The 52,854-nt window shown below is 56.1% G+C and carries 39 protein-coding genes and 1 pseudogene; 19 read left to right on the plus strand and 21 right to left on the minus strand.

Annotation, left to right across the window (positions count from 1 at the left end; genetic code table 11):
- The 4 genes from AC6T8Q_RS16760 to AC6T8Q_RS16775 all read left to right on the plus strand — a co-directional run.
- Window positions 1-1,733, plus strand: a 1,733-nt coding sequence (locus AC6T8Q_RS16760) for a transketolase-like TK C-terminal-containing protein (protein ID WP_500680181.1), incomplete at its 5' end; no start/stop codon positions are given.
- Window positions 1,734-1,905: 172 nt separating this feature from the next.
- Window positions 1,906-3,357 (plus strand): 2-oxo acid dehydrogenase subunit E2, encoded by a 1,452-nt coding sequence (locus AC6T8Q_RS16765; protein ID WP_500680182.1) that lies wholly within the window; start codon window positions 1,906-1,908, stop codon window positions 3,355-3,357.
- A 610-nt stretch (window positions 3,358-3,967) separates the two neighbouring features.
- On the plus strand, window positions 3,968-6,232 hold the full coding sequence (locus AC6T8Q_RS16770) for a glutamine synthetase III family protein (RefSeq protein WP_500680183.1): 2,265 nt from the start codon (window positions 3,968-3,970) through the stop codon (window positions 6,230-6,232).
- A 112-nt stretch (window positions 6,233-6,344) separates the two neighbouring features.
- Window positions 6,345-7,412 carry a potassium channel family protein gene (locus tag AC6T8Q_RS16775; RefSeq protein ID WP_500680184.1) on the plus strand — a complete coding sequence of 356 codons (1,068 nt, stop codon included), beginning with the start codon at window positions 6,345-6,347 and terminating at the stop codon, window positions 7,410-7,412.
- A gap of 4 nt (window positions 7,413-7,416) precedes the next feature.
- Here AC6T8Q_RS16775 and AC6T8Q_RS16780 read toward each other — a convergent pair whose 3' ends face one another.
- The 4 genes from AC6T8Q_RS16780 to AC6T8Q_RS16795 all read right to left on the minus strand — a co-directional run bounded on the left by AC6T8Q_RS16780 (window position 7,417) and on the right by AC6T8Q_RS16795 (window position 12,237).
- Window positions 7,417-8,376 (minus strand): alpha/beta hydrolase, encoded by a 960-nt coding sequence (locus AC6T8Q_RS16780; protein WP_500680185.1) that lies wholly within the window; start codon window positions 8,374-8,376, stop codon window positions 7,417-7,419.
- Between the two features lie 135 nt (window positions 8,377-8,511).
- Window positions 8,512-9,306 carry a hypothetical protein gene (locus AC6T8Q_RS16785; RefSeq protein WP_500680186.1) on the minus strand — a complete coding sequence of 265 codons (795 nt, stop codon included), beginning with the start codon at window positions 9,304-9,306 and terminating at the stop codon, window positions 8,512-8,514.
- 132 nt (window positions 9,307-9,438) lie between these two features.
- Window positions 9,439-10,524: a site-2 protease family protein gene (locus AC6T8Q_RS16790; protein WP_500680187.1), complete on the minus strand. Its 1,086-nt coding sequence runs from the start codon at window positions 10,522-10,524 to the stop codon at window positions 9,439-9,441.
- A gap of 87 nt (window positions 10,525-10,611) precedes the next feature.
- Window positions 10,612-12,237 carry an HDOD domain-containing protein gene (locus AC6T8Q_RS16795; RefSeq protein WP_500680188.1) on the minus strand — a complete coding sequence of 542 codons (1,626 nt, stop codon included), beginning with the start codon at window positions 12,235-12,237 and terminating at the stop codon, window positions 10,612-10,614.
- 253 nt (window positions 12,238-12,490) lie between these two features.
- Here AC6T8Q_RS16795 and AC6T8Q_RS16800 point away from each other — a divergent pair, with 253 nt between their 5' ends.
- The 12 genes from AC6T8Q_RS16800 to AC6T8Q_RS16855 all read left to right on the plus strand — a co-directional run bounded on the left by AC6T8Q_RS16800 (window position 12,491) and on the right by AC6T8Q_RS16855 (window position 29,598).
- On the plus strand, window positions 12,491-15,427 hold the full coding sequence (locus AC6T8Q_RS16800; protein WP_500680189.1) for a YCF48-related protein: 2,937 nt from the start codon (window positions 12,491-12,493) through the stop codon (window positions 15,425-15,427).
- Window positions 15,428-15,618: 191 nt separating this feature from the next.
- The gene (locus AC6T8Q_RS16805; protein WP_500680190.1) at window positions 15,619-16,020 is read left to right on the plus strand and encodes a BlaI/MecI/CopY family transcriptional regulator; all 402 of its coding nucleotides are present in this window, start codon (window positions 15,619-15,621) and stop codon (window positions 16,018-16,020) included.
- 11 nt (window positions 16,021-16,031) lie between these two features.
- On the plus strand, window positions 16,032-19,616 hold the full coding sequence (locus AC6T8Q_RS16810) for a M56 family metallopeptidase (RefSeq protein ID WP_500680191.1): 3,585 nt from the start codon (window positions 16,032-16,034) through the stop codon (window positions 19,614-19,616).
- A 176-nt stretch (window positions 19,617-19,792) separates the two neighbouring features.
- On the plus strand, window positions 19,793-20,830 hold the full coding sequence (locus AC6T8Q_RS16815; RefSeq protein WP_500680192.1) for a hypothetical protein: 1,038 nt from the start codon (window positions 19,793-19,795) through the stop codon (window positions 20,828-20,830).
- 146 nt (window positions 20,831-20,976) lie between these two features.
- The gene (locus tag AC6T8Q_RS16820; protein ID WP_500680193.1) at window positions 20,977-21,474 is read left to right on the plus strand and encodes a SixA phosphatase family protein; all 498 of its coding nucleotides are present in this window, start codon (window positions 20,977-20,979) and stop codon (window positions 21,472-21,474) included.
- A gap of 273 nt (window positions 21,475-21,747) precedes the next feature.
- Complete coding sequence (locus tag AC6T8Q_RS16825) at window positions 21,748-23,376, plus strand: phytoene desaturase family protein (RefSeq protein ID WP_500680194.1); 1,629 nt, start codon at window positions 21,748-21,750, stop codon at window positions 23,374-23,376.
- Between the two features lie 115 nt (window positions 23,377-23,491).
- Complete coding sequence (gene sufU / locus AC6T8Q_RS16830; protein WP_500680195.1) at window positions 23,492-23,875, plus strand: Fe-S cluster assembly sulfur transfer protein SufU; 384 nt, start codon at window positions 23,492-23,494, stop codon at window positions 23,873-23,875.
- A gap of 125 nt (window positions 23,876-24,000) precedes the next feature.
- Window positions 24,001-25,284 carry an aminotransferase class V-fold PLP-dependent enzyme gene (locus AC6T8Q_RS16835; RefSeq protein WP_500680196.1) on the plus strand — a complete coding sequence of 428 codons (1,284 nt, stop codon included), beginning with the start codon at window positions 24,001-24,003 and terminating at the stop codon, window positions 25,282-25,284.
- Window positions 25,285-25,385: 101 nt separating this feature from the next.
- On the plus strand, window positions 25,386-26,720 hold the full coding sequence (locus AC6T8Q_RS16840; RefSeq protein ID WP_500680197.1) for a prenyltransferase/squalene oxidase repeat-containing protein: 1,335 nt from the start codon (window positions 25,386-25,388) through the stop codon (window positions 26,718-26,720).
- A 152-nt stretch (window positions 26,721-26,872) separates the two neighbouring features.
- Window positions 26,873-28,060, plus strand: coding sequence for a prenyltransferase/squalene oxidase repeat-containing protein (locus AC6T8Q_RS16845; RefSeq protein ID WP_500680198.1), 1,188 nt, complete (start codon window positions 26,873-26,875; stop codon window positions 28,058-28,060).
- A 102-nt stretch (window positions 28,061-28,162) separates the two neighbouring features.
- The gene (locus AC6T8Q_RS16850; RefSeq protein WP_500680199.1) at window positions 28,163-29,098 is read left to right on the plus strand and encodes a M48 family metalloprotease; all 936 of its coding nucleotides are present in this window, start codon (window positions 28,163-28,165) and stop codon (window positions 29,096-29,098) included.
- A gap of 2 nt (window positions 29,099-29,100) precedes the next feature.
- On the plus strand, window positions 29,101-29,598 hold the full coding sequence (locus AC6T8Q_RS16855; protein WP_500680200.1) for a putative molybdenum carrier protein: 498 nt from the start codon (window positions 29,101-29,103) through the stop codon (window positions 29,596-29,598).
- Between the two features lie 223 nt (window positions 29,599-29,821).
- Here the strand turns inward: AC6T8Q_RS16855 and AC6T8Q_RS16860 are convergent, their stop codons facing one another.
- Window positions 29,822-30,910, minus strand: a complete 1,089-nt coding sequence (locus AC6T8Q_RS16860) for a PA0069 family radical SAM protein (RefSeq protein WP_500680201.1) — start codon at window positions 30,908-30,910, stop codon at window positions 29,822-29,824.
- 211 nt (window positions 30,911-31,121) lie between these two features.
- On the opposite strand from AC6T8Q_RS16860, the pseudogene AC6T8Q_RS16865 reads away from it, so the two are divergent.
- Window positions 31,122-31,448 (plus strand): annotated as a pseudogene (locus AC6T8Q_RS16865) (FxsA family protein); the annotation flags it as partial.
- 243 nt (window positions 31,449-31,691) lie between these two features.
- Here AC6T8Q_RS16865 and AC6T8Q_RS16870 read toward each other — a convergent pair.
- The 12 genes from AC6T8Q_RS16870 to AC6T8Q_RS16925 all read right to left on the minus strand — a co-directional run bounded on the left by AC6T8Q_RS16870 (window position 31,692) and on the right by AC6T8Q_RS16925 (window position 42,646).
- Entirely contained in the window at window positions 31,692-33,293 is a 1,602-nt protein-coding gene (locus AC6T8Q_RS16870) for a cytochrome c peroxidase (protein ID WP_500680202.1), read from the minus strand.
- 88 nt (window positions 33,294-33,381) lie between these two features.
- Window positions 33,382-33,900: a thiol peroxidase gene (gene tpx / locus AC6T8Q_RS16875; protein ID WP_500680203.1), complete on the minus strand. Its 519-nt coding sequence runs from the start codon at window positions 33,898-33,900 to the stop codon at window positions 33,382-33,384.
- A gap of 208 nt (window positions 33,901-34,108) precedes the next feature.
- The gene (locus AC6T8Q_RS16880; RefSeq protein ID WP_500680204.1) at window positions 34,109-34,642 is read right to left on the minus strand and encodes a hypothetical protein; all 534 of its coding nucleotides are present in this window, start codon (window positions 34,640-34,642) and stop codon (window positions 34,109-34,111) included.
- Window positions 34,643-34,708: 66 nt separating this feature from the next.
- Window positions 34,709-36,901 (minus strand): tetratricopeptide repeat protein, encoded by a 2,193-nt coding sequence (locus AC6T8Q_RS16885; RefSeq protein ID WP_500680205.1) that lies wholly within the window; start codon window positions 36,899-36,901, stop codon window positions 34,709-34,711.
- 280 nt (window positions 36,902-37,181) lie between these two features.
- Window positions 37,182-38,321: a GTPase gene (locus tag AC6T8Q_RS16890; protein ID WP_500680206.1), complete on the minus strand. Its 1,140-nt coding sequence runs from the start codon at window positions 38,319-38,321 to the stop codon at window positions 37,182-37,184.
- Window positions 38,318-39,169, minus strand: a complete 852-nt coding sequence (locus tag AC6T8Q_RS16895; protein WP_500680207.1) for a type III pantothenate kinase — start codon at window positions 39,167-39,169, stop codon at window positions 38,318-38,320. The genes AC6T8Q_RS16890 and AC6T8Q_RS16895 overlap by 4 nt, the downstream gene beginning before the upstream one ends.
- Window positions 39,166-40,167 carry a GTPase ObgE gene (obgE, locus tag AC6T8Q_RS16900; RefSeq protein WP_496920957.1) on the minus strand — a complete coding sequence of 334 codons (1,002 nt, stop codon included), beginning with the start codon at window positions 40,165-40,167 and terminating at the stop codon, window positions 39,166-39,168. Before obgE ends, AC6T8Q_RS16895 begins: the two co-directional genes overlap by 4 nt.
- Window positions 40,168-40,215: 48 nt before the next feature.
- On the minus strand, window positions 40,216-40,587 hold the full coding sequence (locus AC6T8Q_RS16905) for a four helix bundle protein (protein WP_500680208.1): 372 nt from the start codon (window positions 40,585-40,587) through the stop codon (window positions 40,216-40,218).
- A 151-nt stretch (window positions 40,588-40,738) separates the two neighbouring features.
- A complete protein-coding gene (rpmA, locus tag AC6T8Q_RS16910) occupies window positions 40,739-40,990 on the minus strand; it encodes a 50S ribosomal protein L27 (RefSeq protein ID WP_496923101.1) in 252 nt (83 codons plus the stop codon).
- A gap of 84 nt (window positions 40,991-41,074) precedes the next feature.
- Window positions 41,075-42,073 (minus strand): hypothetical protein, encoded by a 999-nt coding sequence (locus AC6T8Q_RS16915; protein WP_500680209.1) that lies wholly within the window; start codon window positions 42,071-42,073, stop codon window positions 41,075-41,077.
- Window positions 42,074-42,245: 172 nt separating this feature from the next.
- Window positions 42,246-42,431, minus strand: a complete 186-nt coding sequence (locus AC6T8Q_RS16920; RefSeq protein WP_496920954.1) for a type II toxin-antitoxin system HicA family toxin — start codon at window positions 42,429-42,431, stop codon at window positions 42,246-42,248.
- The gene (locus tag AC6T8Q_RS16925; RefSeq protein ID WP_496920953.1) at window positions 42,428-42,646 is read right to left on the minus strand and encodes a type II toxin-antitoxin system HicB family antitoxin; all 219 of its coding nucleotides are present in this window, start codon (window positions 42,644-42,646) and stop codon (window positions 42,428-42,430) included. The genes AC6T8Q_RS16920 and AC6T8Q_RS16925 overlap by 4 nt, the downstream gene beginning before the upstream one ends.
- A 139-nt stretch (window positions 42,647-42,785) precedes the next feature.
- Here AC6T8Q_RS16925 and recQ point away from each other — a divergent pair, with 139 nt between their 5' ends.
- The gene (gene recQ, locus AC6T8Q_RS16930) at window positions 42,786-44,591 is read left to right on the plus strand and encodes a DNA helicase RecQ (protein ID WP_500680210.1); all 1,806 of its coding nucleotides are present in this window, start codon (window positions 42,786-42,788) and stop codon (window positions 44,589-44,591) included.
- A 69-nt stretch (window positions 44,592-44,660) separates the two neighbouring features.
- Here recQ and AC6T8Q_RS16935 read toward each other — a convergent pair whose 3' ends face one another.
- Entirely contained in the window at window positions 44,661-45,575 is a 915-nt protein-coding gene (locus tag AC6T8Q_RS16935; RefSeq protein ID WP_500680211.1) for a hypothetical protein, read from the minus strand.
- A 173-nt stretch (window positions 45,576-45,748) separates the two neighbouring features.
- On the opposite strand from AC6T8Q_RS16935, the gene AC6T8Q_RS16940 reads away from it, so the two are divergent.
- Window positions 45,749-47,608 carry a cation:proton antiporter gene (locus tag AC6T8Q_RS16940; RefSeq protein WP_500680212.1) on the plus strand — a complete coding sequence of 620 codons (1,860 nt, stop codon included), beginning with the start codon at window positions 45,749-45,751 and terminating at the stop codon, window positions 47,606-47,608.
- Here AC6T8Q_RS16940 and AC6T8Q_RS16945 read toward each other — a convergent pair.
- The 3 genes from AC6T8Q_RS16945 to AC6T8Q_RS16955 form a co-directional block, all read right to left on the minus strand.
- The gene (locus AC6T8Q_RS16945; protein ID WP_500680213.1) at window positions 47,605-49,299 is read right to left on the minus strand and encodes a cation:proton antiporter domain-containing protein; all 1,695 of its coding nucleotides are present in this window, start codon (window positions 49,297-49,299) and stop codon (window positions 47,605-47,607) included. The two genes, AC6T8Q_RS16940 and AC6T8Q_RS16945, sit on opposite strands and share 4 nt — an antisense overlap.
- Window positions 49,300-49,429: 130 nt before the next feature.
- Entirely contained in the window at window positions 49,430-49,984 is a 555-nt protein-coding gene (locus AC6T8Q_RS16950) for a TlpA family protein disulfide reductase (RefSeq protein WP_500680214.1), read from the minus strand.
- A gap of 54 nt (window positions 49,985-50,038) precedes the next feature.
- Window positions 50,039-52,810 carry a pentapeptide repeat-containing protein gene (locus AC6T8Q_RS16955; protein WP_500680215.1) on the minus strand — a complete coding sequence of 924 codons (2,772 nt, stop codon included), beginning with the start codon at window positions 52,808-52,810 and terminating at the stop codon, window positions 50,039-50,041.
- Between the last annotated feature and the right edge of the window lie 44 nt (window positions 52,811-52,854).

Here is a 52,854-nt window from a genome sequence, read left to right on the forward strand (position 1 = left end):
TGATGGAAGTCGTCGATGGCCAGTATCAAAAGTATGTGGTCTCCGGCGGCGATTTCATCCGCGAAGACTTCTTCGGCAAATATCCCGAGTTACTTGAACTCGTGAAGAACTACTCCGACGACAAGCTCCGCAAGATGCGCCGAGGGGGACACGACCCCGAGAAGGTATTCGCCGCGTATCAAAAGGCTTGCCAACGCAACGGCAAGCCGACCGTCGTGATCGCCAAAACGATCAAAGGCTATGGCCTTGGTGAAGGGGGCGAAGGCCGCAACGTCACGCACAATAAAAAGAAGCTCAACGAAGAAGAGCTGCGCGAATTCCGCACACGGTTTGGGATTCCCATTTCCGACGAGCGCGTGGCCGAGGCACCGTTCTACAAGCCGCCCGCCGACAGCCCGGAAATGAAGTATCTGCGCGAGCGCCGGGAAGCGCTGGGTGGTTTCGCGCCGATGCGGAATTCCAATCCCGTGAAGCTGGAAGTGCCGCGTTTGGCCGACTACGAAAAGACGATGGCCAAGCTCGTCAGTGCTGGTCCCGGCAAGGAATTTTCAACCACCAACGGATTCGTCCGTCTGCTGGGTGATCTGTTGCGCGACAAGAAAATCGGCAAATACATCGTGCCGATCGTCCCCGACGAATCGCGGACCTTCGGCATGGAAGGTTTGTTCCGCCAGATCGGCATTTACTCGCATCATGGCCAGCTTTATCAGCCGGTCGATTCGGATCAGCTCGCTTTCTACAAGGAAGCCAAAGACGGCCAACTCCTCGAAGAAGGCATCACCGAAGCGGGCAGCATGTCGTCGTTCAACGCGGCGGGCACGGCTTATTCGTCGCATGGGGTGAACATGATCCCCATGTTCATTTACTACTCGATGTTCGGCTTCCAACGGATCGGCGATCTGATTTGGGCCGCGGCTGACATGCGGGCCAAGGGCTTCCTGCTGGGTGGCACGGCGGGCCGCACCACACTCAACGGCGAAGGTCTGCAACATCAAGACGGGCACAGCTTGGTGAACGCGATGGCGTTTCCGACTGTCCGTGCTTATGACCCCGCATTCGCTTACGAGACGGCCGTTATTATTTTCGACGGTCTCAAGCGGATGTACGAAGACAACGAGCAGGCGATCTATTACATCACGCTCGAAAACGAAAATTACATGATGCCCGAGATGCCCGCCGGTTGCGAGGAAGGCATCATCCGCGGCATGTACAAGGTCAAGAGTGTTGATGCTAAGGGATCTCGGGTGCAGTTGTTTGGTAGTGGAGCAATCCTCCGCGAAACCCTGCGAGCCGCCGACATCCTGGCCGAGAAATATGACGTGGCCAGCGACGTGTGGAGCATCACCAGCTATACGCAACTGCGGCGCGATGCCCAGGAGTGCGAACGGTGGAACATGCTCAACCCCGAGAAGGCGCCGAGAAAGTCGTACATCGAAGAACAACTGGCCGGCGTGGAAGGCCCCGTGATTGCGTCGAGCGATTACATGCGGATCCTCGCCGAGCAAGTGAGCGCGTGGGTCCCCGGCGGATTGTTCGCACTCGGAACCGACGGCATGGGCCGCAGCGAATCGCGCGAAGCGTTGCGTCGGCATTTTGAAGTCGACGCCGAGTGCGTGGTGCTGGCGACGCTCACGCAGTTGGCCAAGCGCGGCAAGTTCGAGCAGGCCAAATTGGCCGGCGTCGTGAAAGAGTTGAACATCAACCCCGACAAACCCTCGGCGTTGTACGCGTAGTAAAAATTTGCACCACGGAGACACAGAGGACACGGAGAAATAGCAACCACGTATAACACGAATCTTACGAATCAATTCATTCGTGCTATTCGTCAGATTCGTGGTTAAGTCTCCTCTCTGTGCCCTCCGTGTCTCCGTGGTTAATAACTGATTTAAGAATTAAAGACAAACTATGGCGACACAAATCACACTTCCCAACTTGGGCGAAAATATCGAATCGGGCGACGTGCTTTCGATTCTAGTTTCTGAAGGCGACACGATCAAAGCCGATCAGGACATCATCGAAGTCGAAACCGACAAGGCGACGATGCCGATCCCCAGCCCGCAGGCGGGTAAGGTCGTGAAGGTGCTCGTCTCCGAGGGAGACACAATCAAAATCGGCGCGGCGATCCTTGAGATCGAAGCCGGCAGCAATGGCACCGCTGCCCCTGCCAAAGAAAAACCGGCCGCGAAGGAAAAGGCTGCCGAGCCCAAGGCTGCTGAACCTAAGAAGGAGGAGGCTCCCAAGGCAAAGAGCGCACCGAAAAAGAAACCCGCCGACGAAGAAGATATTCCCCCGCCCCCGGGCGAAGATGAAGTCGCCGTCGTCGAGGATGAAGACGACGAAGCGGAAGATGAAGTTGAAGCCGAACAGCCCGCGGCGAAAAAGTCGAGCGCTGCGGCACCGAAAACAAGCGCACCCGCTAAATCGAGCGCGTCGAGTGAGGAAGCTGGTGATGGCCAATCAGCAGCGGCGGCTGGTCCTGCCGTGCGGCGACTGGCCCGCGAGTTGGGTGTTGATCTCCGTCGCGTGCGGCCATCAAGTGGTAGCCGCCTCAGCGAGGAAGATGTGCGTGCCCACGTTCGCGCGAACAATCAGCAAGCGGCTTCGCAAGCACCCAAGGGCGTAACGCCTCCGGGTTCGCTCGATTCCGATAACCACGGCGCGGTGCGGCGTGAAAAGATGTCGCGCCTGCGGCAAACGATCGCCCGCAACATGCTGAATTCGTACACCACGATTCCGCAGCTCACGAATTTCGACGACGTCGACGTGACCGAACTCGAGCGGATTCGCAACGACAGCAAGGCCGATTACGACACCCAGGGCGTGAAGCTCACGGCAATGCCGTTCTTGGTGAAAGCCGTGGCTACGGCGTTGCGTCAGCATCCGATCGTCAATGCTTCGATCAGCGATTCGGGCGACGAGATCATCTACAAGGAATATGTGAACATCGGCATCGCAGTCGACACCGAGCGCGGGTTGATCGTGCCCGTGTTGCGTGACGCGGATCGCAAGAGCATTCCGCAGATCGCGCGGGAACTCGCCGAGATGGCCGACGCCGCGCGTTCGGGCAACTTCAAGGTTGAAGACCTGCGCGGCGGGACGTTTACCATCAGTAACCTCGGCGCAGTGGGGGGAACTTATTCCACGCCGATCATTAATCCCCCCGAAGTAGCTATTCTGCTCGCTGGCCGCAGCCGGATTCTGCCACAGTATATTAATGACCAATTGCAACCGCGGTTGATAATGCCACTGTCGATCAGCTACGACCATCGCATCGTCGACGGCGCCGCGGCGGCACGCTTCCTGAACGACGTAAAGCGTTACCTAGCAAATCCCGGTCGCCTGCTGCTGGCACCGTAAGGCAAAGCACGGCTCTTAGTTCCACAATAGCCGGGGTGCTACGCACGCCGTGTTGCAAAACACGATTTCGGCCTGCGTAGCAGCCCGGCTATTTATCTCTTCACGCCACGGCACACGCTTTGCCTTAGACGAAATCGCAACGCATTAGCATTCTTTGATTCTGCCACTCGAGGCGTTTCTTGATTTCGTTCCTTACCACTCCACTACTGGTCCGGCGAAGCTTGTTTTTCGTGATTTTCTGCCGCGTATTGTCATTTGCTGAGCGGAGATGCCTTCTCGGCGCGAAACCTTTCGCAGGTTTCTGCGGGTGGCTCTCTAGGCTGGTGGATGTCTATTCCCAGCGCAGAGCGTGCCTAGTTAAGGCGCATTGCTTGGCGCACCACGCGACGCAGTCACACTGAGAAACACTTTTCCCCGAGGCCCCATTTTGCCAAGTCGCCAGCATTTGGTTGGTCCTGACCAGCCGTTTTCTGTTTGATCACGAATAGACGAGCATGGAGCTCGCTCGTCCTGAGGCGCCACGGTTGGCACAGACAGGCTGGGTCCCCTGCCCCATGGCAGGGTCCCCAGTCTTTCCAAGACAATCCAAAACCTTAGGAAAGGGTGTGCCATGAGCACCATGAGTTACAGTGATTCGTCGTCGACCGAAACTCGCAAGTTTGGCGCGGCAGCCGGCGGCGGAGGGGCCTCGTACACAGGGTTAAGCCCACGCATGGCCGCCATCTCAGCGGTCACGAACTATCAACCGCTCTCGCCTCCTTTGGATTTCACCAAGACCCCCGCACAGCAACTGTTTGCGACCAACGTGTTCAGCAAGTCGGTCATGAAAGATCGCTTGCCAAAACCGATCTTCAAGTCGGTCATGAAAACCATCGAAGCGGGCGAGAAGCTCGATCCCGAAATTGCAGACATTGTCGCCGCCGCGATGAAGGATTGGGCCATCGAAAAAGGCGCCACGGCCTATGCCCACGTGTTCTATCCCCTGACCGGACTCACGGCCGAGAAGCACGACAGTTTTCTCTCGCCCGACGGCAACGGCGGCGCGGTCACCGAGTTTTCAGGCAAGCAGCTGATTCAAGGCGAGCCCGACGGTTCGAGCTTCCCCTCGGGCGGTATCCGCGCGACGTTTGAAGCCCGCGGCTATACGATCTGGGACGTCACGAGCCCTGCCTACATTCTCGAAAATCCCAACGGCACGACGCTCTGCATCCCCACCGCCTTCGTGTCGTGGACCGGCGAAGCGCTTGATAAAAAGACGCCCCTCTTGCGTTCGATGCAGGCGCTCAACGGACAGGCTCAGCGGATTCTGAAAATCTTCGGCCACGAAGACGGAGCATTCGTCGCCTCGACGGCGGGTCCCGAGCAAGAATATTTTTTGGTGGATCGGCATTTCTATTTTGCTCGCCCTGACTTATTCACCGCCGGTCGTACGCTGTTTGGTGCGACTCCTCCCAAGGGTCAAGAGTTCGAAGATCATTACTTCGGCGCCATTCCCGAACGCGTGTTGGCCTTCATGCTTGAAGCCGAACGCGAATTGTTCAAGCTGGGCATTCCCGTCAAGACCCGCCACAACGAAGTGGCCCCGGGCCAGTACGAGATCGCCCCCGTGTTCGAATCGGCGAACTTGGCCAACGATCACCAACAACTTGTGATGATCACGCTCAAGCGCGTGGCCGAAAAGTACGGCATGGCGTGCTTAACTCACGAAAAGCCCTTCGCGGGCGTCAACGGTTCGGGCAAGCACGTCAACTGGTCGCTCGGTAGTGCCACGCAGGGCAACTTGCTTGATCCGGGTGAGACCCCGCATGAAAACGCCCAATTCCTCGTGTTCTGCGCCGCGGTCATGCGAGCCGTCTATCTGAATCAAGGTTTGCTGCGAGCCTCAGTGGCCACCGCGGGTAACGACCATCGTCTCGGTGCGAATGAAGCCCCGCCAGCAATTATTTCGGTGTTCTTGGGCGATCAACTCGCCGACGTGTTCCAGCAAATCAAGGCCGGCGGCGCGAAGTCGTCCCTCGCCAAGGGAACGCTCACCGTGGGCGTCGACGTGTTGCCGCCGCTCCCCAAGGATGCCGGTGACCGCAACCGCACGAGCCCGTTTGCCTTTACGGGCAATCGCTTCGAGTTCCGTGCCGTGGGCTCGAACCAATCGATTGCCGGACCGTTGGTGGTGATGAATACGATTGTGGCCGAATCGCTCGACTTCTGTGCGACGAAGTTGGAAAAGGCCATTGGTGGCGACCCCGCGAAATTGAACGAAGCCGTGCAAACCTTGCTGACCGAGTTAATGGCCGAATGTGAACCGATCATCTTCAACGGCGACGGTTACTCGGCCGCTTGGCATGAAGAAGCCCATAAGCGTGGCTTGTTGAATCTCAAGACCACGACCGACGCCCTGCCAGAACTTGATGGCCCTGGCGTGAAAGAATTGTTCTCGAAGTACAACGTTCTTTCCGAGCGGGAACTCGAAAGTCGGCTCGACATCTATCTGGAGCAATACTGCAAAACCGTCTCGGTCGAAGCCAAGCTCACGGTCGAAATGGCCAAGACGCTGATCTTCCCCGCGGCCGTGCGTTATCAAACTCAACTGGCCTCGGCGTGTGCCAACTTGGCCGCGGTCGGCATTGAATTCGATATGGACACGCTCGAAAAGATCACTGAAATGGTCAAAGGCCTACAGGACAGCACGGCCTCGCTGGAAAAGATTCTCGCAGATCCCAACGAAGGAAGTGTCCTGGAGCATGCTCGTTACTATTGCGAGGAAGTCCTCCCCGCGATGGCCGAGGTGCGGAAATACGCCGACTTGCTGGAAGGTTGGGTGGCCGACGATTTGTGGCCACTGCCAACCTATCAAGAGATGCTGTTCATCAAATAGCGTCAGTGTGTCGACGTTCCGATCAGAACAATGTCGGTTACGAGTTTCCCTCCCGGCGTGTCGGCGAGGGAAACTTGAAACCGTTCGGAGTCACCGTCCGCGGTGAGACAGCGTGTCACCACCCTTTCGGCGACTGGTAATCGGAACGTCTTTCTTTGCGCTGACCTGTTTGCTGGCCACGTTGGGATACATGCTCGCCGGCTGGAACGCGATGGACGCCATCTATATGGTCGTCATCACGATCTTCGGCGTCGGCTATGGCGAAGTGAATCCTATCGTCTCACCGCAACTACGCGTGATGACGATCATGTTGATCGTGTTCGGCTACGGCTCGGCTATTTACACAGGGGGAGGTCTCGTGCAGATGCTACTCGAAGGGGAACTCAATCGGGCTCTCACCAATCGCCGGATGACCAAAGGAATTGAGGAACTGCGCGACCACGCGATCATCTGTGGCTTCGGCCGTGCGGGAAGTATCTTGGCCAAAGAGCTTCATACGGCGGGCATGCCCTTCGTGGTCGTCGATCAAGACGAAGCCAAGCTTGCTCAGGCCGAACAGCTCAAATATCTGATTTTGCAAGGCAATGCGAGCGAGGATGACACGCTGTTGCATGCCGGGGTGCAACAGGCCCGCGTGCTGGCCACGGTTGTGCCCGACGACGCAGCCAACGTGTTTATCACGCTCACGGCACGGGTGCTCAATCCGAACATCGAAATCATTGCCCGGGCGGAGAACCCGGCCACGGAGTCCAAGCTGCTGCGCAGTGGCGCCACGCGCGTCGTGCTTCCCGCCGCGATTGGCGGCAAGCGGATGGCGCAGCTGATCACTCATCCGAAAAGCGAAGACCTCCTTGCCGATCCTCAGAAACACGAACAACTGCAACACGAGTTGTCGCTGATCGGTCTGCAAATGTACGAAATTAAAGTGGCGCCCGGCGGCGAAATCGATGGCCGCCAAGTGAGCGAGATTGTCTCTGCCAAAGATCACAAATTCTTGATCGTGGCGGTGCAATCTCACGCCGGCGACATGGTGATCGATCCCCCTTTGGAGCACACCGTTAAGGCGGGAGACGTGTTATTCGTGCTCTCACGCGGGGAGTACTTTCCCATGCTGACGGCCACCACCAAGCAATGCTACGAAATGCACTACCGTGGTGCGAAGATGATGGTCAACGGTTGAGCAATCACTGCGGTTCATGAAAGCTGCGCTCGACTTTGTCCTCGGGGTCGGTCGATGCGCCGTGGTCCCGCCATAGCCAGCGCATCATCTCGGGCAAGATCGCCCCGCCCTGCTGCGAGCCGTGGTTACCGATGCCCCAGGTGTAGGTCATGTCGTAATCTTTCTCTTCCAAGGCATGGGCCATACGGTTGTTCTGAAGGAACCAATCCCACTCGGGATCATACTTACCATCGCGCATGCCACGATTGTCGTTACGGCCGCTTTGCAGAAAGATGCGAATCGGTTTCTTCTCGCTCGCACGGATGATATCGGGATATTTGTGCCCGCCGCGGATGTTGGTGTAGCTGCCGACGATGGAAAGCACCTTGCTGAACTGATCGGGCCGCTGCCAAGCGACCGTAAACGCTGCGATCGCGCCGGAACTCACGCCGCCGATGCCGTGATCCTTGGCATCGGGCGAGATATTGTATTTTTCTTTTAACACGGGGAGGAGCTCGTCGATGATCACGCGAGCGTAGCGATCATCGAGCGAGTTGTATTCCTCGGGTCGGTTGGTGTGCTTATCGCCCCAGTCATTCATCGTCGGCTCGGGTTGCTCGGGCGTGCGACCCGGATTAATAAACACGGCGATCATCACGGGAATCTCGCGGCGATAAATGAGATTGTCGAGCACGTGCCGGGCGCGCAAAGGCCCATCTTCATTCACAAACGCCTGACCATCCTGAAAGATCATCAAGCTCGCTGGCGTCTGGGGATCGTACTTAGCAGGCACATAAGCCCAATAGGTGTGCTGCGTGCCGGGAAAGACTTTCGACGGCAACACGAACGGCCCCGTGAGCTCGCCTTGCGGCACGCCTTCATGAGGGCGCGAATCGGGACCGAGTTTATAGTACTTGTCGGGGTCTTGGGCGTGAGCGACAAACCCAACACAACACAGACACACAAACAGAAAAACCCGTCGCATTGCTGACTCCAGAAAAGGAACAAAGACTTAGCCGTGATTCTAAGTCAGCGAGAATGCCAGCGAAAGCGGGGTTGCGGCAGTGGCTTTTGAAACCACGAATCAAACGAATTGCACGAATAAATAAAATGCTCTGCGTTACCGAGCATCGGGCAACTTTCCTTCGAGTGCTTGATCGAGAGCCTTTGCCAATTTGTCATGAAAATCCGCATCGGCTTCAACCGTTTTGTATTTCTCCGCGGCGCTTTCTGCTTCATCCTTGCGATCGTTAATCACAAGCAGCGCCACCAAAGTTGAAGCATCCTCGATAAACCGTTTGTCACGATACTCCTTCATCATTTCAGCGTGCTTAGCATCAATTCTGTGGCTGCGCTCAAGCTTATAAATCTCAAGATCACGAGTCACTTTCTTTTCTGGTTTGATATATTTACCACAAAGATCGAACTCTTTAGCACTAATCAGTGACTCTTCGGCCAAACCGTAGAGTCTTTCCGCCACCTCAGGATTACGTTCATCGACTTGCTTGAATACTTCAACAGTATCTAAATCATTCTGCAATTCGCGATTCAGAGCCCTGAGATCCGCAAAATCTTCCCAAGAACTCTTGTATTCTAAATTTGCAAGAAATCTGTCTCTCGTCGCGATGCGTACGCTTTTCAATTTTTCCATGGCAGGAGGATAGACGTCTGCTAGCCGATGCCAATCAGCAAGTGCAAATGAAAGCCGCACCGCTGACATCGACGGTTCTAATTCATTGGCATTCTCATGAAACCAAATATGCTTCGCGAGGGCATTTTCGTATTTCCCATCTCTCGCGTCCTCACTTGCTTCATTGAGTATCGCCTGAACATCCGGCTTCTCCGGTGGAACCCACTCATCGGCAAAAGCGCTCATGGCAAACAGTCCAACAATAAGAGAAGCAACGAGTTTCATAAGAATCCCGATGAAAATGTCTTGGTAGTCTACCCCAACGCACTATCATCTTACAGCGAATGGAATCGGGCAACAATTATGCGTCGAAGGCACGAATCATGGCCTATTCGTCGAATTCGTGGTTAACCCAACTTACATCCGGAATCCCTGAATCGGAAAACACAGCACCGGAATTGTGAGCGATGCCAGGCCGATCGCCCAGCGGATGGGGCCGAGTTCGACTTTGTCGTTGGCCGTGGGGGGATGGTGGATTCCCATGAAGATCACCAACACCAGCATCGGGGTCCACATCACCGCTTGATTGAGATTGGCCACGACATAAAAAATGGCCACGCAGACAAACCACTTGGCGAGCGTGTGGGCCCTGTCGAGAAACAGGGCGTAGATCGTGTGCCCGCCGTCGAGTTGGCTGATCGGCATCATGTTCAGGCCGGTGATGAGCATGCCCACCCAACCCGCCATGAAGTAGGGATTGAGCTGCGAGATGCCGATCCACTCGCGGTTAATCCATTGGGGATGAGCTTCTTGGTGGACCAGCTTGAGCATCCACTGGCCGAGGGGGGGCATATAGAGTTGGAACTCGCCGTTCTGGGGAAGGCGCGTGAGATCGAGTTCGTGGATCCCCCACCAGAAAACGGGGATCGCCACAACGAGCCCCGCCAACGGTCCGGCAATGCCGATATCGAATATCTGACGGCGATCGGCGCGCATGCCGTCCATGCCAATGACCGCACCCATTGTGCCGATGGCATTGAACGGCACGGGAATGCAGAGCGGGTAGCTCGCTGGGATGTGGTATCTCACCGTTTGCAGGAAGTGGCCCATCTCGTGCGTGAGCAGAATCGCTAGCACCGCGGCCATATATTGCACGCCGTTGAGCCAGTTCGCTTCGATGATGCGACCCATGGCGGCATAAGTGCCGAGGAAGCGCGGCTCCAGCGGCTCCCAATTGGTCACGCCGACCCAAAACGTCGACGCACACGTGGCGAGAAACAACAGGATTGGCAACAGTGTGCGGCGCTGCGGACGAAAATGCAGGTCCGAAACTGTCAGCTCGGGCAAATGCGACACCGCCGGATCGTTGAACGCATCCTCAATGTCGAGTTGCGGAGGCACCGAGCGATCAAACTCTTGAGAAGTGCCCACCCGTTGCGGAGTACCCGTCGCGGGCGGAACTGCGGGAGTCTGTGTTTCAGTCGTGGGGGCCTCTGCTTCCATCGAAGAATCTTACCGGAGTCGCTTGCCTGAGCCTAGGGCGGGCCAATCCTGCCTGGCTACCAGGAGTTCGCAGAAAGCTCGCTGATCTTAGTAAATTTCGAGACTTTTTACGACGCTCGTCTCGCTGGCCTTGGCCGCCGACAGGCAGCGTAGGGCCGTGCTGAGCAAATCTAACGGCTGGAAATTCTTCGAAGGGAGCGTCACCGATGCGACACCCGCGCTGACGACCCCCTGCACCGGGTGCCCTGCTTCCATGAGCCGTTCCAGCGAAGCTTCGACATTGCGAATCAAGGTATGGGCCAAATCGATGGCGTCTTGTCGGTCGCAAGTCGGCAGAACCATCGTTCTTTGCAAAGAGGCACTACGTTCTGTGAGCGTATTGGTGGGTAACTCCGCACGGCAGGCAGCCTCGAGCAGCGGGGTCACCAAATTTTCTTGCTCTTCAAGCGTGGGGCCACTGACTTCCAGCATCAAAACACTCAGCGGCTGCCGACGAGTACGGCACGTGCCCGCAATCAACGTTATCCAATGAACGAATTGATTCTTCCACGGCTGGATCGCCAAGCGTTTGACGACCGGCTTGAGAGTTTGTTTTAACGAAGTGGGTTGTAGTGCGGGAAGAGCTTCCGGTGAGTTCGGCGCTCGATTGAGAAAACTATCCATCGCTGCTCGCAATTGCACGGCCTCTTGCAGCAACGATTCGGTGGTATGCAGCCCATCAGTGGGTTTGTTCGAATGCGCACCAAATGCTGTTTCGGTGAGTTCCGACATCTCCTCGTGGGCCGCGATCAACACGTCGACAAAGTCGAGGGCATGACAAACGTCCAGCGACAAGATTTCCGCCAGATGCCCCACCTTGGGTTGCAAGCTCACGATCAATTCATGCAACTCGGCCTTGGTGAGATCGCAATATTCTTCGCCCGCTTCCAACAAGTCGGGCAACACGCTGAGGCGATGCTGGCCGACAAGCTCTCCCGTTAGATTGGCCATATGCAGGACACGCGCGAGCGGGCTATTGAGTCGATGCTCTTTGGCGAGAGTGCGGGGATCATGCTGGCCGGCAATCGCTTCGACCAGCGGCCGAGGCATGTTCCATTCTTTGAGCATCGCCGCGGTAAGTTGGATGTGATCAAAACCGAAAGCGTCGGTTTCGATCTGTCGGAGGTCAGCGCCAGTTTCGGTGGCCCGAATCAGCATCACGGCATAAGAAGCGCCCAATTGCTTGGCGAATACTAGAATGCCAAGGCCTTGCAGCAGCCCTGCCAAAAAGGCTTCGTCGCCGGGGGTATCAAAAAGCTGTTCGCTGATTTCACGTGCCGCTACGGCACGGGCGAGCGTGGTCGTCCAATACCATTTGAGCGGTTCGCGACCGATGTTGGCAAACAAGTTGTCGGGCAAACTAAAGCCCAACACCAAAATCTTGAGCGGCTTGATGCCCAGCAATGCGATCGCTTGATTGAGATCACTCACCTCACCCGGCAAACCAAACAGCGAACTGTTCACAACTCGCAAAACTTTGGCCGTCAGCGCGGGGTCGCGCAGTATGCATTCTTTGATCGCTTGGGGGGTGACGCTCGTATCGCTTGTTAATTGAAGGACTTCCGCCGCGACCGAGGGGAGCGTGTACAACAACTTCGCCCGAGCGACCATTTCCTCCATCGCTGGCGTGGCGTGTTGTCCTTCGAGGGGTGAAAGCCCGGTGGCGGTGAGCATGGCGGGGAGACTCGCGGGAGGGAGACAGCGCGAGCCTGAACTCGCGGCGGAGGGATTAAGGAAATATAGGTCATGTTTACTCTGCGAAACGCCCCGCTAGCACAGCCGTTACAAACTGAAAAATACGCAGTGGGCGGCATGCCCTTGTACTCGTTTGCATCTGAAACACGCACCCTCTCTCGGGATGACACATTCCCCAGAAATCCTTTACAATCGACGCCTCTCGAATCCGCTGAAGCCATGGAAGGCCTAGATGGAACGTTGGTCCATTCTGTTGTGTTGTGTGCTGGGGGCGTGCTGGCCCAATATGGAGCTTCGCGCACAAAGCGAATCTCCCGCGCCGGTCACTCAAACCGCCGCTCAAGCACAACTCGCCCCACGGATCGAAGATGCGGCACTCCACGATGTGGCTTTCGTGGATCGCGAACAGGGTTGGGCCGTCGGCGAGCATGGCACGATCTGGCACACGACCGATGGCGGCCAGAATTGGCTTCCTCAAAATTCTTCCGTGAATGTTGATCTCCACGGCGTTTGGTTTGCCAGTCGCGATTTGGGTTGGGCCGTGGGGGGCACGACGAAACCTTATCTCTGGACGAGCCAAGCCACGGTCTTGCGAACGACCGACGGCGGGCAAACTTGGGAAACGCAATTAGCGCTCTTGCCGGCACTTGAGCGCGTGAAGTTTTTTGATGAGCAGCGTGGTGTCGCCTGGGGACGTGGCTCGGGGGGCGATCCGCTCGGAGTGTTTGCGTCCGACGACGGAGGACTCAATTGGCGCAACTTGGCGGTCGGCCCAACGTCGGCTTGGTGGGGTGGCGATTTTCTCAATCAGCACACCGGCGTGGTCGTTGGTTCCGCAGGTCAAGCCGCGCGAATCACCGCCGGCGATGCGATTCCGCTCAATCTCAATGGCAAAGATCGCAACATCCGTGCGGTGAAGCTGGAACCCAACGGCACGGGTTGGCTGGTCGGAGATCGCGGCCTGATCATGCGGACCAGCGATGGGGGCGTGACTTGGATTCCCAATGAAGTCTTGCCCAGTGATATCGCGGATGCCGTCAACTGGCAGGCCATCGCCACGCATGGCAGCCATGTGTGGATCGTCGGCAAGCCGGGTACGGTCATATTGCATTCACCTGATGCCGGCCAAACGTGGCAAGGTCACGCCACGGGCCAACACACGCCACTCCGCGATGTCACGTTCGTTGACGAAACGCATGGCTGGGCCGTCGGCGAGATGGGAACAATTCTCGCCACCAGCGACGGCGGGCAGACATGGCAAACACAACGCCGCGGCGGTGAACGTGCCGCGGTGTTGATGATCGTGCGTGATGAAAGTCAGATTCCAATCGCCACGCTCGCCAAATTGGCCAACAGCGACGGCTATCGGACGGTCGTTCATATTGTCGGATCACGAACAGGAAGAACCGATCCTGCCGCGGAAGCTCGCCTGCAAGCGGCCATCACCGCGCTGGGAGGCACCGCCGTCACACGCTCGTCATCCGAACGCACAAAAGATGAATTGCTAATCGATTTGGTGCGCGAACTGCGATTATGGCGGCCTGATGTGGTCATCGTTCCGGATGAAACTTTAGAAGATTCATCGATTGAAACCGCCATTACCAAAGCCGCGGACGAGACCGAGTATCCCGAACTTGCGCAGCAACTCGCACTCGGCTCCTGGCAAGTCAAGCGCGTGTTCACATTATTAGCGGGTACGGAACGCGGAACTCATCGCGTGCAATCCGCTGCAGTTATTCCGCTCACAGGGCAATCGCTCGCCGATCTGGCCACGGTTGCGAGAAGTTGGTTGCGATCTGATTTCGAGCCACTTCCCGAAACCGAGGAATTCCTGCTGAAGGCCAGCTACGACGGAGAGCCCATGCAATCGGTCGAAGACTTGGCTGCGGGGCTTGATATCGCACCGGGAAGTGATTGCCGTCGGCCATTGGCAACTTCGGACACGCCGTTCGATCCGCAAGTGCAACGTCGGCTCGCCGAAAAACGGCGGAACGTCGGCAGCATCATGCGCATGAGCGCCGGCAACCCTGCGCTGCTGGGTCAAGTCGGACAAATGATCGGCGATCTCGACGAAAGTGCCGCGGCAGCACTGTTGTTGGAATTGGCTACCCACTTTCAGCAAAATAATCAAATGGAGTTGGCAGTTGCTTGCCAAGAGTTGCTTACTCGCCGTTGCCCAAGCGATCCGCTCGCCGATCAAGCCCTCGTGTGGTTGGTGCAGTACTACGCGAGCAGTGAGACGGCACATGCTTATCGACCGGTCACGACTGAAGTCACGAATTCGCTCGCCAGTACTCATGAACTACCGACGGCAATAAATAACGTGCAACCTGCCACAGCTTTAATAGAAACCGACGAAGCCCCGCAATCGAGTGCGGTTGCCCAGCAGCGTTTTACCCGTGCCGCGCAAGTCGCTGAACATGTTGCTCACACGCGACCGCTGCTCTATAGCGAACCGCAAGTGCGCGTCCCCTGGGCCATCGCCGAGCGCAAGCGCGGCATTCCCGACACTGCCGAGCGTTATCTGGAATCTTTAGGTATTCGCTTTCCGGGCGAAGCGTGGCAAGCATGCGGCGAAGTCGAGCGTTGGCTGGCCGATCCCAGCAAACCTCCGCCCAAGAAGGAGCGTGTGATTTGCCGGTTCACCATCACCAAGCCACAACTCGATGGCAAGCTCGATGAACCCTTCTGGGAAAAGTCTTCGGCGCTAACGCCGTTGCATAATCAGGAGCCCTCCTCAGAGATTCGCTTGGCATGGGATGAAGAGTATCTGTACATGGCCGTACAATGCGCGAAATCTTCGCAACATGCTTATCCCACCGAACGGCGTCGAAGGACTTACGATGCCGATCTCACGGATCACGATCATGTGAGACTTTTCTTAGACGTAGACCGCGATTACACCACCTATTTTTCGCTCGCCGTCGATCATCGGGGTTGGACACACGATGCCTGTTGGCACGATGCCTCGTGGAATCCCAAATGGTTTGTTGCCGCCAGCAGCGATGAATCGCAATGGTCCGCCGAGGCGGCAATCCCTTGGAAAGAAATCACCCCAACCGCCCCGAAAGCCGGCGATGCCTGGACCGTCAGCAGCCAGCGAATCTTACCCAATGCAGCATCGCAAACTCTTGGGCCCCAAGACTTTCGGGTGCTGATCTTTAAGTAGTGCGAGTTCCTCTAGCCGGACCGTCACACGGTCCGGGATTTCTTGGCTACTCACAACACTTCCCCCCGGACCGCGTGGCGGGTCCGGCTGTTTCAAAATTCTGCTTGACACCGTCAATTCTAATTCTTTAGAATTAGCAACGCCCAGGGATGGCCATCTATGGGCGTTGGACTCTTACAAGGAACTTGCATATGCCACGGCCTGCTTCTCTCCACCCCACGGACGGCGAACTCGAAATCCTGCGGGTTCTCTGGACTGCCGGTCCGTCGTCGCTCAGCACGATCTGCGAATCGCTCCGCAGCGAACGCGACGTCGCCACGACCACCGTCGCCACGATGCTCAAGGTGATGCTCGACAAAAAGCTCGTGAAACGTGCCGGCAGCGGCCGGGGTGCCATGTGGTCAGCCGTCGTCACGCAAAAGTCCGCGGCGCGTGGCATGGTTCGCAAGCTCGTCGAAGGAGTCTTCGATGGCTCGGCGCATCGTCTGGCCGCGCACCTCGTCGAAGGGGGCCAACTCACCGGCAAGCAGTTGGCAGAACTCAAACAACTGATCGAAGCACAATCCAAAAGCAAGTCCTCTGCTCAAAAATAAAGGGCCGTGCGATGTCTTCCTTTTCTGTAAGCTCTGCATTCTGGCAACAAGCGTGGCCGCTGGTCGGCTGGACGATGCTCTGGTTCCTGGCCGCGGGAACCATTGTGCTTATCGTCGGCGCGATCTTGCGAGTTTTATTCAAGCGAGCAACCTCTCAAGTGCGTTACTTCACGTCGCTTGCCGGTTTCGCAATGCTCGCCTTGCTGCCAATCGCCATCGCAGGTTATCTCACAACAAGCCTCCCGCGTGATATAACCCGGTCGTCCCGGCCGGGATTGGATGAAACCACGAACTTCATCGAACTCAATCCCAAGTTTGAAACCAAGAATCAAAACGATTTAAAAATTCGCCCGGAAGTTAGCCGCGAGGCAAAGCGCGTCGGCGACGAGCGCTCGGCAATCACCGAAACCGCAATTCCCGGCTGGAACAACCGGGCTATGTTGAATTCAATTTTGAATGCAATTGTTGCTTATCTTCCCTGGCTCTGGCTCGTCGGCACGCCGCTGACATTTTTGTTGCTCGCCACGGGATTGATCGGGGCCGAACGCCTGCGCAAATCTTGTCAGACGCTCACCGACGGTCCGATTCTCGCCGCGTGCGAACGAGTGCGAACTCAACTCGCGATCGCGCGGCAGGTGGGAATCGCGATTTGCGACTCAGTCAGCTCACCGCTCTTAATTGGCGTCGTCAAACCGCTTATCTTGCTACCCCCCGCGGCGCTCACCGGCTGGACCACCGAGGAACTGGAAATGGTGCTGCTGCACGAACTGGCCCATGTGCGGCGGTGGGACAATGCCGTGAATCTCGTGCAGCGGATCGTCGAGTCGTTGCTCTTCTTTCATCCCGCCACGTGGATCATGAGCAACTGGGTCCGCCGCGACCGCGAAGATTGCTGCGACGCGATCGTGGTCCGCCAGACCGCGAAACCGCAAGCGTATGCGGAGTTGCTCGTCGCCCTCGCCTCGCATACGCCCGGCTTGGCCACTTCAGTGGCCATGGCGCAACATCCCATCGCGTCGCGCATCCGCAGGATTCTCAAGATCGAAGACGAACCGATGCTCATCTCGCGCAAAGGACTCACACTCGGCGTCGGCATTGTCCTAGCGACAGTCCTACTCGCGTTCGCGCTCCCCGCCAGCGAAGCCGAAGAGGCGAGCCTCCCGCGTGAGCGGGGGGAGCGTGCGAAAGTTAGCCGCGAGGCAGAGCGCGTCGCCGACGAGCGCTCGGCGGAAGAAACCACGAATCTAACGAATGGCACGAATAAAGATTTAGCCACAGAGAACACGGACGACGTCAAAGAAGATTTTCCTGGTCAAAGGATTCAGATTATCCGTCAATTCGAGATACCTTCTAAGTACCAGAACGACGAAACATGGTTACCTATTCAAGAAATACTCCTGAAAAGCAATAAGACCTTATCTCATTCACTCACGGAGGAATTACTCGCTTTACCGCTTCTAAAAGATGCTAAGCCTGATCCTAAAGTCTGGCTCCGCCAAAACCTGCATGTTTCAAAGACGAATTCCGGCAAGCGGCTAACTATAGCTATCGATGGAAGAAGGATCCATGAAAATCAACTTTCCAAGATCATCGATGCGATAGCAGACAGTTACGAAAAAGATTCTGGAAATAAAAAACAACACATTTCTATCCAAAGTACGATCGAACATAGTCGATCGAGCAGCCAGCGCCCGGAGAACACAGCGGACTTAAACGCAGAGGCCGCCGAGACAGCTAAGATCGCTGAGAATCCGTTATTCCCCACCCTCGAAGAACAACGCGCGGCGGACTTTGCTTACAAGCTGCTCGGCGTGGAGTTGGAAAAACTCAGTGAGGAAGAACTCGAGCGTGTGAAGGCCAAGGGATACCAAGGTGGATTGCGGGTAACGCAAACCAAAGCTATCGCAGAAAACCAATTGCCACGAGCTGACTCATGTCATTACGGCGATCTTCTCGTCGGTCTGCACGTCTGGCCGACGCAGTCGCTTGATCAAGTACAAGAGATTCTTCAACGTGACGACCTAGATCAGCTCTCGCCACTGAAATTTTATGTCATTCGAGGTGCACGAACTGGAGGCCGCGGTGGTGGCTTCGCAGGTGGGCCTCCAACGGGACCAGATGAATTGGTCACAGGTCGCATCGAGGTCGATCTCAATGCCTGGCGGGCGATGCGGGAATTAAACACAGCAAATCCTGTCCTCAAAATCTACGACCATGTTGTCGTCGTCGCCTATGACGCGAATGAAATGATTCGCACTGGAAAGAGAGTCGACGTTATCAACGATGCCTATACCATCAATGTGGATGGCACAGTGGACTTTGGGCCGACCTATGGAGAAGTAAACATCGCGGGCAAAACTTTCGGTGAAGCGGGGAACATTATTCAAAAACACTTGAGTAATAAGATCGCCAACTGTGCGGTCAAGGTCGCTCCGGAATCACTGGGCCTTAGTTTCGAAGCACCGCCCGAATACAAGCCTACCCCTGACCCTGGTCCTCCGCCTTCGACGACGAGGCAACCTCCTTTACCAGGAGATCGCGACGATCAATCTCCCCTCCTCTACGACGGCAAAACCTTCGACCAGTGGCGTGATCTCTGGACCACCGAACTCAAAACCGAAAAGCGCGTCGAATGCATCAAAGCCCTCGCGGCATTCGGCCGGGCGGGGCGCGGCAAGGAAGCGTCCGAAGCGATATTGGATGTAGCGGCTGAATTTGACTTCGGAAACTTTGAAGGTAGCTCTGCGCAAGACCTCAAGCAGGCGATCTCGCAAGTTCTGGCTGGTGTCGAAGGCATCGAGGGGCAGCACTGGTTGCCGCAACTCATGGAACGGCTGAAATCGGATCCTGCAAAATGGAACTCGTTCGCCGAGTGGGTGCTTAAAGATGCCCGGGGTAAGAATGTTGCCCCTTACCTCAAACAGTTAGCCCGGGATCCCAGCTTATCAGTTTATGCGCGGGCCGGGGCCATTGCCGGTTTGGCATCTCAGCAGGACATCGCCGACGATGCCGAGTCCATGACGATGGTGCGTGAAGTCCTGACCGGTGATGATGCTAAGATGATTCCCACCTTGATCAGCAACTTAAACTTCAGTCGTCTCGAGCTGTTTCCCGAACAAGCAGAGTTTCTCATTCACAAAAACGACGCGATTCGCAATGCCGCATGGGGCCAGTTCCGTCGCGGTTTCAATCCCGCGCAGGGTGTGCCCTTTCTAGAATTGTTTCTTGCTATGATCGATGATCCAACTCGGAAAGAGGATCATGCCCGTGCGATCGAGGCTATAGGATTGTTAAACAGTCGCTTCGCCAACATCGCGGAAATGCAAAAGCGTCAATCCGAGGTCGTGGACAAACTGACTCAACTACTCATTGATGGTGATGTCGAGTTACTGCCGGCAGCATTGCTAACCAGATCGAAGCTACGAGCGCAATCCGTCGAACTCCTCATCAGGAATCTAGGGGACAAAATTTCTGCAGAGCGCCGCCAGCAATTGGAAGAAGCCGCCAAGAAAGCCGAGGAACTAGAGGCTCAGCAAAACATGCCCATGGACATGCGTGGCGGTGGTATGGGTGGCGGTGGTGGTGGAATGTTTTGAACCCCGACTCTTGCCAATGCCACGAAGGGATTTATTCGTGCTATTCGCGTCGATTCGTGGTTTGTTCCGTCGCTGTCTCACTGGGTTGGCCAGAGCGCTCGTCGCCGACGCGCTTGGCCTCGCGGCTAATTTTTGGTCGCTCGCCGGAATGATCAATCGCCGATATACTGCCCCTTATGGCGTGGATGATCGGTATCGACGAAGCTGGTTACGGACCCAATCTCGGGCCGCTCGCGGTCGCGGCCAGCGCGTGGTGGGTGGATGAAGAAAAGGCGGAAGGCGGAGGGCGGAGGGCGGATTCAAATATCGCCCTGCTAGCCGCCGCCGGCAGGCAGCGGTCGACCAACACTTGTCTCTACAAACGACTCTCAAAGATCGTGTCCCGCGCAGCTTCGGAACGCAAACTGGCGATTGCCGATTCCAAGCAGCTCTATAAACCAGGACTGGGGCTAAGGCAACTCGAACGCGGGGTGTTGGTGGGCTGGCGAGCGACTGGCGAGCCGTCAGCGTCAGCGCCCGGAGTTCGCTGGAGTTGTTTAATGGCGCGACATGCGCCAGCGTTGGCGTGTTATGCCGAGTACGATTGCGATTTACCGATTGATACCACGCATGATGAAGTGGAAAAGCTCTCACACCGCTTCATTACCGCTTGCGGTTTAGCGGCCACAAAGCTCATCGACCTACGCGTGCGGCTCGTGTACCCGCGTGAGTTCAACGAGCTGACAAATCGCTTCGGCACCAAGGGCGCCGCGCTCTCGCATATTTCCATCGGCCTAGTACGCGAAGTCATGGATTCGATCTCGGATAACTCCCCCCGCTTACGCGGGAGGCTCACGCGAATCGTTTGCGATAAGCACGGCGGGCGGAACCGCTACGCGGCCCTTTTGCAGCATCACTTTCCGGAGCAATGGATCGACACGCTGGCTGAGAGTGGCCCCGCGAGTCGTTATGCTTGGGGACCGAGCGACAACCGCGTCGAAATTTGCTTTCGCGTCAAAGGAGAAGCCGAGCTGCCCGTCGCGCTCGCGTCGATGACGGCCAAGTATCATCGCGAGCTCGCCATGCGGGCGTTCAATCACTTTTGGTGTTCACGAATTCCCGAACTGCGCCCGACGGCCGGTTATCCGCTGGATGCGAAGCGATACAAAGCCGCCATTGAGCCGTTGCAGCGTGAGTTGAAAATTGGAGATGACTGCCTGTGGCGGTGGAGATAAAGAAACATGTCATTCTGAAGGAGCCTAGGCGACTGAAGAATCTACCTTTCGACATTACTCGTACTGCAAAACGGAAGATGGCTCAAACCAGATCCCTCGGGTCGCGGAACTCCCCTCGGGATGACCTCTATTGAAAGCAATTCAACATGAGCACCAAGATGATTTACATCGCCCGGCATGCTTGGGCTTATGACTATGGCGATCCGCGCTGGCCGGATGACTCGCAGCGCGAACTCGAACCCGAGGGGGTGGAGCGCTATCAAAAAATGATCGCGCTTTTGGCCGAGCGGGACTTTGCACCCGAGATCATCGCGACGAGCCCTTACGTCCGTTGCCGACAGACGGCTCAACTCATTGCCGCCAATACTCCGCTTAAACCTGAGATCGTCGATCAAACCGCACTCGAACCCGGCAGCGATTTCGAAAGCCTTGCCGAGTGGACGCGTTCCTGCGAAGCGAAGTCGGTATGTTGGGTGGGTCACGTGCCCGATGTGTCGTGGCTCACGGCGACGTTGGTGGGTGATCGCCGCGCGAATTTGCGTTTTGCCAAAGGCTCGATCGCCGCGGTCCGCATGCACGGCGAAATCGACTTCGCCCAAGGGGAACTCATGTGGCTCGCCACGGCCAAGATGCTCGGCGTGTAAGATTGGGCAATTGTGGTCAACTTGGCGAGACAGTGGTCATTCTGAGGGAGCCTCGGCGACTGAAGAATCGAGTTAGCCAAGAGCGGAAAGTCCAGAGTCTAGAGCCAGACTGTATGGCACTGGACTTTTAGCTCCCAGCTCTTGTCTGTTGGATGCCAGACCCCTCGGTCCTCACGACTCTCTACAGGACGATTGGCTCCCCTCGGGATGACATTTTTGTACAATGCGTTTTTCCGAGATATTCGCACATCGGCAACAAGGACGTGAAACACGATGGCCAACCACGGCAAATACGACGTAGTCATCATCGGCGGAGGACATAATGGCTTGGTCGCGGCGGCTTACTTGGCCAAGGCTGGCCGCAAAGTGTGCGTTTTAGAACGCCGCCACGTCTTAGGTGGGTGTGCCACAACCGAAGAGATCTGGCCCGGCTACAAAGTTTCAACCGCCGCGTATGTGATCAGCCTGTTTCAAACGCAGATCATTCAAGAACTCGCGCTCAAGGAATATGGCCTGCGTATCTTGCCGCGCAGTCCATCGTCGTTCACGCCCCTGCCCGATGGTCGTAGCTTGTTGATGGGCCCCGACCCCGCGCTCAATCAACGCGAAATCGGCAAGTTCAGCATGCGCGATGCCGCGGCCTATCCACGCTACGAAGCCTTACTGGAACGGGTTGCTGCAACGTTAGAACCCGTGCTGAGCGAAGCGGCCCCCGATCCCCTCCCCTTGCCATCGGATTGGCGCAAGATCGGCATGGGGAAAAAGCTTCGCGATGGCAAGAAGATTCTTAATTTACTCAGCGCTACCAAAGCTCTCGGTGCGGATCTGCCCGAAGCCGTGGAACTGCTCACCGGGGCCGCGCGGCCGATCTTAGAACGTTGGTTTGAATCCGATGTGCTGCGTGCAACGTTGGCGACCGACGCGATCATCGGCGCGTTCGCGTCGATCAGTTCGCCCGGCAGTGCCTATGTGCTGCTACATCACGTGATGGGCGAAGCTGGCGGCTCGCGCGGCGTGTGGGGCTACGTGCAAGGAGGCATGGGTGGATTGTCGGATGCGCTCGAAAAAGCGTGTGTCGATCTCGGCGTGGAGATTCGCCGCGAAGCGCCCGTTCATGCGATTCACACCGACAAACATGGCACAAGTGGCGTGGGGCTCGAAGACGGATCGCAATTGGAAGCGCGGGTCGTGGCTTCGAGTGTTGATGCCCATCTCACTTTTGAACGGCTTCTTTCCCCTGAGGTGTTGCCCGCCGAGTTCCGTGAAGCGGTTGCACGCATCGATTACTCGTCGGCGTCGGCCAAGTTGAACCTTGCCTTGAGCGAGCCGCCAAAATTCACGTGTGTCCCTGGCGACGGAGTTGGGCCCCATCATCACGGCACGATGCACATTGGTCCGTCGCTCAATTATTTGGAACGTGCTTACGACGATGCCAAGTATGGCAAGCCGAGCGAGAATCCCATTCTCGAATGCACGATGGCCACAAGTGTCGACTCCACGATTGCCCCGCCGGGCAAACATATCCTATCGATCTTCGTGCAGTACGCGCCATACAAATTGGCGTCGGGAAATTGGGACGAGATCAAGGAATCGTTCGCGGATCGCTGCGTCGAAGTGCTGGCCCAATATGCACCCAATATCCCCAATGCCATCGAACATCGTCAATTTTTGAGTCCGCTCGATTTGGAACGAACTTTCGGCATCACGGGGGGCAACATCATGCAGGGGGCCATGCCGCTGCATCAGCTCTATTGTTTCCGCCCCGTGGCAGGCTGGGCCGATCACCGCACGCCCGTGCCGGGCCTCTATTTGTGCGGTGCGGCGAGCCATCCCGGCGGCGGCGTCATGGGAGCCTGCGGCCGCAACGCCGCCCGCGAAATCCTGCGGGATAAGCCCTGGTAGTGGGTCGATGTGAAATGCTGGATGTGTTCACCCAAATGTAAGAAAAACGAACGCAAATTGCGTATAATGTGTCTCTGACATCTGCAATCTCACATCATATATCTGACATTTCCCCATGCCCTCCGAAGAAGAACTTTACCAGGATCACATCCTCGATCACTACGAAGACCCCTTTCATCGGGGAACACTCCCGACGGCTACCCATGCCCACCAGGACAAGAACCCGTTGTGCGGCGATGTCGTGCGGATTGAACTCGAACTCGATGATGCTGGTAAGATCGTCGACGCCTACTTCAGTGGCGAAGGCTGCGTAATCAGCCAAGCGTCGGCTTCGATGCTGCTCGAAAAGCTGCAAGGCAAAACGGTCGACGAGATCAAAGACTTTTCCGCTGGGGACATGCTGGAACTCTACGGCCCGCGGCTCACGCCCAACCGCCAGAAGTGCTGCCTGCTCTCGTGGAAGGTTCTGCAATCGGCCGTGCATTCGCCGGTGACGTAGGCCGGAACAAGCCGTGCGCAGTTCCGGCAGAGAAACATGTCCCGCACTGCGACTGTCGACCAACCTCCTGCCGGAACTCGTACTACTCGTTCCGGCCTACAAACTTTGAAAGTGTCTACGAAGTCATGAGCAATCTCGCCACACTCGACGAAGCGGCTTTGTTGCCCGCTTCCTTGCGCGAAGACTTTCCGATCCTCACCAGCGACGTGCTCGACGGCCACCCGCTCGTGTTTCTCGACAACGCTGCGAGCACTCAGCGCCCCCGGCAAGTGATCGACGCGATCACGCGCATTTATGAGCACGACTATGCCAACGTGCATCGCGGAATTCACACGCTCAGCGAACGCAGCACCGAACAATACGAACAAGCCCGCGAGAAAGTCGCGGCATTTATCGGAGCCACCAACGGCCGTGAAATTATCTTCACGCAAGGCACCACGGGATCGATCAATCTCGTGGCACGAAGTTGGGGCGAAACCAACTTAAAGCCCGGCGATGAGATTCTCAGCACGGTGATGGAGCATCATTCCAATCTCGTTCCGTGGCAGCAAGTCGCCGCCAAGACCGGTGCGGTCATGCGACACGTGCCGCTCACGCTCGATGGCCGGCTCAACATGGAGGAGTTCAAGAACCTGCTCTGCGAGCGGACCAAGCTCGTGGCCGTGGCGAGCGTCTCCAATACACTGGGCACGATCAATCCGATTGCCGAAATTGTGACCGCCGCTCATGCCGTGGGTGCATTGGTGTTGGTCGACGCCGCGCAAAGCGTGCCTCATCTACACACCGACGTGACCACGCTCGACGTCGATTTTCTGGCCTTCAGCGGACACAAGATGCTCGGCCCTTCGGGGGTGGGCATTCTGTACGGCAAGGAAAAACTGCTGGACGCGATGCCGCCGTTCCTCGGAGGGGGCAGCATGATCAACGAAGTGCGGCTCGATAGTTTTACTCCCGCCGAGCTTCCCGCCAAGTTTGAAGCGGGCACTCCGCCGATTGCCCCCGCGATTGCGATGTCGGCGGCGATTGAATACCTGGAGAACATCGGCCTCCACGCGATTCACCGCCACGAGGACGTGCTCACGCAATACGCTTACGAGCAGCTCAATCAAATCGATGGCCTACACATCCTGGGCCCACCGCCGGAATTCCGCGCGGGGCTGATCAGCTTTGCCTTCGAGCGGGTTCATGCCCATGAATTCGCGCAAGTGCTCAACGACCGCTTTGGCGTGGCCGTGCGCGCGGGGCATCACTGCACGCAGCCGCTGCACAATGCACTGGGAATTTCCGCCAGCACCCGGGCGAGCTTCTACCTGTACAATCGCCCCGAGGATGTTGACCGTTTGATCGAAGGGGTCATCGCCGTGCAAGCGATGTTCGCCCCCAAAGGCCGTCGTCGGCGTTCGCAATAAATTCTTGGGAACTCTTTCCCCGCCCTCGGCGTCGAAAGCTCTGGCAGGCCGATTTCCCGCGGCCCTTATCCTTCCAAAGCCCTCTCACAAGGAGTCAAACCATGACTTCGCGCCGATTGTCTTGTCTTGCGCTCACACTGCTAGCGACTGTGAGTCTCTCAAAACTCCTCACAGCGGAACCGATTTCCGCCAATCCTGAACAAGCTGCAACACGGCAAGTTCTCGAACAATTCACCGTTGTTAAAAAGCCAGAACCGGCCCCACAACCTATCGCACCCGGAGCATTCCCCGAATTCGTGAAGAAGGGGATCACTTGGTTGATCGCCGCGCAGCACACTGACGGCGGTTGGGGTGGCGGCTCCCACGCGCAACAAGGCGTTCGTGATCCCCAGGCTGTGCAGACCGACCCGGCCACGACGGCGTTCACGTTGCTTTCGCTCATGCGGGCTGGCCACACACCTGTCGCTGGCGAATATCAATCGCAAATCAAGAAAGGTTTGGAATATCTACTCACGACCGTCGAGCAAGCACCGACCGCAGGCCCGCTGATCACCAACATCGAAGGGACTCAGCCACAAGCCAAGTTGGGCCGCTACGTCGATACGGCCATGACGTCGCAATATCTGTCGCGCGTGTTGCCACTCGTGAAAGAGGACAAAGCCTTGCACAAACGGGTGAACGCCGCGATTGATAAGTGCCTGGTGAAATTGCAACTCTCGCAGCAAGCGGACGGCAGTTGGAGCCAAGGGGGTGGTTGGGCACCGGTGCTGCAGTCCTCGTTGTCTTGCTCCGCTTTGGAAATCGCCGCGGCCAACGGCAAGAAAATTGATAAGGCGATTCTCGACAAAGCCCGCGACTATCAAAAAGGCAATTTCGATCAAGCTTCAGGTCGTGTAAGTGCAACCTCAGCTGCAGGAGTGGAATTGTATTCGTTCAACGGTTCATTCCGCGCAAACGCCGCCGACGCCAAGGAAGCGGAAGATCGCTTCGAGCTCGCCAAAGAAGAAGGCCGATTGCCGGCGACGGCCGCGATGAGCGAAGATTCGCTCAAAATTGCTGGCGTGGGCGACAAAGCCGCTCGCAAGTTGGCTGCCGCCGCACAACAAAACTTGGCGCAGATCGCTCGTCTGGATGACGAAAAATTGCTGGCTGGCTTTGGCAACAACGGCGGCGAAGAATATCTGAGCTACATGATGACCAGCGAAACGCTCGTGATCGCCGGAGGCAAAAAGTTCAACGATTGGAACGGCAAGATGGCCGAGCGGCTCGAAAAAGTGCAAAATGGCGATGGCAGTTGGAGCGGCCACCATTGCATCACCAGCCCCGTGTTCTGCACGGCTGCCGCGGTGCAATGCCTGACCGCCGAAAACGATGCCGAGTTTCTCAACGCAATGGCCAAACGCACGAATGCCGAGCAACTTGCCACCGCGAAGTAAAGAAGGTCTTGTTTGCTTGCGAACATGTCATTCTGAAAGGCCCACACTAGATGAACTGGCACGACTTGAAGAATCTGGCTTCCATCACCGTGCGCACTCCACCCGTAAGAGTGTGGCAGGCTAGATCATTCGGTCGCCAGGGCTCTCTCAGGATGACATGTGTTTTTCTGTTAATTTTCAGCATCGCAAACACATACGCTGCTGAGCAACGAACTCCCACTGAAGCACTCGCCAAGGCCAGAGAATTTCTCTGGAGCCAACAGTATGACGACGGTTCCTGGCGAAGCGAGCAATATGCCGTCATGCGTTCTGGCCAAGCACTCACGCCGTTTGTGCTGCACACTTTGCTCGCCAGTACCAAATCGCTCACACCCACAGAAATCGAAAAAACCAAAAAAGCGATCGCGTTCATTGTCTCGCAACTCGATGACGATGGGGCGATCGGCAAGGCTGATCCCGATATTTTGGAGTACCCCGTTTACAGTACGGCCTACGCCATCTTGGCCATTGATCGTCTTTGCAAGCTTGATCAAGAAGCGAGTGCGGAGCATCGTCTAAAGGCGTCAAAAATTTTGATTAGGTTGAACCGTTTTCTGATCTCCTCTCAGTTCGAGGAGAAAAGCGGCTTCACCACAGCAATGCCTGCCTATGGTGGCTGGGGGTTCGATAAGGCTCAGCAGCCCGGCGACCCAGGACACATGGATTTGGCACATACACGAAGGGCGATCGACGCTGCATTCGCACTTGGTGTTCATTTTACCAACAACGGCGGTGATGTTCGTGCCAGAACACAGCGTTTCCTCGCCGTCGTACAAAAGCGACCCGAAACACTCAACGTGCAACCCGTCCCCGAGGGTGTTGAACGACCGCAAGAAATTCCTTTCGACGGCGGATTCTATTTCTCCCCCGTAGTCTTGCAAGCCAACAAAGGCCGTCTCGATAAGGATGGCAACTACTGGCGAAGCTATGCCACGGCCACGTGTGATGGAATCCTCGCGCTCTTAGCGGCGGGAGTTCCCAAAGACGACGAACGTGTGACCGCCGCGGTGCAGTGGCTTAAACAACACACCAATCTCGACTACCCCCAAGGGATTCCGACCGACTATCCCGAACCTTGGGGCGATGCCCTCAAGTACTATCACTTCGCCGTCCGTGCCGAAGTGTACGCTGCGCTCGACTTCCCCGCCGCGGAAAAGTTGGCCCTCGCCAAAAAGGTCGCCGCCCTCGAGCACCCCGACGGCAGCTTCGCGAATGCCGAGAGCCCCCTCATGAAAGAAGACGATCCGCTACTAGCCACAGCGCTAGCCGTCGTCGCCCTCTCCCATTGCACCGACCAATAGCCGCTTGCGGCTTAGCGGCCCCGCGCGCACGCCCCAACTTTTCTTTTCCCCGTTTCCTGCTATAGTGGACGCTCGTTAACCACTCGATCCTGGAACGGCGATATGGCACGCACATCGACCCTCCGCTTTCCCTTTCCTCAATCCCGCGGCAATACCGGCCAGCGCCGGCAAATGTTCGGCGGCTCGGGTGCGGGGAGCGCACTGAAAGCGCGGCTCCTGATCGCGCTCGCGATCGCGGCGTTCGCCTTCTTGAGCTACTACGCCAAGTCCAAAGATATCAACGAAGTCACGGGTGAACCCGAACGGGTCGCCCTCACCGACGAAACCGACGAAATCCAACTTGGTTTGCAGGCCAAGCCGGAAATGATCGGCATGCACGGCGGCCAATCGCGGAACATTGCTGCGCAGCAGCAAGTGCAAACCGTCGGCTGGCGACTCTTGGAAGCGCTCGATAAGGAGCTCGCAAAATTCAATCGCGAGAATCCCGGTGCGAACCGTCGCAACCCTTATGAAGAAGCGTTTCAGTTCACGTTGCTCTCCGATCCCAAAACGGTGAACGCGTTCGCCCTGCCGGGTGGGCAAGTTTTCATCACCGAAGCCCTGTATGCCGCCCTCGAAACCGAAGGGCAACTCGCCGGTGTGTTGGGCCACGAAATCGGTCACGTCCTCTCCCGCCACGGCAACAAACAAATGGCTCGGCAAGGCATGTTTCAAGGACTCGCTGGTGCGATTGGCGTGCTCGGTGGGACGCAAGAATCGGCTCAAGCCGCGCAGATGATTTCCGCCACGCTCAGTATGAAGTATGGCCGTGAAGCGGAACTCGAATCCGACGACTGGGGCGTGCGGCTTTGCTATCAAGCGGGCTACGATCCCCGCGCGATGATCGGCGTGATGAAGGTCCTCGAAGAAGCAGGCGGAGGACAAGCTCCACCCGAGTTTTTCAGCACGCACCCCAAGCCCGCCAACCGCGTCGAGTTTATCGAACGGGCGATCGAAAAATACTTCCCCAGCGGCGTGCCCGACAATTTGCGTAAATAGCAATGGATTTGCCGCGCGACTTCACGATTGTGTCAGGCGGACAGACAGGCGCGGACCGCGCCGCTCTCGATTTCGCAATTCGCTTTGGCATTCCTCATGGCGGGTGGTGTCCCCGCGGCCGACTCGCCGAAGATGGCCCCTTGGATAACCGCTATCAACTCACGGAAACTCCGTCCTTCAAATACGACCAGCGAACCCGCTGGAACGTCCGCGACAGCGATGCCACGCTAGTTATTACAATCCAAGCCACCCCCACCGGCGGCACCGCTCTGACATTGGCCGCTACGCGCCAACAAGGCAAACCTTGTCTACATATTGCCCGCGAGACAGTCGCTTCCATAAGTGAAGCAGGTGAACAAATCGCCGAATTTATCACCGAGCATCACGTCGAACGGCTCAACATCGCAGGCCCCCGCGGATCGCAAGAACCCGAGATCGCGGCGTTCGTAACCGAACTACTCACCTCGGCCCTAGCTGCGAATGTCTTTGCTACAGAATAGAACGCGGATGAACGCCGATTAGCCGGATACTCAGCGGATTTATTACAGAAGGAAGCAGAGTGAGCAGAGAATTTGAATCGGAGGCCGATATCTTTATTAGCGAAGATCAGCGGCCATGAGTGTTCCGATTTCCCTTCTTACCTCCGCTTACTCTGCTTTCTCCTGTAAAACACTCTCCGCGCTAATCCGTCCAATCAGCGTTCCTCCGCGTTCTATGTTCGCTTCAGAATAACGACAACTGCCCACTCGCCGTTTTCGGTGGTCGAAACTGCGAACAATCCAGTGGTGTGAGCTTGCTGTTATCCAACCCATACTTTGCGGCAAAGACTTTGAACGTCTGCGCGATTTGATCGGCGATTAATCCTGTGCCACGCATCCGCTTGCCGAACTCTGCGCTGTTGTCGCGTCCTTCGCGCGTCGAGCGAACCCTTCCTTTTACTTTCTCGGCCTCGTCGGGGAGTTGCCGTTCGAGCCATTCAAAAAAGACTTCGCGCACGGTCGTCGGCAAGCGCAACAAGACGTAGGACGCCCCTTGGGCCCCCGCTTCACTCCCAGCCTGCAAAATGGCGGGAATCTCACTGTCGTTCAGCCCGGGAATGATTGGTGCCGTCATCAAAAACGTCGGCACGCCAGCATCGTTAAGCGTTTTGATTGCTGCGATCCGTGCCTGCGGCGCGCTCGTGCGTGGTTCCATGATCCGAGTCAATTCTTGCCGCATGCTCGTAACGCTCATCGCGACCCGCACCAAGTTTCTCGCCGCCATTTCGCGTAGCACGTCGATATCGCGCGTCACGAGTGCGTTCTTGGTAATCAACGTCATCGGCTGCCGAGCTTCCAGCGCCACTTCCAAACACGCCCGCGTGAGGCGAAACTCCTTTTCCGCCGGTTGATAACAGTCGGTCACGCCGGAAAAGGCAATCGGCTCGGGCTGCCATTTCGGCCGCGCCAACCAATCGCGAAACAACTCTGCCGCACGGAGTTTCACGAGCACTTTGGTTTCAAAATCGATCCCCGCGCTCATCCCCAGATATTCGTGCGATGGCCTGGCATAGCAGTAGCTGCAACCGTGCGAGCAGCCGCGATAAGGATTCACGCTGTAGCGAAAGCCCACGTCGGGGCTGTCGTTCTCGCTGACAATCGATTGCGACGTGTCGACCAAATAAGTCGTCCGCAGCCGCTCGAGGCCTGCGAGATATTCTTCGTCGTCGGCCACGTGCTCAAGGTCGATCTCCTCAAGCACGTGCAGATAGGGATTAGCCGGCTGCGAACCCGCCCCCCTACCGCTCGGCATCGGAAAATTTCGATCCGCCATGTCACCCAAACTAAAGAAACCGATTTTGACCGCTAATTAACGCTAATACTTCACTCTCATTAGCGAACAATTAGCGCAGATAAGCGGTTATAAACTCAGAATCGAATAGTATACCTATGTTTACTATGCTTTAGTCAAGTGCACTCTGCGAATTACGGTGCTTTGTTTGCGACCACTACAACTCGTGCCTCGATCCGCATACCATTACGTCATGCCACTTTTAGCCATTCCTTTGACATTCCTTGGACTCATTGTCCTTGAGCTGTGGATTCTTGTGAAACTGGGATCCACGTTTGGGATTCTGCCGACGATACTGCTCGTGCTCGGAGCGGGGATCGTTGGCGCCTGGATTGCCAAGTGGCAAGGATTGCACGCAATCTTGCGCGTGCAGAATGAACTGCGGCAAGGCGTCGTCCCCACCCGCACCATCGGCGATGGCGCACTGATCCTCGTGGCGGGAATACTGCTACTGCTGCCCGGCGTGATCTCCGACGTCCTGGGGATTGCCCTGCTGATTCCGCCGATCCGCCATTTGGCGATGTTCGCCATACGCAACTGGTTCAGCAAGAACGTCCGCGTGCAAACTACCGCCTTCTGGCCAGCCGGCAGCGGCAAGCTCCCCGGCGACGACACGGTTCCGCGGCTCGTCGACGATCGTCGACGCAAAAGTGATCGAATCGCACGTCGTGGAAGAGTAAACCTAACTAGCCGGAGGCACACCTGCCTCCGGGGTTTTCTCGGAGGCAAGTGTGCCTCCGGCTATAGAGCACAACTTACGCACCTACTTCGGCAACCGCCCTTGCTCAGGCTCTGGCAGCGAGCCTTGCAGCCCCTCTTTCATAAAGGCCACGAGATCGGCTTTGTCTTGATCCGTGAGATCCAGCTTCTTGATCTTGTCGCTCAAGTATGGGTTGGGATGCCCACCCTTGGCATACCATTCGACGACTTCTTCCAATGTCTTCTGCGTGCCGTCGTGCATGTACGGACCGGTCAACGAGATATTGCGCACAGTCGGAGTTTTGAATGCCCCTTTGTCCTTCTCTTCGCCCGTTTGCTCGAAGCGACCAAGGTCGGGCTTTTCCGTATCCATGCCGACACCCAGATTGTGATACAGCTCGTCGGTGAAGTTGGCCCCCACGTGGCAGGTCGTGCAAGCCGCCTTGTCGCTAAAGAACAACTCCCCGCCGCGAATCGCCGACTCGCTGATCGGATGGGCTTCGCTGACTTTCTTTAACTCCATGTATTCGTTGTAAAACTCTTCGTCCTCTTCCTTGAGCAATTCCAAATCTTCGAGGTCTGCTTCGTAGGCTTTTTCAAACGTGGCCAACTGCTGATAGTAATCCCAAGGCGCGGGGCCAGTTACCAGCGTGCGTTCAAAACTCGCAATGGCCTTGCCGATGTTTTCGATGCTCAGGCCGTCTTCAAAAATTGCATCAAACTGTTTTTGATAGCCGGGGATTTTGGCAATCACTTTCACGGCCACTTCGTGCGTGTTGCCCATCTCGATGGGATTGGCAATCGGACCGATCGCTTGGTCTTCAAGTGATGTCGCTCGGCCATCCCAAAATTGCGGCCCGCTCAAAATCCGATTGTAGGCCGTGGGAGAGTTGCGATTCCCCATTTGCGATTTCATGCCCACGCCGAACTGCGTGTCCTTGGCATAACCAAATTCCGGATCGTGGCAGGTGGCACAGCTAATCGTGTTATCACCCGACAGTCGCGTATCGAAATACAATTGCCGACCGAGTTCGATCTTCGCGCGGGTCAGTGGATTCTCTTCGACGCCTTGAATCTGTCCCGCCCCAGCCGCAAGGCCCAATGGCAATTCCGGCAACAGCACCGCACGATTCACCGGGTCTTGTAGCCATTTTTCGATTTGTTCTTCGGTGAGATCCTCTTCGCCGGGAATTCCCATGAGCAATTCATTACCCCCGAGCATGAATTGCTCGGTCTTTTCCTTGTTGGGGGTGGCAATGCCTTTGAACTTATCGTCAATCTCGCGCTCGGCTTCGACTTCCTGAATCGCTTCATTGGCTTTTTCGACAGCTTCATCCTTAGCGGCTTTCTCGGCTTGAGCTTTGGGAGATGGCGACGCTTCTTCGGTCGATGGCGCAGGCGCCGTTTCTGTCGCAGCTGGTTTAACTTCCGTGGTGGCCGAGGGAGCTGCTTCAATAACAGCCGGATCAACTGCTGCTAGTTCGGCTTCGACAGCCTTCTCACCCGCAGCGGCAACTTCCTTGGGTTCCTCGGCGGGTGTGTCGGGCTTCTCAGGAGCAATAAGCTTCGGTTGGTCGTTCTCACCGACCGGCTTATCCTTTTGCATGGTATTGATCACCAGCGCAAGTGCCACAAGCGCTACCACAATTGCCAAAAACCTGCCCATTGTTCTTGCTTTCTCTTACAAGTTGATTGTGCATCATCAGAAATCACGAGCCGCCGCCGATCGTGGCGACGGCTCGTGTGTTGATCGCTTACAGCTGGCCTTTGAGCGCAGCCATCGCTTCCTCATAGTTCGGTTCGCTGGCGACTTCAGGAACGTATTCGGCGTAGGCCACGTTGCAGTCCTTGTCGAGCACGAAGATCGCCCGGCTCAGAATCTTGAGCTCTTCGATGAGCGTTCCCCAGTTGTTGCCGAAGTTGCGATCTTGATAGTCGCTGCCGACTTTCATGTTCTTGATCTCTTCGGCGCCGCAGAAGCGATTCATCGCGAACGGCAAGTCGAGGCTGATCGTGATGGCATTCACTTTGTCGCCCAGGGCCGACAATTGCTCATTGAACTTCTTGGTTTGCATCGCACAGACGGGCGTGTCGAGCGAAGGCACGACGCTCAAGATCGTCGGCTTGCCCTTCAGATCGGCGAGGCAAAGCTTCTTCAAGCCACCCTCAAAATAGTGCACGGTGAAATCGGGGGCGGGCTTACCCACCTCGACGGCCTTGCCGGCCAACGTCATCGGATTACCCTTAAAAGTAACTGCTCCAGCGCGCGACATGATCGAACCCTTCCTGTGTATGAATGTGGGCAAATTTGCGAAGTTTCTCAGCCCTTTAGTATCAGGTTTTGCAGGGCAGATTCAAGGCCCACCAAGGCGAGCGGGGGACGTAAGTCCCCTGCAAATTCACACATTTTCTCGCAAATCGCAGTTTGTTAAATACTTGCGCGAGGGCTTCACTGCGCGAGATAGCAAGATTGCGCGAGGCTTACGCCTCCCGCTCGCCTTGGGCTGTGCGATAACAGAAATCGAACAGCGTTTGCCATTCGCGCTGCTGCAATTGGCGGAGTGCCGCAATCTGCTGGGCGTCGTTGTTGCGCAGCGCTCGCTGACATTGGTCGACGAATTGATGCGGGTCCCAGGCGGAGCCATCGAGACTCGTCAGCTCCGCGTAGACGGGGTGATCTCCCACGCGATCGAACCAATATTTGGCATTGGAGAAATCCCCTTCGCGGCGATGCATGATTCCATGCCAATAGCTGCCCGAGGGAGTGCTTATTCCCTGACTGATCGTGTGCGACTCATCAAGAAAGTCGTGCAGCAGCCAAATTCCCGCCAACGCACAGCGGGCCATGTTCATGTCCGCGACGTTGATGCCAGAGAATGCTTGATCGACCGTGAGAGCGCTCAACGCTCGACGCGATCCCTCAAGAGGAACGCCTGCATCAAGCGGCATCAACCGCTCCGTGGGAATCAACGCAGCAAATTCTCGACCATAACTGGCTGGATCAAATGCACACACATCGTTTCTCGCTTGCGGTTTCGCGGGTCCATTCCGCTCAATCGTAAGCGCATCCCGACGCGAATACTACTGTGGCGAATCGGTCAGGCTGCCATTCACCTTGCGGGCCAGCACTTGATAGCGAGCCGCTGGTTCGGTTTTGCCCAAAGCTTGGTACATAGCCGACAGGTTTTCATAAGGCACCGACAACGATGTCGAACCCAACAGCCCCGCGTCCACCGCTTCTTCGATCAACTCCACGCCAGCCAGCGTGAGTTCCACGGCGCGCTCGCGGTCGTTGGTCCGCCAGTACGACACGCCCATGCTCACCAACGCATCGCCATGCTGTTGTGGCACGGCCAGAGTTGTCACCGGCACGGGATTCAGCAACAGATCGACAGCTTGGTCGTACCACTTGCAAGCCGCGCTGTGATCCTCTTCATGCACGGCGAAGACCGCACCGATTTGGAAATAGAGCCGGCCCATCGTGTAACCCGTGTCGGGGAGTTCATCGCGTTGACGCGAGAGTTCACTGAGTTTTTCCTCGGCAAGCTTGCCGAACTTCTTGGCCGATTCAGCATCACTTCGCAGATGTTCGATATCAGCGGCGTGCAGATAGGCTAGTCCCAACTCCCAGTCGTACTGGCTGCAAGTGAGCACGTCGGGCGTTTCTTCGAGCAAGATTTTGACAGTTTCTTCCGCTTCCTCGACCCACAGTTTGGGATTGATCGGTTTGGCGAGATTCGTCGCCGCGGCCAAGGCACTCACCGCCACTTGCAAGCGGCGTGGCAAGAAGCTTGCGTCTTCGTCGATCAACGCTTCGGCCAAAGCCGACGCCCGTTCGATCCATTGGGGCACGGCTTGGTTCTTATCTTGGAAATTGCCTTGAGCAATTTGCGTGGCAATCGCCAAGTGAGCGTCGATCAACACACACTGCGCCGCCTGGCGTGTGGCCACGTCTTCGCTGTTGGCTAGGCCGTCGGCAATCTCAATCGCTTTGCTATGGAGTTGAATCGAGCGTTCGGCGACTTCCGACGAACCGAGCGACGCAAGTTGGCCCATTTCTTCCAGGGCTTCGGCACGTTGGAGCGGCTCAACGCCTGGCAGTTCGAGAACTTTGCGTGCTTCGGCAACGGCCCGATCGTAGCGAGCCAACTGGCCAAGACACTTGGCCCACTGCAAACGATATTCGTGATTGTTCGGCGCGATTTCAACGGCCTCGGCGGCATAACGCTCGGCGGTCACGGCCTTACCCACGGCCAAATTATGGCACGAGAGCAAGTATTTGGCCTCGGCCGATTTCCGTTCAAGCGTCACCACTTGTTCGAGGTCAGCAATGGTCTGTGTGAGATTACTCTTGGCACTCTCTTTGGCTCGTAGCAAGAACAACCGCGAGCTAATCGATTCGAGCAGCACGCCGCTCACTTGTTCTTGGACGTCGGTGGATTCACCATCGCTGGCCATCACCATCCCGGCAGAATCGGAGAGCGTAAGAATCACGCCCCGCTCGGGATAAGCTTGATTGAATTGTGTTTTGGCGGCATCGCTCACAATCACGGGGCGAATCCCTTCGAGTTGCATGCTAGTGATCATATCGCTGATCGGCGTGGGCTTGTCGAGCGTAATCGTGATGGATTTCACGCGCTCGCCGGCAAAGTTCACGTCGACCGATTTCAAGCCTTCAAATTGAAAGCTGAGTATTTTGGCATTCGTGTCGCCATTGGTTGGCGCGGTCCAATCGGAAAGCACTTCGCTGCGTGTCGAGATTCCCGGCGTAATCCCGTGGAAAGTCACCGCTTCCAAAGTCGAATGCTCAGCCACAAGTGGCTCGTTCGGTTGCTCGGTCGCTTCAATCACGGGCTCGACGACCGGTTCGGCCTCGGCTTCAACAATCGGTTCATCCACTACGGGTGGCGCTGCAACTTCAATCGCAACGGGCGCACTTTCCGTGCGTGGCGTTTGAGCAGGAGCCATGGTGGGCTCAGCCAGTTCGGGCTCGTATTCCGAGATTTTCGAAATCGGCTCGAGTCGACGGCGTGTGCGCGGTTTGACGGGCGCTTTCGCGGGCTCTTCGCTGATCGTTCCCTTGGCGACGAGAATCGAGCGCTCGCCCTTGGGCTTTTGCGCGACCGCGACGACGGCCGGCTGCTCAGCTTCCCCTGACGCGGGGAAGTCCAGATCGGCGTAGCTGGTGCTCGCCATCAACAGTGCCGACAGCGCAACTTCCGCGATACGCGTAGCTCCGCTGACGATTGTGTGTTTCGAATTCCCCCCTTGCATGAACGCCCCTCCTCAGCGTCGATCCCTCCGACTCCTCATTCGTCGGTAGGTTTCTTCCCTGCTTACGGTCTTCATAACCGTCCTGCCAAAGATTCGTGAAAAGCCTCCTGGCGGCGCCTTCTACGCAACCATCATTTTTGTTATCGACCTTGACGAATGTCTGGCCTGCAACAAATGTTGCGAATAAGAAAAAATTATGAGGGGAGAAAGCCATGCTAGCGTTAGCCGGCAGCGTCCCGCTGCCGTGGAGTTAATGCCATCCTAGCACCGAAGGGCCTATTTAGAGTAACTCTGCGAGAACTCCCACCGCTCGGGTGGTTTCACCTGCTTGGCAGAATTCAAGTGCCGCTCGCACAGCTTCTTGCTGCCGGTCGCTAAACAAAACGGCTGCTCCTGAAGCGGGAAATACTGGCACCAATGCAGTCGCGATCGCTGCCAACAACGAATCGATTCCTGCGCCGGTCGTGGCACTTGTTGCGATCAAGTCGCCAGGGAGATTCGGATCGCTGATGCGATCAATCTTATTGAGCACCAAGAGCTGCTTCTCCGGAAGTTGCAGGCCGAGGCGATGAACTTCTTGGACTATCAATTCTTGATAAGTCGATTCTTGGCTCTCAGAAGTATCAAACACCCAGACCACAAGATCAGCATCCTTGAGGCGCTGCTTGGCCAGTTCAATCCCCGCGGTTTCGATTGCATCGCTAGCTTCATGCAGCCCAGCGGTGTCGCTCAGCACGACGGGCCAACCCTCGATTACCGTGGCAGCCGTCACCACGTCGCGTGTGGTTCCCGGCTGGTCAAACACGATCGCCCGGCGATAACCCACCAGCGCATTGATGAGGCTACTCTTCCCCACGTTCGGTCGACCCGCAATCACTACCTGCCAGGGACGAGTGAGATGCAATCCAAGATCAGCGGTCGCCAATAAGGCAGCGATTCGTTGTTCCGCTGTTGAATCGCACTTCACGAGCAAATCGTGAATCGTTTCGAGTTCCAACCTCAACGCACCATGATATTGCTCCAGCAAAATTAACGCAGTCCGCGGGGAAGCGGCTTGCGCCAAGGCAATTTGTGCTTCGAATTTGAAGACATCATCGTCTTGCCGTGCGAGCCAATCTTGCCAAGGGATCTGTTCACAACCTTGCGCTGTGAGATCAGCAGAAATCGCCGCCACCGATTGTGATCCTCCGTGGCAATGAATCTCCAAGAGTTCTGCGGCGCGACGACAAACAACGAGGTCTTCGCCATCAGAATTCCAACGTCCGTAAACAATAGACGCGATTCGCTGTTCGGTCAGACTTCGCCCGTTATTCGCACGAAAGTAATAGGCAACGGCATCAGTAGCCTGAGAACCTGCGACCGCCACGACCGCCACCGCGCCGCGTCCCGTCGGCGTGAGCACGCTAAAAACCGCGCTCACGGCTTGTCCTCGCACGCAACGGCGATTCCTGCGAGAACCAAATGCGGGATCAATCGCACTGTGAGTCCGCTTGTCTTGAGTGCATCAACAACGTGCGGTGCGTCGCCACCAGTTAGAAAAAGTTGTGGCTGGCTGCCTACGGATTGGCTCTGCTCGCGAATCAATTTTTCAAGGGCACCGATGAGCCCCCAATAGATTCCCGTCGACATCGCTTCGTTCGTATTCTTGCCGATCGCGTGCTGTGGAAGCTGCCAACTCTCCGGCGAAATGAGCGGCAACGATGCTGTCCCCGTGTGCAACGCACTGGCCGCCATCGTCAGCCCCGGCAGAATGGCCCCCCCTTCAAACACACCTTCCGCCGAAATCAGATTCACCGTGCAGGCTGTCCCCAGACTAATCACAATCGCCGGAGTGTTCGCGGAACGCAGGCGATTCACCGCCACGGCAGCGAGCGCCCGATCGATGCCCAACTTCTCCGGCTCGTTCACCGCCAGCTGAATCGGCAATTCCGATGTTTTGAGGATCCGTGGCGCAGCAAAACCGCTGAGCTTCAGCGTGTTGGCAACAACTGTTGTCACTTCCGGACTTACCGACGCGACAACGGCTTGAGGTTTGTGATCCACAAACTGCCCCAGCCACGAAGCCAACTCTTCGGCAAACTGCAACTTCGATTGATCGCGATGCGCGCAATCAAAGGTTTCCATCGGTTCTGGCAATCGCGGGGCGGCGATTGGCAATTGGCTGGGCTTCTCAGATTCACAAGCCGCGGTGTCGGGAAACCAACCAAGCTTCACGCGGCTTGTGCCGATGTCGATGGCCAACAAACCTGGCTGAATTGCCGCGCTCATTTTGCTTGCCGCTCTTTTGTGAGCAATGTGTAAGCACTCCGCACGACTTCATTGAGCCCCTGCCCCGTGACGGCGGAAAATAACAACACGGGCTTACCAATCTCCGCGGCCAGCTGATCACGCACTTCCGCCGCACCGGGGAGTTCCGCTTTGCTGACAGTGATTAACTCTGGTCGCGAGGCGAGATCGATGTCGTACTGCTCGAGCTCCGCGCGGATCGTGTGGTAGTTCTCAATGGGGTCGCTGCCATCCATCGGCGAGGGCTCGACCAGATGAATCAACACCCGCGTGCGCTCCACGTGCCGCAAGAATTCATAGCCCAATCCGGCCCCTTCGCTGGCACCTTCGATGAGGCCCGGAATGTCGGCCATCGCGAACGAATGATCGGCATCGACCTGCACGATCCCCAGGTTCGGAATCTTAGTCGTGAACGGATAGTCGGCAATCTCCGGCTTCGCTCGCGAAACCCGGCTCAACAGGGTGCTTTTCCCGGCGTTCGGCTTGCCTAGCAGTCCCACGTCCGCAATCACTTTCAACTCAAACGTGATCCGACGAACTTCCCCTTCGCCCCCGCGAGTGTGCTCGCGCGGCACTTGGTTGGTCGCCGTCTTGAAGCGTGTATTCCCTTTGCCCCCTGCCCCACCGCGCGCGGCGATCACCTGATCCCCCGCTTCGGCCAAATCCTTGAGCACAAAATCATGCTGGGCATCGATAACCACCGTTCCCGGCGGCACGCGAATGATCATGTCCTCAGAATTCGCGCCGTGGCAATTGCTCCCCATGCCCGGCGTGCCCGATCGAGCCCGCCAATGCTTGCGGTGCACCAGCATCTGCAAACTATCAACCCCCGGCTCAGCAACCACGATGATGCTGCCACCCCGACCACCATCACCCCCATCCGGTCCGCCCCGCGGAACATATTTCTCACGCCGGAAGCTGACGCACCCGTCACCCCCTTTACCGGCTTCAACATCAACAGTGACACGATCGACAAACATAGGAGATAGGACTACAGGTCTAAGGGACGATAGGACTGAGGGACTCTATTAGGTTCGCTGTTTATCGTTTCGAACAGCCTTGATAAGCCCATGCATTGCGGCAAAAGTTCGTGTGATTTGTTCTTGTAATTCTAAGTATCTTTGTTCCGAGATATAGCCTAGATCCTTGGATAGGAACAGAAAGTAGTCGACCTCGCTCAACGATCCGAGCGCAATCGTGAGAAACCTTAGATAATCGGCCTGAGAATCTCTGACTGCTCCTTCAGCAATATTAGCGGGGACACTAGCAGCTGCCCTCCGCAATTGGCTCGTTAACCCGTATCGCTCTATGTCCGGGAATTTGGCCGTGAGGCTATACACAACCAGAACAAATTCGTGACTGCGTTGCCATGCAACAATATTCTTGTAATTCCTCGCCATCGCTGAATACCCTCGAGATGTGCGAACAACTCCGTTGTACTAAATTCCTTCGTCCTATTGTCCTCTGGTCCAATTGTCCCATCGCCTCAATAAAAAAGGGATGCACCACCGGGGCGCATCCCTTGCTGTTTGTAAAAATCAATGGCCGTGATCAGCTTGCCAAGGGCAACACATTGATCCGACGACCTTCACGGTCGAACTTCACTTCGCCGTCGATCAGGGCGAACAGAGTAAAATCTTTACCCTGGCCGACACCCTTGCCGGGATGGAACTTGTTGCCCAGCTGACGCACGAGAATATTGCCGGCGATCACTTTTTCGCCGCCGAAACGCTTCACACCCCGACGCTGGCCGTTCGAATCACGACCGTTGCGGCTGGAGCCTTGTCCTTTTTTATGTGCCATGGCAGTAGAGAGAATTGCAGGTTGCGGCAACCGAAAATCCGAAGCACCACGCCTCGCTTTTGGGTCACTCAGAGCCTGTCGATTTTAGCGGTAAACCCACTGATAGGCAATGCCTTCGCGGACCCCGTAAACCCCCGCCATGCCCGGGGCCGAACCATAGCGAATTTCCGTCTCATTTTCCTTGTAGGAATCGCCTGGACGCCAGAAATTCAGCTGCAAAACCTTGCGGGTAAACGTACGACCCGTGCCGGGGGCAGCCCCCTTCGGAAAGTCCGCTGGGTCTTCCCAGTGGTAGGCATTGGTGAGCCCGCTCACATAAATGGCAAAGAAGTCCATCGCAGGATCAACATCTTCCCAAGTCGCCACGCCCCACAAGCCACCCACTCCGCGACCCTTTTCGGGTTCCAGAAGCTTATCGCTGATTTGCACATTATTAAGCAACTCACCCTTGGGAAGTTCGCGGCGCTTGATCGCCTCCACCGCCGTCGGCATGATGCGGTCCATATACGACTTGCGGATCGGATTCCCCTGCTGATCACGATCCAAACTCGTCAGCATGAACTGCGGAATAAAACGCTGCGGACCCAACGATTGCTCAACAGTCGTAAACGTGTCGTCGTCTTTCTGTTTGGGAACCAAGCCCGCGCCGGTGTTGCGCACGCGGTAGACCATGTACCACACGAGTTTGCGTTGCATCTTGCCCGAAGGTTGTGGAATATCAACTTCCATCATCCGTAGCGGCTTGAACGAAAATTCCAAGCACCATACATCGCGACGGAACTCGGTATCTTTGGCCATCTCAAACAGAGTGCGCGTATCAGACAGCAATTTCGGCGTACGTTCCAAATCCAACTGAGCACGCAATTCCACGACGTCGTGTTTGCTCACCGTGTCGGCGGGATCGAGCTGTGGAGGGATCGTGGTCAGCACGCCCGGCGCGAATTGAGGGCCCGTGTTCGCCACGTCGGCCGCTTGAGCGCGGACTTGTCCGCTAACGGCAAGACACACAAGGGCACAAGCCAAAACTCGCCGCAGGCAAAACCCAGCTCGCCATGAAATAAATGAAGTAGGAACGCCGCGCATGGAATCTCTGTTCGCTAAGGGATCGAAATCAGACGCCGCCCGTCCACGGCCGCCTATTTCCAGTATAAATGCCGCCCCCCACCCCAGCAAACTTTTCCCGTCGGGCGAGCGGGGGACGTAAGTCCCCTGCATTTGCCAACGACAGCCCGCAAAATCCATAAAACCGGCCCGACTATGGCTCCGGGATCTCCAGATCACGGCAGATCTTGCGTGCCAGATAGTCGTTGATTTCCCGATGGCGGGGAACCGCCGATGTCCGCTTACTCAGCGAATTCACATAAACGCTGTGATTGCCACCTTCCCGTAGGAGACGGCAATCGTGGGCTTCGAGATGCCGAATCAAATCCACTCGCTTCATGGCGCGGCCAACACAAAAGGTTCCTTAGTCACCTTTTGATCGCCCAAATCTTGCTCGGCCAACTCACGATTGGCTTCGAGTACCAGCGAAACGGCTTCCTGCAAATTCGCTCGTGCTTCCTCAAGAGTGGCACCCTGCGTATTCGCGCCAGGGAGTTCCTCGACGAACGCGATAAACCCCTCGGGCACGGACATGAAGACGGCTGTGAGTTCCATGGTATTCCTGCGCTCTTATGCGTAACCTCTTATAAATACTATTATGATTTCGCCTGCCGATGGGGGCAACCTAGTTCGGCAATCCTAACGATTGACTGTAAACTTAACTGCTGTTCCCCACTTGCCCTGCTAGCTTTTTATGACCTTCGCCCCTCAACTTCTGGCCACGATGCAGCGCTATTGGGGCTACGACTCCTTTCGCCCGCTGCAAGCCGAGGCCATGGAAGCGGTCATGGGCAATCACGATTCGCTGGTGGTGCTCCCCACCGGTGGTGGCAAGTCGCTCTGCTTTCAAGTGCCGGCCGTCTGTCGCGAGGGACTGACCCTCGTGGTCTCGCCCCTGATCTCGCTGATGAAAGATCAAGTCGACGCCTTGCGAACCTGCGGGATTCCCGCGGCAACGCTCAACAGCACGCTCACCCCCGCCGAACGTCGCAAGGTCGCCGAGCAAATTCGCTCGGGTGAATTGAAAATCGTCTACATCGCTCCCGAACGTCTGCTGGGTTCGCATTCGCTCGAATTCTTCCAAAGCGTTCCCCTCGAACTGATCGCCATCGACGAAGCCCATTGCATCAGCCAATGGGGTCACGATTTCCGACCCGAATATCGCGGGCTGGCGATTCTCAAGCAGGCCTTTCCCGGCGTAGGAGTTCACGCCTACACAGCCACCGCGGCCGAAGGCGTTCGCCAAGATATCGTTTCGCAACTGGGCTTACGCGAACCGCGAATTCTGGTCGGTTCCTTCGACCGTCCGAATTTGATTTATCAAGTGAAGCGCGCCTCCAAAAAGTTGGAGCAAATTTGCGAGCTCATCGACAAGCATCCCGGCGAAGCGGGAATTGTCTACTGCATCAGTCGTAAAGAAGTCGACCAAATGGCGGCCGATCTCAAAAAGCGCGGTTATCGCACGGCTCCCTACCACGCGGGTTTGGCCGATCTAGCGCGTCAGCGCAATCAAGAAGCTTTTCTCCAGGAACGCGTCGACATCATCGTGGCCACGGTCGCCTTCGGCATGGGGATCGACAAATCCAACGTCCGCTATGTCATTCATGCCGGCATGCCCAAGTCGCTGGAGCACTACGTGCAAGAAAGCGGACGCGCGGGCCGCGATGGCTTGCACGCCGATTGTCTGCTCATTCATAGCGGTCGCGACTACCAAGTCTGGCGGATGATCATCGAGAACAGCGAATCAGGGCCCAACGACGGAGCACTCGCCGCTCTCCAAGCGATGACACAATTCTGCAATGGCGTGGGCTGTCGTCATCAAGCACTTGTCGGGCACTTCGGCCAAACCTTGGACCGACAAAACTGCGGCGCCTGCGACGTCTGTCTCGGTGGTCTCGAACTCGTGGACGAACCACTCATCATCGCCCAGAAAATTGTCTCCTGCGTGGCCCGCTTACAAGGACGCTTCGGCATGGATTACACCGCCAAAGTCCTCGTTGGCTCACAAGAAGAACGCATTCTTCAGCTCGGGCACAATTCGCTCAGCACCTATGGCTTGCTCAAAGAGACGAGCGTCTCGGCCGTGCGCACCTGGATCGACCAACTTGTGAGCCAAGAATTTCTCGCCAAAGAAGGCGAATACAACACCCTGGGCATTACAGCGACGGGCCGAGAATTGCTCCGCGGGAATGCCACGCCGCAACTCACCAAATCGACGAAACGCGCGGCTTCATCTCGATCTTCGCGCGAGTCCTCTGACGCCGATTGGGAAGGCGTCGATCGCGAACTCTTCGAAGAACTACGCACGCTGAGAACGGCCATCGCCACCGAACGGGGTGTGCCACCCTATCTCGTTTTCGGCGACGCAGCCCTCCGCGACATGGCCCGCATCAAACCCACCAACACAGCCGACTTTCTTGAAGTCCGCGGCGTCGGTCAGCAAAAACAGCGCGACTTCGGCGATGCCTTTGTCGAAGCCATTCGACAATATTGTTCCTAGCCTTAAACGCCAACGCCCTTGGGTTGCAACCCAAGGGCGTTATTCATTTATGTTACGGACAACACAAAATCACGTTGTGTTTTCGTCGGCCGGTTTCTCCTCTTCCGATTCCCCAGCAGGACGCTGCGGCCGCGGTGGTACACCGCGATCTGGCCGTCCCCGTCCTGGTCGACCCTCGATTCCAGGCCCACGCGGTCCCGGTCCACCGGCACCAAAGCGGTCGCGCATTTCACGCATCCGTTCGGTCAACGCTTGAAACTCTTCGCGACTGAGTTGATCGTCGCCATTCTCATCGAATCGATCAAAAATTCGATTCGGATCCGGACCACCCCAGCCTCCCGGGCCACCGGCACCTTCAGGCCCACGAGGTCCTCGTCCTTCTGGTCCACGTGGTCCTCTCGGTGGACCCGCCTCACCACCGCGCGGTGGTCCCGGAGGTCCATCAATCTGATTTTGCAGCGGTGGACGACGGCTGAACTCGCGATCTCCCGGTGGTGGCCCAGGACGATCGTCCCCATCGGGACGAGGCGGGCGATCAGGCCGACCTTCCCGCGGCGGGCGTGGTCCACGCGGCCCACGAGTTTCTTCGGTCAATTTCATAAACTCATCGCGGCTGAGTTGGCCATCTTGATCCGCATCAAACCGATCAAACAATTCATTCGGGTCAGGAGGCGCGGGCCGACCTTCGCCACGCCCCTGTCCCTCTCCGCGGCCTCGTCCCCCACCTTGTCCTTCTCCCCGTCCCGGTCCACGGCCTTGACCCTCTCCACGGCCACGACCACCACGACGTTCGCGCATCGTTTCACGCGCAGTTTGCCGTTCTTCGTCATTCAATTCCCCGTCGCCATCAGCGTCAAATTCTTCAATCATTTTCGCGCGCATTTCGCCGTCGCGCTTCGGTCGTTCTGCATCGTCTTGTGCCCACGCGTTGGCGGTGAGCAACATCGGCAAAGCGATTGCCAAAAATAACATGGCCCGTTTCATGGAAATACCTCCTCGTTGTTGATTCCCGCCACCATCGAAATTCTGAGAAGCCGGCGGCGGAAAATGTTCTGCCTCAATGAATTCAACTCCGCGACTGCCCCACAGTTTCGCGAAATTCCACCCACGCTGAAATTCCGTCTGCTATCGCGTCGTTCGGCATATTCTTGCAGAATGTGGCTTCCACCCGCGACTTTTGCCAACAAACATCGGCCATGAACTATCCGCTCTATCTCGCCGGCATCTTGGCCTTAGGAATTGCCGTCCAATGGCTTTCCTGGCGACTGCGCTTGCCGAGCATCGTGCTGCTGCTCGTGTCGGGGTTTGTGCTGGGCCGAATTTCACCTCAAGAGCCGGGCCCCAACCAGCAACTTTTTTTCGCGGTCGTGTCACTCTCCGTGGGCATCATCCTCTTCGAAGGGGGGCTGAATCTCGATTTCCGCGAAATCAAAGGGGTCCGCGGCGTTGTCTTCCGCTTGGTCAGCGTCGGCTTGGTGATCACGTGGCTCTTGACCGCCTGCTTCGCCCATTACGTCGCTGGCTTCTCAACCCAAATGTCGATTCTGCTCGGCGCGTTGCTCACCGTGAGTGGCCCCACGGTCATCATGCCGCTCTTGAATCATGTCCAGCCTGAAAAACGCATCGGTTCGCTCATTAAGTGGGAGGGGATCGTCAACGATCCGATCGGTGCCGTCCTCGCGGCCTTGGTATTCGAAATCATCTTGCATCACAGCGGAGGCAATATCGTCAGCGAATCGGCCTATCGACTCAGCCTGACCCTCCTCACCGCCATCCTGCTCAGCGCGATCAGCGCGTTTGTCTTGTTGCAAATGTTGCGTCGCTATTGGATTCCCGACTCGCTGCAAAACCCGGTGGTGCTAGCGCTCGTCGTATTTGTGTTCGCGCTTTCCAATCAACTCAACAGCGAATCGGGGCTCGTCACGATCACGTTGCTGGGAATCATTCTGGCGAATCAACGCACCGTCCCCATTCGCCATATCATCGAGTTCAAAGAAAACTTGCGCACGCTGTTGATTTCAACGCTCTTCATCGTGCTCGCTTCACGGTTGGAATTCGATGCGAAAGCCATGACGATGCTTGGCTGGCGAAGTTTGGCCTTCGTCGCTTTGTTGATTCTCGTTGTTCGACCCGTCGCGGTCTTTTTCTCAACCGTCGGCAGCCCGCTGAACTGGAACGAGCGGATTTGCCTCGCTTGGATTCACCCCCGCGGCATCGTGGCCGCCGCAGTGAGTTCGTTGTTTGCCTTGGAAATCGTCAACGTACTCGGCGAGAATGATCCCCTCGCCATGGAATCGAATCGTTTTGTGCTCACGACGTTTCTGGTGATTGTCGGCACGGTCACGGTCTATGGCATGAGCCTCGCACCACTTGCGCGACGGCTCGGCCTTGCCCGCCAAGATCCCCAAGGCATTCTCTTCGCGGGGGCCTCGCAAGCGGTCCGCGAAATCGCCTCCGCCATTCGCAAAGAAGGTTACAACGTGATGTTGGTCGATACCAATCCGCGCAACATTTCCAGCGCGCGCCTCGCCGGACTGCCGGTGAACCTGGCGAGCATCGGCAGCGAATTCGTCCGCGAGACGATCGATCTCTCGGGGATTGGCCGACTGCTGGCGATGACTCCCAACGACGAAGTGAACACGCTGGCCGCCATCAGCTTGGCGGAACGCTTTGGCCGCTCGGACGTCTATCAGCTTGCCAAGCACGATTCTTCCTCCGTGCGAAGTGAACGTGCCGCCACTTATCGTCGGGGACGCATCCTGTTTGATAAACCCACAACCTTCGACCAACTCGAAGAACGAATCGAAGCGGGTCAGCAAGTGAAAGTCACCACGCTCAGCGCCGATTTCACTTTCGACGACTTTCGCAATCGCTACGGCGACACGGCGCTCGTGATGTTTCGCATCGAGGAGAAACACCGTCTCGTTGTCGCGACCACGGACGTCGAAACACCACCACGCGCCGGGCACAAGATTATCGCGCTCGTGGATCCACCCCCGATGACAGCGACCGCCTAACGCGAATCCAAGACTTTGAACTTCGCCAACAGTTCCGTGAAGTTCTTGCTCAGCAACACATATTGCAACGACTCGGGATTGCGAAACATCTTGGCGATATTCGCCGACAATCCCAATTGCACGCTCGGATCGTCGCGGGGCGTGAGCAGCAAAAAGATCACGTGCGCCAGTTGGCCGTCGGGGGCATCAAAATTAATCCCCGGCTCAGAGATTCCCACGGCCACGATGGCTTCTTTCAATCCCGAAATTCTCGCATGCGGAATTGCCACGCCGTTGCCGATGCCCGTGGCCGCGATCTCTTCCCGCTGCCAAGCCAAGTCTTCGACGGCTTCAATGTCGAGATCGTAATACTGATGTGCCAAGGCGGCCAATTCGTGAATCGCTTCACGACTCGAAGTCGCCCGCATGTCTTGCTGAAATAGCTTGGGCGATAGCACTCGCTGCAACTTATGAGGTTGCTTCTGACGCAAGACCCACCGCATCAAGGGTCCACTCATCGCGCTGGTGACAATCGCCATCACCACCAGTGCCACGAACAATCGTTGACGAATCACCCCCGCTTCGAGGGCCAGCAAGCCCAACACAATCTCCATCGCCCCGCGAGCATTCATAGCGAAGCCCACGGCCCAAGCCTGGCGCGAAGGCATTCCCCCCCACCGCGCGCCAACCACCGCGCCTGCGAGTTTGCCCACGCACGCCAACACCAGCAACAAAACAACCAACGAGAGATCAAACCGCGTGACGAAATTCACCCGCAAACCGATGCTGGCAAAAAACACGGGCGCGAAAATGAACGACACAAACTCTTCGAGCATCACCCGCGTCCGTTCGTGCAAATGATCCGACGCCCCCACGGCCACGCCGACGATGAACGAACCGAAGATCGCATGGATGCCGATGAACTCCGTGAACGCCGCGCCGAACAACCCCAGCGTCACGATGAATCCCAACACCCCGGCGGGCCAATGGGTGTAAGCCTGTAGCACCGGCAAAGTCCAATGCACAAACGATCGTCCCACGGTCAGCACTAGCCCAGCGAAGAGAAGTGTCAGCGTAATTGTCGCGACGATGCTCAGCCCCGTGCCATGCGACCCGATCATGCCCAGGATGATGGCAAACAGCGTGAAGCCAATCAGGTCGTTGAAGATCGCCGCGCTGACGACCACCATCCCCAAATCGGTGCGGTACAGATTCAAGTCCATCAGCGTCTTGGCAATCACCGGCAGCGCCGAAATCGACATCGCCGTGGCCAGGAACAACGCGAAAATCAGCGGATCGCCGCCGGGGGGTCGTCCCAACATATCAGGAATCACCCACGCCCCGATCAGTCCCAACAGAAACGGCACGAGCGTCCCCAGCACCCCCACCTTCATCGCCGACCGGCCTTGCTCCCATACCGTCGACAGATCGACTTCCAATCCGGCGACCAACAAGAACAGCACAATCGCCAGCGTGCTGATCCCGTGCAGCACAATCGAGTTGGGGCCATCCGAGGGGAACAGAATCGCTTGCCATTCGGGCGAAATCTGCCCAAACACCGTGGGGCCCAGAATCACACCGGCGAGCAACTCGCCCAACACCGCGGGCTGATGCAACACACGAGCCAACTCGCCCAACAGCCGCGCCATGCCGATCAACAGCCCCAGCGACAACAGCATTACCGTCAGCTGGCTGGCTTCAAGATTATGCACGGCGGGATCTCAGCGGAAGGGGAAACAGGTTTCTGAGCTGAGAACGAGTCTAAAACACGAGCCGTGAACGGACAACCGCACATGTCCCCTCTCCCTCCGGGAGAGGGCTAGGGTGAGGGCTATACATCGCTTACTTCGACGGCTTCCCAGTCGACTCATTTAGCTTCGCCGTGAAATCCTCGACGGCCATCCGGTCGGAGTTGCTCTTGCCGACGTAACGAAACAGTTCGTTACCCTTCCCATCCAACGCGATGAGCGCGGGGTAATGCACGGTCTGACCGTGAAACTTATAGCCGTCGGGAATCTTGAACTCCTCAGCCAGCTTGGCATCAGGATCGCGGTAAACCTGGGGCAGATTCTTCAGGTCGTTCTTGTCGAGATTCTCGGCCCACGACTTGATCTCCGCTTCGCTGTCCGGTTTGAGAAACACATGCACGACCTCAGGATTCTGCTCGGCCAAAACAGAGTAGTCGTGAGTATATCGGAGGCAAAACGGGCATTCCGTCTTCAACAAAAAATGCAGGACGACGACTTTGCCTCGATGCTTGGAAAGCTGAAACGTCGAATCATCGGTTGCCGACTTGACCGTGAAATCGTCCGCCGCGACAGCGAGCGACGTAAGAGTGCAAGTCAACAACGCACCGCAAACGATGCCGACGAAACCACGTTGAATGATGTTGGTCATGATGCTGCAAACTCCAGAGCCAAGAACGAAAAACTACTGTCGACATCTATCACATTACTGATATCTATGTTTCCGACAATACGCGACTGTGATAAATCCGATTGCCCACAAAGTCAAAGCTGCCGGCTCGGGTATAGCAACAAACTCTCCTAATGTTGTCAATTTATCACCGTAATTAGCTTTCCATGCGGTCAGAGAACCAACACTTGGATTACGCTGCCAAGCCATCAAGTCACGACCATCGACATCGCCATCTCCATCAAAATCGCCAGGCAAACCCGGGACACCAATCAACGTGACTTCACCCGTAGTGTAAAGATTTGCTGCGTCCCAAATATATCGACCCAAACTTTCAAACATTCCCGTAGGAGAAACACCAGACCAGTCAAAGAGATCAAATGTGCGTCCAATTTGGCTCGTTATGTTTACATCTTCAGCAAAGTCGAGTTCTAAAACGCCACCAAGCATCACAGATATACCAGATTCAAAAGAGATAGTTGAATTCCATTCATCGGCTTCAAAGCGAAATCCTAAGACGCTCGTCGAGTCCATCTTCATTTCATCTTGAACTGAAACCGGAATTGGCAACGAAGTTGTTGAATAGCGAGGATTGGCATCGTGATCACGAACTAACAAGACACCACTATTTGTAAGATCCAGCGTGAGGATTGTACCGTTGCTTCTGATCAGATTTTTAACAACTGCGTTCTGAAGTTGCGCGCCTTGACTTCCACGTATATCAGCAGCGGTGAAGTTCGCGCCGGTAAGTGTCGAGTGATTAAAAAATACGTGTGCTAAATTCTGTCCAGAAAAATCCCAACCACTGAGGTTATTTAATCCCAGACTCATTAATGGCATTTCTTTTGCTTGATACGACGCCGTCGCGTAAATCTGAGCAGCCGTGAGCGAAGGGGTTACCCCATCAAACGCTGCCCCGACAATAATCGCATTCTGAAAAACGGCCCCAGTCAGCGTCGAGCCACCCAAACTGGCGCCAGCAAGATTCACGCCAGTAAAATCCCAGCCGCTCAAGTTGTTACCTGAGAGATCGATTCCCGAGAGATCGCCGACTTGATAAGAATGTGTCGCGTAAAGTTGTGAGCTGGTGAAGCCCTTAGTGGTTGCTCTGTTAAAATGTGCACCGCGAATCAGGGCGTTAGAAAAAACAGCCCCTCCAAGTTGTGCATTGCTAAAGTCAGTCTGCTCAAGAATCGCATCACTCATATCAGCATTAGTAAGGTTGGCATACGCCAAATCGGTGAGCGTAAGGTCGGCTTTATTTAAATCTGCATCGATCAAATTTGCGTATCGCAGATCAGCACCTGTTAGATTTGCCCCGTCGAGCTGTGCACTGGAAAGATTTGCTCTATAAAAATATGAATCTCTCAGATTTTGTTCGCTGAAATTCCATCCTTGTAAATCATTACCATTGCCCAGATGAATTCCTTCTAGATTCTTGTTTTGATAACTGTCTGTTGAATAGAGTTGGGCCGAAGTAAATCCTAAAGATGTCGTCGCTGAAAATTGAACACCGCGGACGATTGCTCCCGTGAAATCTGCGTTCGTAAGATTGGCGGTCATGTATGATCCAGTTAGGTCTTGATTAGAAAAATCCCAACCACTCAAATCATTTCCACTTAGCCAAGTTTGTTTGAGATCATGATTCTTATAGCTCGCCGTTGAGTACAATTGAGCTGCAGTAAACCCAGTATTGGTTACGGCCGTCAGTCTTGCACCTTCAATGACGGCGTCAGTGAAATCAACCATCCCCAATGCTGCTCCCTCGAAATAAGTCCGCGACAGTATCGAATTTCGCAAATCTGCGCCTGCTAAATTCGCATTGCGTAGATCAGCGTCAACTACCGAGGCGTATCTGAGATTCGCATTGGCTAGATTTGCCTCTCGGAGTTTCGCGGTCATGAGATTCGCGGATGCAAAATTGGCGGACGTGAGATTGGCATTAGCAAGATTAGTACCGACAAGTGTGGCATTCGAAAAGTTTGCATCTGATGCTGTTATTCCATTAAAGGCTGCGTTAGTTAAATTTTGTCCTGCAAAATTCCATCCACTAGCATTATTTCCACTAAGCTTAACTCCCGATAAATTGCCTTCCACATAGCTAGCAGTCGAGTAGAGTTGTGTTGCTGTTAAGGCTTGGCCCGCCGTCTGAGAAAAGTCAGCATATCGAATGTTGGCCCCTGCAAATGTCGCATTCGTGAAAATTGCCTGCGTAAATTTAGCTTCCGATAGATTCGCATTATTAAAATTCGCACCTGATAAATTCGTCCACCGAAAATCGGCCTTAAACAAATTGGCTTCTTGAAAAGACGCACCTACCATTGCTGCATTGACTCCATTCACGTAAGAGAGATTTGCGGCAGCAAAATTTGTATTACTTGCAGTCACTTTCTCTAGTTTGGTCATATAAAGGTTCGCGGACGTAAAATCTGCGTCTGTAATATTTGCCTCTGTTAAATTTGCACCTGTAAACGTCGCATTGATCAGTGCTGCATTCGACAACAATGCACCTGAAAGATTGGCGTAACTAAAATCGGCTTCAGATAGCACTCCATAATAAAACGAAGTATTCTGCAGATTCTCACCAATAAAAAAGCCCTTTGTTAAATTAAGTTCATCCAAATCTGCGCCGGCTATTGCATTTACACCGGCTCCATCGATTGCTAATGCCGCACTTTGCTGTTTGCCTTGGCTTGGATCAGATGGATTCACATACTCCCACTGAAAAATATCGGCGAACCCTAGCGTGCCAACACACAAACTAAAACAGATCGAAACAGCGCTAATACAGAATAAACGTTTAAGCATGGCAAGAAATACGCTAAAAGATGGGATAAACTAGCACTTTCATT

The organism is Bythopirellula sp. (assembly GCF_041737835.1).
In the GTDB taxonomy this organism is placed as follows: Bacteria; Planctomycetota; Planctomycetia; order Pirellulales; family Lacipirellulaceae; genus Bythopirellula.

What these genes read in the sequence shown, in the direction of transcription:
- AC6T8Q_RS16765 (WP_500680182.1), top strand. Translation starts at nt 1,906, where the DNA reads ATGGCGACACAAATCACACTTCCCAACTTGGGCGAAAATATCGAATCG.
- AC6T8Q_RS16770 (WP_500680183.1), top strand. Translation starts at nt 3,968, where the DNA reads ATGAGCACCATGAGTTACAGTGATTCGTCGTCGACCGAAACTCGCAAG.
- AC6T8Q_RS16780 (WP_500680185.1), bottom strand. Translation starts at nt 8,376, where the DNA reads ATGCGACGGGTTTTTCTGTTTGTGTGTCTGTGTTGTGTTGGGTTTGTC.
- AC6T8Q_RS16785 (WP_500680186.1), bottom strand. Translation starts at nt 9,306, where the DNA reads ATGAAACTCGTTGCTTCTCTTATTGTTGGACTGTTTGCCATGAGCGCT.
- AC6T8Q_RS16790 (WP_500680187.1), bottom strand. Translation starts at nt 10,524, where the DNA reads ATGGAAGCAGAGGCCCCCACGACTGAAACACAGACTCCCGCAGTTCCG.
- AC6T8Q_RS16795 (WP_500680188.1), bottom strand. Translation starts at nt 12,237, where the DNA reads ATGCTCACCGCCACCGGGCTTTCACCCCTCGAAGGACAACACGCCACG.
- AC6T8Q_RS16800 (WP_500680189.1), top strand. Translation starts at nt 12,491, where the DNA reads ATGGAACGTTGGTCCATTCTGTTGTGTTGTGTGCTGGGGGCGTGCTGG.
- AC6T8Q_RS16805 (WP_500680190.1), top strand. Translation starts at nt 15,619, where the DNA reads ATGCCACGGCCTGCTTCTCTCCACCCCACGGACGGCGAACTCGAAATC.
- AC6T8Q_RS16810 (WP_500680191.1), top strand. Translation starts at nt 16,032, where the DNA reads ATGTCTTCCTTTTCTGTAAGCTCTGCATTCTGGCAACAAGCGTGGCCG.
- AC6T8Q_RS16815 (WP_500680192.1), top strand. Translation starts at nt 19,793, where the DNA reads ATGGCGTGGATGATCGGTATCGACGAAGCTGGTTACGGACCCAATCTC.
- AC6T8Q_RS16820 (WP_500680193.1), top strand. Translation starts at nt 20,977, where the DNA reads ATGAGCACCAAGATGATTTACATCGCCCGGCATGCTTGGGCTTATGAC.
- AC6T8Q_RS16825 (WP_500680194.1), top strand. Translation starts at nt 21,748, where the DNA reads ATGGCCAACCACGGCAAATACGACGTAGTCATCATCGGCGGAGGACAT.
- sufU (WP_500680195.1), top strand. Translation starts at nt 23,492, where the DNA reads ATGCCCTCCGAAGAAGAACTTTACCAGGATCACATCCTCGATCACTAC.
- AC6T8Q_RS16835 (WP_500680196.1), top strand. Translation starts at nt 24,001, where the DNA reads ATGAGCAATCTCGCCACACTCGACGAAGCGGCTTTGTTGCCCGCTTCC.
- AC6T8Q_RS16840 (WP_500680197.1), top strand. Translation starts at nt 25,386, where the DNA reads ATGACTTCGCGCCGATTGTCTTGTCTTGCGCTCACACTGCTAGCGACT.
- AC6T8Q_RS16845 (WP_500680198.1), top strand. Translation starts at nt 26,873, where the DNA reads ATGACATGTGTTTTTCTGTTAATTTTCAGCATCGCAAACACATACGCT.
- AC6T8Q_RS16850 (WP_500680199.1), top strand. Translation starts at nt 28,163, where the DNA reads ATGGCACGCACATCGACCCTCCGCTTTCCCTTTCCTCAATCCCGCGGC.
- AC6T8Q_RS16855 (WP_500680200.1), top strand. Translation starts at nt 29,101, where the DNA reads ATGGATTTGCCGCGCGACTTCACGATTGTGTCAGGCGGACAGACAGGC.
- AC6T8Q_RS16860 (WP_500680201.1), bottom strand. Translation starts at nt 30,910, where the DNA reads ATGGCGGATCGAAATTTTCCGATGCCGAGCGGTAGGGGGGCGGGTTCG.
- AC6T8Q_RS16870 (WP_500680202.1), bottom strand. Translation starts at nt 33,293, where the DNA reads ATGGGCAGGTTTTTGGCAATTGTGGTAGCGCTTGTGGCACTTGCGCTG.
- tpx (WP_500680203.1), bottom strand. Translation starts at nt 33,900, where the DNA reads ATGTCGCGCGCTGGAGCAGTTACTTTTAAGGGTAATCCGATGACGTTG.
- AC6T8Q_RS16885 (WP_500680205.1), bottom strand. Translation starts at nt 36,901, where the DNA reads ATGCAAGGGGGGAATTCGAAACACACAATCGTCAGCGGAGCTACGCGT.
- AC6T8Q_RS16895 (WP_500680207.1), bottom strand. Translation starts at nt 39,169, where the DNA reads ATGAGCGCGGCAATTCAGCCAGGTTTGTTGGCCATCGACATCGGCACA.
- obgE (WP_496920957.1), bottom strand. Translation starts at nt 40,167, where the DNA reads ATGTTTGTCGATCGTGTCACTGTTGATGTTGAAGCCGGTAAAGGGGGT.
- AC6T8Q_RS16905 (WP_500680208.1), bottom strand. Translation starts at nt 40,587, where the DNA reads ATGGCGAGGAATTACAAGAATATTGTTGCATGGCAACGCAGTCACGAA.
- rpmA (WP_496923101.1), bottom strand. Translation starts at nt 40,990, where the DNA reads ATGGCACATAAAAAAGGACAAGGCTCCAGCCGCAACGGTCGTGATTCG.
- AC6T8Q_RS16915 (WP_500680209.1), bottom strand. Translation starts at nt 42,073, where the DNA reads ATGCGCGGCGTTCCTACTTCATTTATTTCATGGCGAGCTGGGTTTTGC.
- AC6T8Q_RS16920 (WP_496920954.1), bottom strand. Translation starts at nt 42,431, where the DNA reads ATGAAGCGAGTGGATTTGATTCGGCATCTCGAAGCCCACGATTGCCGT.
- AC6T8Q_RS16925 (WP_496920953.1), bottom strand. Translation starts at nt 42,646, where the DNA reads ATGGAACTCACAGCCGTCTTCATGTCCGTGCCCGAGGGGTTTATCGCG.
- recQ (WP_500680210.1), top strand. Translation starts at nt 42,786, where the DNA reads ATGACCTTCGCCCCTCAACTTCTGGCCACGATGCAGCGCTATTGGGGC.
- AC6T8Q_RS16935 (WP_500680211.1), bottom strand. Translation starts at nt 45,575, where the DNA reads ATGAAACGGGCCATGTTATTTTTGGCAATCGCTTTGCCGATGTTGCTC.
- AC6T8Q_RS16950 (WP_500680214.1), bottom strand. Translation starts at nt 49,984, where the DNA reads ATGACCAACATCATTCAACGTGGTTTCGTCGGCATCGTTTGCGGTGCG.
- AC6T8Q_RS16955 (WP_500680215.1), bottom strand. Translation starts at nt 52,810, where the DNA reads ATGCTTAAACGTTTATTCTGTATTAGCGCTGTTTCGATCTGTTTTAGT.